At 53.0% G+C, this 57,671-nt stretch carries 54 protein-coding genes and 5 tRNA genes (1 of these 59 running past the window's edge); 15 read left to right on the top strand and 44 right to left on the bottom strand.

Annotated features, from left to right (window positions below; genetic code table 11):
* Window positions 1-507, bottom strand: partial view of an ATP-dependent DNA helicase RecQ gene (gene recQ / locus OGX83_RS00960; RefSeq protein ID WP_008787089.1) — the 5' end (the start) only. Its footprint begins 1,323 nt before the window's first position; the window shows 507 of its 1,830 coding nt (coding positions 1-507); it begins with the start codon at window positions 505-507; its stop codon lies off the left edge, out of view.
* Window positions 508-595: 88 nt separating this feature from the next.
* The gene (pldA, locus tag OGX83_RS00955) at window positions 596-1,465 is read right to left on the bottom strand and encodes a phospholipase A (protein ID WP_286587233.1); all 870 of its coding nucleotides are present in this window, start codon (window positions 1,463-1,465) and stop codon (window positions 596-598) included.
* A 165-nt stretch (window positions 1,466-1,630) separates the two neighbouring features.
* Between pldA and yigI the strand changes: the two genes are divergently transcribed.
* Window positions 1,631-2,098, top strand: coding sequence for an acyl-CoA thioesterase YigI (yigI, locus tag OGX83_RS00950; RefSeq protein WP_003017917.1), 468 nt, complete (start codon window positions 1,631-1,633; stop codon window positions 2,096-2,098).
* Window positions 2,099-2,149: 51 nt separating this feature from the next.
* Entirely contained in the window at window positions 2,150-3,043 is an 894-nt protein-coding gene (rarD, locus tag OGX83_RS00945; protein ID WP_003828953.1) for an EamA family transporter RarD, read from the top strand.
* A gap of 73 nt (window positions 3,044-3,116) precedes the next feature.
* On the opposite strand, the gene corA is transcribed toward rarD, so the two are convergent.
* The 8 genes from corA to lptM form a co-directional block, all read right to left on the bottom strand.
* On the bottom strand, window positions 3,117-4,067 hold the full coding sequence (gene corA / locus OGX83_RS00940; protein ID WP_003017920.1) for a magnesium/cobalt transporter CorA: 951 nt from the start codon (window positions 4,065-4,067) through the stop codon (window positions 3,117-3,119).
* 154 nt (window positions 4,068-4,221) lie between these two features.
* Entirely contained in the window at window positions 4,222-4,278 is a 57-nt protein-coding gene (gene ysgD / locus OGX83_RS00935; RefSeq protein ID WP_212723238.1) for a YsgD/CorL family protein, read from the bottom strand.
* Window positions 4,279-4,525: 247 nt separating this feature from the next.
* On the bottom strand, window positions 4,526-6,688 hold the full coding sequence (uvrD, locus tag OGX83_RS00930; RefSeq protein ID WP_003828957.1) for a DNA helicase II: 2,163 nt from the start codon (window positions 6,686-6,688) through the stop codon (window positions 4,526-4,528).
* A gap of 88 nt (window positions 6,689-6,776) precedes the next feature.
* Window positions 6,777-7,493 carry a 5-amino-6-(5-phospho-D-ribitylamino)uracil phosphatase YigB gene (gene yigB / locus OGX83_RS00925; RefSeq protein ID WP_286587232.1) on the bottom strand — a complete coding sequence of 239 codons (717 nt, stop codon included), beginning with the start codon at window positions 7,491-7,493 and terminating at the stop codon, window positions 6,777-6,779.
* Window positions 7,493-8,395, bottom strand: coding sequence for a tyrosine recombinase XerC (gene xerC / locus OGX83_RS00920; RefSeq protein ID WP_032945700.1), 903 nt, complete (start codon window positions 8,393-8,395; stop codon window positions 7,493-7,495). The genes yigB and xerC overlap by 1 nt, the downstream gene beginning before the upstream one ends.
* Entirely contained in the window at window positions 8,392-9,099 is a 708-nt protein-coding gene (locus tag OGX83_RS00915) for a DUF484 domain-containing protein (protein ID WP_008787084.1), read from the bottom strand. Before OGX83_RS00915 ends, xerC begins: the two co-directional genes overlap by 4 nt.
* Window positions 9,096-9,920 (bottom strand): diaminopimelate epimerase, encoded by an 825-nt coding sequence (dapF, locus tag OGX83_RS00910; RefSeq protein WP_003017933.1) that lies wholly within the window; start codon window positions 9,918-9,920, stop codon window positions 9,096-9,098. The genes OGX83_RS00915 and dapF overlap by 4 nt, the downstream gene beginning before the upstream one ends.
* Window positions 9,921-9,969: 49 nt before the next feature.
* Window positions 9,970-10,173, bottom strand: a complete 204-nt coding sequence (lptM, locus tag OGX83_RS00905) for an LPS translocon maturation chaperone LptM (protein WP_003017937.1) — start codon at window positions 10,171-10,173, stop codon at window positions 9,970-9,972.
* A 138-nt stretch (window positions 10,174-10,311) separates the two neighbouring features.
* Between lptM and cyaY the strand changes: the two genes are divergently transcribed.
* Window positions 10,312-10,632 (top strand): iron donor protein CyaY, encoded by a 321-nt coding sequence (gene cyaY / locus OGX83_RS00900; protein ID WP_003828967.1) that lies wholly within the window; start codon window positions 10,312-10,314, stop codon window positions 10,630-10,632.
* 75 nt (window positions 10,633-10,707) lie between these two features.
* Here the strand turns inward: cyaY and cyaA are convergent, their stop codons facing one another.
* Window positions 10,708-13,254: a class I adenylate cyclase gene (gene cyaA, locus OGX83_RS00895; RefSeq protein WP_032934207.1), complete on the bottom strand. Its 2,547-nt coding sequence runs from the start codon at window positions 13,252-13,254 to the stop codon at window positions 10,708-10,710.
* 394 nt (window positions 13,255-13,648) lie between these two features.
* Between cyaA and hemC the strand changes: the two genes are divergently transcribed.
* Genes hemC through hemY form a run of 4 tightly spaced genes read left to right on the top strand, consistent with a single transcriptional unit; the run spans window position 13,649 to window position 17,732 of the window.
* Entirely contained in the window at window positions 13,649-14,590 is a 942-nt protein-coding gene (hemC, locus tag OGX83_RS00890) for a hydroxymethylbilane synthase (RefSeq protein WP_286587231.1), read from the top strand.
* The gene (hemD, locus tag OGX83_RS00885) at window positions 14,587-15,327 is read left to right on the top strand and encodes a uroporphyrinogen-III synthase (RefSeq protein WP_003828974.1); all 741 of its coding nucleotides are present in this window, start codon (window positions 14,587-14,589) and stop codon (window positions 15,325-15,327) included. The genes hemC and hemD overlap by 4 nt, the downstream gene beginning before the upstream one ends.
* Before the next feature lie 21 nt (window positions 15,328-15,348).
* On the top strand, window positions 15,349-16,530 hold the full coding sequence (gene hemX / locus OGX83_RS00880; protein WP_111466301.1) for a uroporphyrinogen-III C-methyltransferase: 1,182 nt from the start codon (window positions 15,349-15,351) through the stop codon (window positions 16,528-16,530).
* 2 nt (window positions 16,531-16,532) lie between these two features.
* Complete coding sequence (hemY, locus tag OGX83_RS00875; RefSeq protein ID WP_153754011.1) at window positions 16,533-17,732, top strand: protoheme IX biogenesis protein HemY; 1,200 nt, start codon at window positions 16,533-16,535, stop codon at window positions 17,730-17,732.
* A 454-nt stretch (window positions 17,733-18,186) separates the two neighbouring features.
* Here hemY and OGX83_RS00870 read toward each other — a convergent pair.
* The 20 genes from OGX83_RS00870 to trxA form a co-directional block, all read right to left on the bottom strand.
* Window positions 18,187-18,263: transfer RNA gene (locus OGX83_RS00870), tRNA-Pro, on the bottom strand.
* A 41-nt stretch (window positions 18,264-18,304) separates the two neighbouring features.
* Window positions 18,305-18,390: transfer RNA gene (locus OGX83_RS00865), tRNA-Leu, on the bottom strand.
* A 20-nt stretch (window positions 18,391-18,410) separates the two neighbouring features.
* Window positions 18,411-18,486 (bottom strand) — tRNA-His (locus OGX83_RS00860).
* Between the two features lie 56 nt (window positions 18,487-18,542).
* A tRNA-Arg gene (locus OGX83_RS00855) sits at window positions 18,543-18,619 on the bottom strand.
* Window positions 18,620-18,721: 102 nt separating this feature from the next.
* Window positions 18,722-20,107 (bottom strand): bifunctional threonine/serine APC transporter ThrP, encoded by a 1,386-nt coding sequence (gene thrP, locus OGX83_RS00850; RefSeq protein WP_003828980.1) that lies wholly within the window; start codon window positions 20,105-20,107, stop codon window positions 18,722-18,724.
* Between the two features lie 278 nt (window positions 20,108-20,385).
* On the bottom strand, window positions 20,386-21,126 hold the full coding sequence (wecG, locus tag OGX83_RS00845) for a lipopolysaccharide N-acetylmannosaminouronosyltransferase (RefSeq protein WP_003017964.1): 741 nt from the start codon (window positions 21,124-21,126) through the stop codon (window positions 20,386-20,388).
* Window positions 21,126-22,481 (bottom strand): ECA oligosaccharide polymerase, encoded by a 1,356-nt coding sequence (wzyE, locus tag OGX83_RS00840; protein ID WP_128612346.1) that lies wholly within the window; start codon window positions 22,479-22,481, stop codon window positions 21,126-21,128. The genes wecG and wzyE overlap by 1 nt, the downstream gene beginning before the upstream one ends.
* Window positions 22,478-23,557, bottom strand: coding sequence for a TDP-N-acetylfucosamine:lipid II N-acetylfucosaminyltransferase (locus OGX83_RS00835; RefSeq protein WP_128612345.1), 1,080 nt, complete (start codon window positions 23,555-23,557; stop codon window positions 22,478-22,480). Before OGX83_RS00835 ends, wzyE begins: the two co-directional genes overlap by 4 nt.
* On the bottom strand, window positions 23,554-24,804 hold the full coding sequence (gene wzxE, locus OGX83_RS00830; RefSeq protein WP_003017971.1) for a lipid III flippase WzxE: 1,251 nt from the start codon (window positions 24,802-24,804) through the stop codon (window positions 23,554-23,556). Before wzxE ends, OGX83_RS00835 begins: the two co-directional genes overlap by 4 nt.
* A 1-nt stretch (window position 24,805) precedes the next feature.
* Entirely contained in the window at window positions 24,806-25,936 is a 1,131-nt protein-coding gene (gene rffA, locus OGX83_RS00825) for a dTDP-4-amino-4,6-dideoxygalactose transaminase (RefSeq protein ID WP_032945690.1), read from the bottom strand.
* A 4-nt stretch (window positions 25,937-25,940) separates the two neighbouring features.
* On the bottom strand, window positions 25,941-26,618 hold the full coding sequence (rffC, locus tag OGX83_RS00820) for a dTDP-4-amino-4,6-dideoxy-D-galactose acyltransferase (RefSeq protein WP_286587230.1): 678 nt from the start codon (window positions 26,616-26,618) through the stop codon (window positions 25,941-25,943).
* The gene (gene rfbA, locus OGX83_RS00815; protein WP_032945685.1) at window positions 26,596-27,477 is read right to left on the bottom strand and encodes a glucose-1-phosphate thymidylyltransferase RfbA; all 882 of its coding nucleotides are present in this window, start codon (window positions 27,475-27,477) and stop codon (window positions 26,596-26,598) included. The genes rffC and rfbA overlap by 23 nt, the downstream gene beginning before the upstream one ends.
* A gap of 33 nt (window positions 27,478-27,510) precedes the next feature.
* The gene (gene rffG, locus OGX83_RS00810) at window positions 27,511-28,578 is read right to left on the bottom strand and encodes a dTDP-glucose 4,6-dehydratase (RefSeq protein ID WP_103284532.1); all 1,068 of its coding nucleotides are present in this window, start codon (window positions 28,576-28,578) and stop codon (window positions 27,511-27,513) included.
* Entirely contained in the window at window positions 28,578-29,840 is a 1,263-nt protein-coding gene (gene wecC, locus OGX83_RS00805; protein ID WP_286587229.1) for a UDP-N-acetyl-D-mannosamine dehydrogenase, read from the bottom strand. The genes rffG and wecC overlap by 1 nt, the downstream gene beginning before the upstream one ends.
* A complete protein-coding gene (gene wecB / locus OGX83_RS00800) occupies window positions 29,837-30,967 on the bottom strand; it encodes a non-hydrolyzing UDP-N-acetylglucosamine 2-epimerase (protein ID WP_071446066.1) in 1,131 nt (376 codons plus the stop codon). The genes wecC and wecB overlap by 4 nt, the downstream gene beginning before the upstream one ends.
* A gap of 55 nt (window positions 30,968-31,022) precedes the next feature.
* Window positions 31,023-32,069 carry an ECA polysaccharide chain length modulation protein gene (gene wzzE / locus OGX83_RS00795; protein ID WP_071446068.1) on the bottom strand — a complete coding sequence of 349 codons (1,047 nt, stop codon included), beginning with the start codon at window positions 32,067-32,069 and terminating at the stop codon, window positions 31,023-31,025.
* Between the two features lie 12 nt (window positions 32,070-32,081).
* Window positions 32,082-33,212, bottom strand: a complete 1,131-nt coding sequence (gene wecA, locus OGX83_RS00790; protein WP_267966254.1) for a UDP-N-acetylglucosamine--undecaprenyl-phosphate N-acetylglucosaminephosphotransferase — start codon at window positions 33,210-33,212, stop codon at window positions 32,082-32,084.
* A 202-nt stretch (window positions 33,213-33,414) separates the two neighbouring features.
* Entirely contained in the window at window positions 33,415-34,674 is a 1,260-nt protein-coding gene (rho, locus tag OGX83_RS00785; protein ID WP_002437993.1) for a transcription termination factor Rho, read from the bottom strand.
* An 87-nt stretch (window positions 34,675-34,761) separates the two neighbouring features.
* Complete coding sequence (locus tag OGX83_RS00780) at window positions 34,762-34,881, bottom strand: rho operon leader peptide (protein WP_049259789.1); 120 nt, start codon at window positions 34,879-34,881, stop codon at window positions 34,762-34,764.
* Window positions 34,882-35,011: 130 nt separating this feature from the next.
* Window positions 35,012-35,341: a thioredoxin TrxA gene (trxA, locus tag OGX83_RS00775; RefSeq protein ID WP_001280776.1), complete on the bottom strand. Its 330-nt coding sequence runs from the start codon at window positions 35,339-35,341 to the stop codon at window positions 35,012-35,014.
* A 143-nt stretch (window positions 35,342-35,484) separates the two neighbouring features.
* On the opposite strand from trxA, the gene rhlB reads away from it, so the two are divergent.
* Both rhlB and gppA read left to right on the top strand, forming a co-directional pair.
* The gene (rhlB, locus tag OGX83_RS00770; RefSeq protein WP_003829013.1) at window positions 35,485-36,753 is read left to right on the top strand and encodes an ATP-dependent RNA helicase RhlB; all 1,269 of its coding nucleotides are present in this window, start codon (window positions 35,485-35,487) and stop codon (window positions 36,751-36,753) included.
* A 136-nt stretch (window positions 36,754-36,889) separates the two neighbouring features.
* Window positions 36,890-38,371 (top strand): guanosine-5'-triphosphate,3'-diphosphate diphosphatase, encoded by a 1,482-nt coding sequence (gene gppA / locus OGX83_RS00765; protein ID WP_003829016.1) that lies wholly within the window; start codon window positions 36,890-36,892, stop codon window positions 38,369-38,371.
* A 47-nt stretch (window positions 38,372-38,418) separates the two neighbouring features.
* Here gppA and rep read toward each other — a convergent pair whose 3' ends face one another.
* From rep to OGX83_RS00745, 4 genes are all read right to left on the bottom strand, one after another.
* Entirely contained in the window at window positions 38,419-40,440 is a 2,022-nt protein-coding gene (gene rep / locus OGX83_RS00760; RefSeq protein WP_286587228.1) for a DNA helicase Rep, read from the bottom strand.
* Between the two features lie 104 nt (window positions 40,441-40,544).
* Window positions 40,545-41,273: a nicotinamide riboside transporter PnuC gene (gene pnuC, locus OGX83_RS00755; protein ID WP_060683009.1), complete on the bottom strand. Its 729-nt coding sequence runs from the start codon at window positions 41,271-41,273 to the stop codon at window positions 40,545-40,547.
* Entirely contained in the window at window positions 41,273-42,022 is a 750-nt protein-coding gene (locus OGX83_RS00750; protein ID WP_286587227.1) for a nucleoside phosphorylase, read from the bottom strand. Before OGX83_RS00750 ends, pnuC begins: the two co-directional genes overlap by 1 nt.
* 25 nt (window positions 42,023-42,047) lie before the next feature.
* Window positions 42,048-42,752 (bottom strand): Crp/Fnr family transcriptional regulator, encoded by a 705-nt coding sequence (locus OGX83_RS00745; protein ID WP_071446079.1) that lies wholly within the window; start codon window positions 42,750-42,752, stop codon window positions 42,048-42,050.
* A gap of 193 nt (window positions 42,753-42,945) precedes the next feature.
* On the opposite strand from OGX83_RS00745, the gene ppiC (OGX83_RS00740) reads away from it, so the two are divergent.
* Window positions 42,946-43,227, top strand: a complete 282-nt coding sequence (gene ppiC, locus OGX83_RS00740; protein ID WP_038634595.1) for a peptidylprolyl isomerase PpiC — start codon at window positions 42,946-42,948, stop codon at window positions 43,225-43,227.
* Between the two features lie 49 nt (window positions 43,228-43,276).
* Window positions 43,277-43,558 carry a peptidylprolyl isomerase PpiC gene (gene ppiC, locus OGX83_RS00735; RefSeq protein WP_003017999.1) on the top strand — a complete coding sequence of 94 codons (282 nt, stop codon included), beginning with the start codon at window positions 43,277-43,279 and terminating at the stop codon, window positions 43,556-43,558.
* 100 nt (window positions 43,559-43,658) lie between these two features.
* Here ppiC (OGX83_RS00735) and ilvC read toward each other — a convergent pair whose 3' ends face one another.
* Window positions 43,659-45,134, bottom strand: coding sequence for a ketol-acid reductoisomerase (gene ilvC, locus OGX83_RS00730; RefSeq protein WP_003829020.1), 1,476 nt, complete (start codon window positions 45,132-45,134; stop codon window positions 43,659-43,661).
* Between the two features lie 164 nt (window positions 45,135-45,298).
* Here ilvC and ilvY point away from each other — a divergent pair, with 164 nt between their 5' ends.
* Window positions 45,299-46,201, top strand: a complete 903-nt coding sequence (gene ilvY / locus OGX83_RS00725; protein ID WP_003829023.1) for an HTH-type transcriptional activator IlvY — start codon at window positions 45,299-45,301, stop codon at window positions 46,199-46,201.
* Window positions 46,202-46,373: 172 nt separating this feature from the next.
* The gene (gene fabV, locus OGX83_RS00720) at window positions 46,374-47,567 is read left to right on the top strand and encodes an enoyl-ACP reductase FabV (RefSeq protein WP_008787067.1); all 1,194 of its coding nucleotides are present in this window, start codon (window positions 46,374-46,376) and stop codon (window positions 47,565-47,567) included.
* A gap of 63 nt (window positions 47,568-47,630) precedes the next feature.
* Here the strand turns inward: fabV and ilvA are convergent, their stop codons facing one another.
* The 6 genes from ilvA to ilvL all read right to left on the bottom strand — a co-directional run bounded on the left by ilvA (window position 47,631) and on the right by ilvL (window position 54,183).
* On the bottom strand, window positions 47,631-49,175 hold the full coding sequence (ilvA, locus tag OGX83_RS00715) for a threonine ammonia-lyase, biosynthetic (protein WP_286587226.1): 1,545 nt from the start codon (window positions 49,173-49,175) through the stop codon (window positions 47,631-47,633).
* Window positions 49,176-49,180: 5 nt separating this feature from the next.
* The gene (ilvD, locus tag OGX83_RS00710; RefSeq protein ID WP_003829028.1) at window positions 49,181-51,031 is read right to left on the bottom strand and encodes a dihydroxy-acid dehydratase; all 1,851 of its coding nucleotides are present in this window, start codon (window positions 51,029-51,031) and stop codon (window positions 49,181-49,183) included.
* A gap of 60 nt (window positions 51,032-51,091) precedes the next feature.
* Window positions 51,092-52,021, bottom strand: a complete 930-nt coding sequence (locus OGX83_RS00705) for a branched-chain amino acid transaminase (RefSeq protein ID WP_003018014.1) — start codon at window positions 52,019-52,021, stop codon at window positions 51,092-51,094.
* Window positions 52,022-52,038: 17 nt separating this feature from the next.
* Window positions 52,039-52,302, bottom strand: a complete 264-nt coding sequence (ilvM, locus tag OGX83_RS00700; protein WP_003018017.1) for an acetolactate synthase 2 small subunit — start codon at window positions 52,300-52,302, stop codon at window positions 52,039-52,041.
* On the bottom strand, window positions 52,299-53,945 hold the full coding sequence (gene ilvG / locus OGX83_RS00695) for an acetolactate synthase 2 catalytic subunit (protein WP_286587225.1): 1,647 nt from the start codon (window positions 53,943-53,945) through the stop codon (window positions 52,299-52,301). The genes ilvM and ilvG overlap by 4 nt, the downstream gene beginning before the upstream one ends.
* Window positions 53,946-54,084: 139 nt before the next feature.
* Window positions 54,085-54,183 (bottom strand): ilv operon leader peptide, encoded by a 99-nt coding sequence (gene ilvL, locus OGX83_RS00690; RefSeq protein WP_001311244.1) that lies wholly within the window; start codon window positions 54,181-54,183, stop codon window positions 54,085-54,087.
* Between the two features lie 352 nt (window positions 54,184-54,535).
* On the opposite strand from ilvL, the gene OGX83_RS00685 reads away from it, so the two are divergent.
* Complete coding sequence (locus OGX83_RS00685; protein ID WP_286587224.1) at window positions 54,536-56,056, top strand: YifB family Mg chelatase-like AAA ATPase; 1,521 nt, start codon at window positions 54,536-54,538, stop codon at window positions 56,054-56,056.
* Window positions 56,057-56,080: 24 nt separating this feature from the next.
* On the opposite strand, the gene maoP is transcribed toward OGX83_RS00685, so the two are convergent.
* On the bottom strand, window positions 56,081-56,419 hold the full coding sequence (gene maoP, locus OGX83_RS00680) for a macrodomain Ori organization protein MaoP (protein WP_003018025.1): 339 nt from the start codon (window positions 56,417-56,419) through the stop codon (window positions 56,081-56,083).
* 106 nt (window positions 56,420-56,525) lie between these two features.
* On the opposite strand from maoP, the gene hdfR reads away from it, so the two are divergent.
* Complete coding sequence (gene hdfR / locus OGX83_RS00675) at window positions 56,526-57,371, top strand: HTH-type transcriptional regulator HdfR (protein WP_286587223.1); 846 nt, start codon at window positions 56,526-56,528, stop codon at window positions 57,369-57,371.
* A gap of 99 nt (window positions 57,372-57,470) precedes the next feature.
* Here hdfR and OGX83_RS00670 read toward each other — a convergent pair.
* A tRNA-Trp gene (locus OGX83_RS00670) sits at window positions 57,471-57,546 on the bottom strand.
* Window positions 57,547-57,671: the final 125 nt, after the last annotated feature.

Raw genomic sequence — 57,671 nt, 5'->3', positions numbered from 1 at the left:
GCGCAGCTGGCCCAGCGCAGCGTACTCGGGGCGGAAATCATGCCCCCACTGCGAAATACAGTGCGCTTCATCAACCGCCAGCAGCACCGGATTCCAGTGCGCCAGATGCTCAAGGAAGTTATCCAGCATCAGGCGTTCGGGCGCAATATACAGTAAGCGAATCTGCCCGCTGCGACAGCCCGCCATCACCTCAAGCTGCTGTTCACGACTTTGAGTAGAATTCAGGCACGCCGCCGCCACGCCGTTGGCTAGCAGTTGATCGACCTGATCTTTCATCAGGGAAATCAGCGGAGAAACAACAACGGTGAGTCCGTTTAGCAATAATGCGGGAATTTGATAGCACAGGGATTTACCGCCGCCGGTCGGCATAACGACCAGGCAGTCGCGACCAGAGAGCACGGTATCAATGATTTCTTCCTGACCGGGGCGAAACTGTTGGTAGCCAAAGGTTTCCTGCAAAACCTGTTTAGCGCCCATTTCCAGATTCAACACTTCCGCCTGCGCCACATTAACCCCATTCGCCCGAAATAAAAACAGGCGCTATTTTCAGCGCCTGAGAGAGAAACTGCAATGATTAAAATACTCTCAATACTTATCAGAAGATATCGTTGAGCATCACGCCCACACCGACACGCGTCTGATTGAAGTTGTAGTCAATCAGCGATTCGCCGTAACCACTGTAGACCTGAGTGTATAGACGCACATGCTTCGTAATGGGGTAACTGGCCCCCAGCTCTGCGCCGCCGTAGCCGGTATTCCAGTTGTACTGGCCTTTCACGCTGATAACCGCGTCACCCAGGTGATACCCCATTTTCAGCTGATAGTAGCCCATGAATTTAGTGATATCAGGGTTATCGTCGGTGCTACCAATTACGTACCACGGCTTAACTTCCACCAGCCAGTTACCATTTTCAGCCATCAGACGGGTATAAAGACGGTTCCAGCTACGTGACGTGGGATCGGAACGGCCGTTGGAGTCATGGTTATAACCCATTTCGACATCACGAAGCGTCCAACCGGCAAAGCGATAGTCGGTGGCGAAACCGAGGAACAATTGCGGTTCGTAGTTGGTTTCGCGAAACGGTGAAGACTCTTCACTGTTCGAAAGCTGCCACCAGGACTTCTGGGTATAGGAACCACCAAGTACCGAGTTTGGGCCTAATATCCCGCGCCAGAGCGGAAACGCCAGGCTTAACTGAAACTTAACCTCATCTTTGCGCGCATTTTCGGACCAGCTATAACTGCTGATCGCCTCTTTGTTCATGTCGCTGGTATTGGTGTAAATAAGATAGTTGGTGTCATAAGGATAAAGCGTGAAAGGGTTGTCATGTTCCTGCAGCATATTGGCGATAATACTGCCACGAACCGCCGGTGCATCATGAATCTCTTTCACTGTCGCTTCCTGCGCATACGCGGTCAACGGCAGCATAATTGCTGGTAGTAACCATCCCAGAATCGCCCGCATCGGTAATGTTCTCCTGAACCAAAATATTGATGAATTGTATAATTATCTGGCAAGTATTCTACATACTTAGCTAGTTACTCGTTAGTTATCCCGTCCTAAAGTAGAAAACAACAAATAATAAGCATAATATCAACATTTCATTAACCATAGAGATGTAGGGATCGTATGTCTGCCGTACTTACTGCTGAGGAAGCGCTGAAGTTAGTGGGTGAAATGTTTGTCTATCATATGCCGTTTAACCGGGCGCTGGGACTGGAGCTCGAACGCTATGAGAAAGAATTTGCTCAATTAGCCTTTAATAACCAACCGATGATGGTCGGAAACTGGGCGCAAAGCATTCTGCATGGCGGCGTGATCGCCTCGGCGCTGGACGTCGCCGCCGGGCTGGTATGCGTTGGGAGTACGCTGACCCGCCATGAAACAATCAGCGAGGACGAACTGCGTCAGCGGATGTCACGCATGGGTACAATCGATTTGCGTGTTGATTATCTGCGCCCCGGAAGAGGGAATCGCTTTACCGCCACCAGCAGCCTGCTGCGGGCGGGTAATAAAGTCGCTGTTGCGCGCGTGGAATTGCATAACGAAGAACAGCTTTATATTGCCAGCGCAACCGCCACTTATATGGTGGGGTAAGTGCCTAAAAAAAGGTAAACTGCTGTTACATTTCTGCAATGAGTTTTCCCGATGGATGCTAAACAAACGCGGCAGGGCGTGCTACTCGCTCTTGCTGCTTATTTTATTTGGGGTATCGCTCCCGCCTACTTCAAGCTGATTTACTATGTCCCGGCGGATGAGATCCTGACGCACCGCGTCATCTGGTCATTTTTCTTTATGGTGGTACTGATGAGCATCAGCCGCCAGTGGTCAGGCGTCAAAACGCTGCTACAAACGCCAAAGAAGATCTTCCTGCTGGCGCTCTCTGCAGTGCTCATCGGCGGAAACTGGCTGCTGTTCATTTGGGCGGTCAATAATCACCATATGCTGGAAGCCAGCCTCGGCTATTTTATTAACCCACTGGTGAATATTGTGCTGGGAATGCTATTCCTCGGTGAGCGCTTTCGTCGCATGCAGTGGCTGGCGGTACTGTTAGCCGCCTGCGGCGTGCTGGTACAGCTGTGGACCTTCGGATCGCTGCCAATAATCGCGCTGGGACTGGCGTTCAGCTTTGCGTTCTATGGGCTGGTGCGCAAGAAGATTGCCGTCGAAGCACAAACCGGCATGCTGATCGAAACCCTGTGGCTTTTACCTGTCGCCGCCATCTATCTGTTTGGCATTGCGGACAGCTCAACCAGCCATATGGGGCAAAACCCCATGTCGCTCAACCTGCTGCTGATTGCCGCGGGTGTCGTGACCACCATTCCGCTGCTGTGCTTTACCGGCGCGGCAACCCGCCTGCGTCTGTCCACGCTGGGATTCTTCCAGTATATCGGGCCTACGCTGATGTTCCTGTTGGCCGTCACCTTCTACGGTGAAGTCCCGGGAACGGATAAAATGGTCACGTTTGCGTTTATCTGGGTGGCGCTGGCGATTTTCGTGATGGATGCGATTTATACGCAACGACGGGTTCGTCGGAGCTAGGGGAGTGCCGGATGGCGCTTCGCTTATCCGGCCTACAAAAGCACATCGCCGTAGGCCGGATAAAGTACAGTTATTACAGCCAGTTCTTGCGCTTAAAGTACAGATACGGCGCCAAACCCGCGAGCATCATAAAGACAATCGCGCCCGGGTAACCGAAGCTCCAGTGCAATTCCGGCATAAACTCAAAGTTCATCCCGTAGCTGGAAGCCACCAGCGTCGGCGGCAGGAATACCACAGAAACCACCGAGAAGATCTTGATGATGCGGTTCTGCTCGATGTTGATAAAACCCATCGCCGCCTGCATCAGGAAGTTAACCTTCTGGAACAGCGATTCGTTATGCGGCAGCAGTGACTCGATATCGCGCAGGATCTCACGCGCCTGCTCCAGCTGACTGCCCGGCAAACGCGCTTTACGCACCAGGAAATTCAGCGCGCGCTGGGTATCCATCAGACACAGACGTACCTTCCAGCCGATATCTTCCAGTTCCGCCAACGTCGACAGCGCTTCGTCATACTCATCGCCCTGACGCCCTTCCATGATCACACGGCTGAGTTTTTCCAGGTCGCTGTAGATGTTTTCGATTTCATCTGCCAGCTGTTCAATTTTGGTTTCGAACAGGTCGAGCAACAGCTCGTAGGCGTTGCCATCCACCATCGCCTGGTTACGCGCACGCATGCGGTACAGGCGGAAAGCCGGCAGTTCGCGCTCGCGCAGAGTAAACAGGCGGCCTTCGCGAATGGTAAATGCGACGGTTGAGTTACCCGCGTGATCGTCGGCGTCTTCGTAAAAGAAGAAGGAGTGGATGTGCAGACCGTCTTCGTCTTCAAAAAAACGTGCGGATGCTTCGATGTCTTCCAGTTCAGGGCGCGTAGCCAGATTCTGGCCCAAGTCCTTTTGCACACGGTTTCGTTCTTCGTCATCCGGCTCGACTAAATCGACCCAAACCGAACTGGCCAGGTGCTCGATCTCGTCTGCCTCAAGGCGAGTTAAACGATTGTTTTCCAGTTGAAATGCGCTCAGCATGACCGGGACTCCCAATGCAAAAAATTATCGGACAGTTCGGAGGGCACACAGAAACAAATTGGGTTTCAGACCATTAAACAGCCTGACTCAGCGCGACAGGAAAAAACAGAAGGTCGCTGACAACCGCGAAGGCTATCAGCAAAAAGGGATAGCCTTAGGAGTTGATCCTGGATGACAGGATAATGAGCCAGTATCTACTGGGTGTGTCCAAGGCGAATGTCCTCTTAGCGTAATCGTGCGCGCATGTTACGCCAGCAAAATTTTGACGTCAACACGCAACGGATGGCGAAAAAGTAATAATTTCCCCTTATACAGAAAGGTTAGCAGAGGGGAATTATTTATCTATGATTTCAGAATATTAACCGACAGATAGCCGGATGGCGGCTTCGCCTTATCCGGCCTACAAATCAAAATATTACGTTCCGCGTAGGCCTGATAAGCGCAGCGACATCAGGCGATCATACCGTTTCCAGTCTGGCGTAGGCGGCAACCAGCCATTTGATTCCCTGCCCCTGGAACGCGACCTGCAAACGACTGTGTTCGCCGCTTCCTTCCAGGTTGACGATAGTGCCCTCGCCAAATTTAGCGTGGCGCACTCGCTGGCCGAGCTTATAGCCGGTATCATTTTCCGCCATTGGCGTACCCATCCGCTGATGGCTCACCGGTCGGCTGACAGTGGCGCGCAGGCGAACCTCTTCAACACACGCTTCCGGCAGTTCGCCGATAAAGCGCGACGGACGATGGTAAACCTCTTTGCCGTACAGACGACGCGTTTCGGCGTAGGTCAGCGTCAGCTTTTGCATTGCACGGGTCACGCCTACGTAAGCCAGGCGGCGCTCTTCTTCGAGGCGACCACCTTCGTCCAGCGACATCTGGCTGGGGAACATACCTTCTTCCATCCCGACGATAAACACCTGCGGGAACTCCAGACCTTTCGCCGAGTGCAGCGTCATCAACTGTACCGCGTCCTGCCAGGTATCCGCCTGCCCTTCGCCCGCTTCCAGCGCAGCGTGAGACAGGAACGCCTGCAGCGGCATTAAGTCTTCGTCTTCTTCGTTGTAGCTGAACTGGCGCGTTGCCGTCACCAGTTCGTCTAAGTTTTCGATACGCGTCTGGCCTTTCTCACCTTTTTCCTGCTCGTACATCATGCGCAGGCCGGAGTCTTTAATCACCCGGTCAGTCTGCACGTGCAGCGGCATATCGGCGGTCTCCTGCGCCAGTGCGTCAATCAGCTCCATAAAGCGCTGTAAGGCGCTGGCGGCGCGACCAGCGAGGGCTTTTTCCTGCAACAGCTCACGACAGGCCTGCCACAACGTTAGCTGGCGGTCACGGGAGGTCTGACGCACCACATCTAAAGTACGATCGCCAATCCCGCGGGTGGGCGTATTCACCACACGTTCAAATGCGGCGTCGTCATTGCGGTTGGCGATCAGGCGCAGGTAAGAGAGCGCATCTTTGATTTCCTGGCGTTCGAAGAAACGCATCCCGCCATAAATCCGATACGGCATGCTGGCCTGTAACAACGCCTCTTCCAGTACGCGCGACTGGGCGTTGCTGCGATAAAGAATAGCGCATTGCTCCAGCGCACCACCGTTGTCCTGCCAGGTCTTGATACGATTGACCACAAAGCGCGCTTCATCGAGTTCGTTGAACGCGCAGTACAGCGAGATCGGTTCGCCGTCGACGCCATCGGTCCACAGCTTTTTACCCAGACGCCCGTTGTTGTTTTCAATCAGGGCGTTGGCCGCGCTGAGGATATTGTTAGTCGAGCGGTAGTTCTGCTCCAGGCGAATAGTTTCTGCGCCGGGGAAATCCGTGAGAAAGCGCTGGATGTTCTCCACCTGCGCTCCGCGCCAGCCGTAGATTGACTGATCGTCATCACCGACGATCATTACCTTGCCGGTATCGCCCGCCAGCAGGCGGATCCACGCGTACTGAATGTTGTTGGTATCCTGAAATTCGTCCACCAGGATATTGGTAAAACGTTCGCGGTAGTGCTGCAGGATATGCGGTTTGTTGAGCCACAGCTCGTGGGCGCGCAGCAGCAGCTCGGCGAAATCCACCAGCCCCGCGCGGTCACACGCTTCCTGGTAAGCCTGATACACTTTCTGCCAGGTTTGCTCAACCGGGTTGCCGTAGCTTTGCAGATGATGCGGACGCAGCCCTTCGTCTTTCTGGCTGTTGATGAACCACATCGCCTGACGCGGTGGCCACTGCTTCTCATCAAGGTTCATCGCCTTGATCAGACGCTTGAGCAAACGCAGTTGGTCTTCACTGTCGAGGATCTGAAAATCCTGCGGCAGGTTCGCATCCATATGGTGCGCGCGCAGCAGACGGTGGGCCAGACCGTGGAATGTACCTACCCACATACCGCCCTGGCTGGTTCCCATGATCTGGCCGATACGGTGGCGCATTTCCGCCGCCGCTTTGTTGGTAAAGGTCACCGCCATAATGGAGTACGGCGAGTTGTTCTCAACCGTCAGTAACCAGGCGATACGGTGCACCAGCACGCGCGTTTTACCACTCCCCGCGCCTGCCAGAACCAGCATGTTGCTGCGTGGCGCGGCCACCGCTTCACGCTGTTTATCATTAAGGCTGTCGAGCAGGTAAGAAACGTCCATTGGCACCGCCGCGTAAAAGTAGGTAAGGCGGATAAGCGTAGCGCCATCCGCCAAAAAGCTGGGTATATATACAGAGTTCTGCTGGTGATTATATCAGCGAGGTCAGAGATGCCAACTGTGAAATTTCGATATGCGGAAGCAAACGACTGTCTGCGGTTTGCATCAGGTCGGCATTTTCCGGTTTGATCCAGCAGGCCTGCATACCACAACGGATGGCGCCCGCGACGTCCGTCGTCAGGTCATCACCCACGTGCAGAATCTCACCCCCAGGCATTTTCAGTTTTTCCGCCGCCAACGTGTACATGTCGCTAAACGGTTTTGATCGTCCGTCGGGACCGGCACGCAGCACAAACTCAAAGTAATCACCCAGGCCAAACAGTTCCGGCTGCGCGTTACCGTTGGTGATCGCCACCAGCGGCCATTTGCGGGCCAGCGCCTTCAGCGTGTCATGCGTCGTCTGCGGGACTTCAATGCGGCTACGCCATTTGGCAAAATTCATCATCGCCGCATTCGCCCCCATTCTGGCTTCTGCCGCTGACAACCCCGCCTCCAGCATAGCGCGCTCTACGGCACGGTGACGCCATTGGGTAACATCGTGGTAGATTTCCGGCTCGGCGTCACGAACGGCCTGACGTAAGTGCTGTAGGTCGCTATTTTGCAGCGAATTCAACGCCGGATGGTAATTCTGTACAAACGCGAGCGCTTCCTGCTCGGTGCGTGTGATAACGGGACGGTTATCGTAAAGGGTGTCATCAAGGTCAAAGGTGAGCGCAGAAATGCGCCCCAAAGGCCGGTAAAAACGCATTATTTCCCCCGTTTGGCGCGCGGATGCGCCGCATCGTACACTGAAGCCAGGTGTTGAAAATCAAGATGGGTATAGATTTGAGTCGTGGAGAGATTGGCATGACCCAATAACTCCTGCACTCCGCGCAGATCGCCGCTCGACTCCAGCATATGCGTCGCAAAGGAGTGACGCAATTTGTGGGGATGTACGTGGCTGTTCAGCCCCTGCTTGATACCCCATTCAGCAAAGCGTTTCTGCACATTACGCGCCGAGATGCGTTTGCCCAGTTTGGACAGAAATAGCGCATCGTCATCGCTGCCAAATAGCCCGCGTAGATCCAGCCAGTGCTCAATCCACGCCACCGCGTTGCGACCAATCGGCAGGCGACGCTCTTTACTGCCCTTACCCATCACCCACACTTCGCCGGTGTCGAGGTCGAGATGTTTAATATCCAGCCCAACCAACTCAGATAAACGCAGACCCGCGCCGTACATCACTTCCAGCATTGCTCTATCGCGCACGGCAAGGGGATCGTTGAGATCGATATCCAGCAGACGATTAACATCGTCGACATCGATGTTTTTAGGGAGATGACGCGGTGCTTTCGGCGCGGAAACGCTTTTTGCCGGATTGGCTTTCAGCTCGCCCTGATTAACCAGCCAGTCGAAGAAACTGCGTAACGCGGAGAGACGCAGCGCCAGACTCGCCGGCCCCAGTCCTTTACGACGGCTGCGAACAGCAAAGCTACGTACCATCGCAGCATCACATTGTTGCCAGCTTTGCAGACCGGTCTCTCCGGCTAACGCAATGATGGCATCAAGCTGACGCTGATAATTAAGCAATGTGATCGGGCTAAGCTGACGCTCAACGCCCAGATAGCGCAAAAAGCGCGCCACATCCTGAGAAAGGGGTGAATCGGTCATACGCGTTCAATCCAGCGCTCCAGCAGTTCCGGCAACATCAGCGAGATTTCCTGCAGCAATTGCGTGCCTTGTCCCTGCTGGTAATGATTAACGTCACGGCTGCTAAACAGCATCACGCCCAGAGAGCCATCTTGCCCGAGCATCGACATCGCCACCGAGCCTATGGCTTTCGCCTCCGGCATCATGACCAGCAATTCCGGACCATTGAGCGGCCCAAGATAGTGCTGTGACTGACCCAGACGCTGGATACGCAGCGGTTCAAAAGCCTGACGGCTTAATGCCAGATGGGTGAATTTTGATGGCGCGCCAAGTCGCCAGCGATCCGGGAACAGACGAACCGTCGCTCCGGCCAGCCCTAACTCACGCGCCCAGCGATGAAATCGCATCAGCATGTCGTCAAGACTGCTGGCCGACACCAGCCGCCCTTGCAGATTTAACAGACGATAGAACAGGCTTTCATTGGCGTTGGCTTGTTCCATCAACAACGCCATGTTCTCTTCCAGCACGTTAATATGATTACGTGCCCGCGCCATATGCCATTCCACTAAAGAGACCGTGCCCCGCACTGGGTGCGGAACTCGCATCGCTTCAACGGCCTGGGCATTACGGATAAAAAACTCAGGATTACGTTGCAGGTAATCGACGACCGCCCGGTCGTCCAGCTCCATGAGCGTTTCCTGTAGTTCTTCCCCTGGTTGCTTCATAAGTGAATAAATCCGTCGTAGACATGTGCCGCCGGGCCAGTCATATACAGCGGATGACCCGGACCTTTCCAGGCGATATCAAGTCGACCGCCCGGTAATTCCACCCTCACTTCTTCTGCCAGCAGACCCTGCTGGATACCGACCGCAACGGCAGCGCACGCACCGCTGCCGCAGGCCTGCGTTTCACCCGCACCGCGCTCATAGACGCGCAGTCGGATATGCTCGCGTTTTACCACCTGCATAAATCCGATATTGGCGCGTTCAGGGAAGCGTTCGTGGCTTTCCAGAACCGGTCCCAGTGTTTCTACCGTGGCCGTATCAACATCATCAACCTGAATCACGCAGTGCGGGTTCCCCATTGAAACCACGCCGCACAATACTGTCTGTTCGGCCGCGCGCATAATATAGGTCTTCTCTGCTTTGTTAGCGCGAAAAGGAACCTGCGAGGGTTCAAAATTGGGTTCGCCCATATTCACCCGCACCAGCTCGTCGTCGGTTACTGTTAATACCATACGACCATTCGCGGTACTGACGCGAATATCACGTTTATTAGTCAGCCCTTTCAGGCGAACAAAACGGGCAAAACAGCGGGCGCCATTGCCACACTGTGACACTTCACTGCCGTCGGCATTAAAAATACGGTAGTGGAAATCCAGCTCCGGATCATACGGAGGCTCAACCACCAGCAGTTGATCAAATCCAACGCCGAGATGTCTGTCGGCCAGGCGGCGGATCAGCTCTGGTGAGAAAAAGACATTCTGCGTTACCGCGTCGACGACCATAAAATCGTTGCCAAGGCCATGCATTTTAGAGAATTGCATCATTCACTCCGTTCACGCGGGTACAGAAATGTAAAATCTATTCCTGCCGTTAGTAATTCACCTGAGAAGGCCCATCACTAATCCCACGATCGTTTTTCTCAGGCGTGGTGGATTGCGATTGCGGCTGAACGCTCTTGGTCGGAGGCGGCGCGGTTTTATCAGCTGGCGGGAAATAGAGCGGGCCTTTTAACCCACAGCCCGTCAGGCTGAACAGAGTAAAAATGACAGCGAGTGGCTTTAACACGTTTTTCATTATGGATTGCCTGTAAAGTTCATGCTTTCTGTTTTCTATCATCGCAGGAGAAGGCGTAAAAGCAAGAGTTTGGCTAAAAACTGCATCGCGATTTATTCCACGTTATACTGCGGGCATCACGAAAAATAGGATAAGAAAATGAACGACAGTGAATTTCATCGCCTTGCTGACACCCTTTGGATGACCATTGAAGAACGTCTGGATGACTGGGATGGCGACAGCGATATCGATTGTGAGATCAACGGCGGCGTGCTGACCATCAGCTTCGAAAACGGCAGCAAAATTATCATTAACCGTCAGGAGCCGCTCCACCAGGTGTGGCTGGCGACCAAACAGGGCGGCTACCACTTTGACCTGAAAGGCGACGAATGGATCTGCGACCGAAGCGGCGAAACGTTCTGGGATCTGTTGGAACAAGCGGCAACGCAGCAGGCGGGTGAAGAGGTGAGCTTCCGCTAAGCTTTAGTGCCGGATGCGCTTTGCTTATCCGGCCTACTTTAGCCCGGTAAGCGTCGCGCCACCGGGCAAGTTAACTCACGAGAAATACTGCTGTAACAGCGGCGTGTCGTTGTCCTGACTGGCTGGCGGAACGGCGCTAATCGGCTGGGTGCGGAACGGAATCACCTGCGCGCGCCCGTCGGTTTTCACAATCTGATAGAACTGCGGCAGGTTAAAGTTGATGAAGCTGGAGCCGTAGGTAAAACGATCGTGCGACGATGAGTAGAAACGGCTGACGTCGCGTACCAACTCCTCTTTGCTACCTTCGCAGTGGTGATACACCTCAGCCCGATTGCTTTCGTCCAGAATGTAGATATTAAAGCCCTGCTCATCACCCGTTTCTTCGAAAAAGAACTGAATAATCCCTTCGCTGGCAAAACCGTCGACCACCGACGGCAGTTTCACATGGTTGGTCTCAACCTGGACGGAAAGCCCGTGCAGTTTGTTATGTGAAATCGCGCCATAGAATTCAATTGCGTTTTCCAGCTTCTGTACCGAAACGTTCAGGCGCTCGAAGAACAATCCCCACGTCTGGCCGGAAACACGCAGCGCTTTGAAACGTCCGGTTTCCTGACGGGTGCTGGAGAGGCGTAATTCGATGCACTCAGACACCAGTTGCTGGACGCGGGTGCGAATTAAACCGCGCAGATGCTGGCTATAGCAGAAGACCTCGACGCTATCTGGCGGCGCGGCATCCTGGTGCATTTTGCCCAGAATCGTTTTTAACGCTTCAATCATCGCCTGCTCGCCGTTGAAGTGCAGCGTACGCACTTCATTCCACGAGTTGCGGTACAGCAGGTCGACGCTTCCTACCAGGCAATTTTGCTCTTCGCCAAAGCTGAAGACGTCCAGCTTACGGAAATCAAAATGCACCACCTGATTGCGAAATGCTGCCGTTGGGTCATATTCGAGGTTAACGATAATCGCCAGATGGCGAATTTCGCATGGGCTATAGAGCGCTTTCGGCGTTGGTGCAGGCAGCCGCAGCGGGAAGTGGTGCGACACGTCGGCGACCATTTCCTGCAGCTTCGGCAAATCAACAATGCCGTTGCCCTTAATAAACAAATGCGTACGCGAGGTCAGCAGGCCGTTGAACCAGGCCCACGCCACCAGCTTGTTGAGATAGCGGTTATATTCCAGCGGCTGATGGCTGATGATCGAGTCCATGTTCGGCGCGCGGTTGTAGAGATACCAACCTGAACGGTTGGCACGACCCGGCGGTACATGGATAAAGGTCAGATTCGGTTCCGAGAGATCCGGAGATATCTGTGGGTTCACCAGCGTGACTTTACCCGGCAACGCTTCAAACGCGGCATACAGCTTACGGGTCAGCACGCCGATATCCTGCGGGCTGGCGCTGACGCTGAGGTTATTGCGCCGCGCAAAGCGGATCAGATTACGATAGCTCTGCATCATCGCATCGAGCAGTTCGTTATGCGCTTCGCGTACCTGGTCAATCTTCCAGTTAGCGCGGTTATCCAGCATGGTCAGACGGGCGTCATCCCAGCCCCACTCTTTCACTAACTGACTTAATACTTCACGACGCCAGCCCACGCAGGCGCGCTCACGGCTCAGTTTCTCACACACTTTTAAGTAGAAACATCGACGCACTAAATCCAGGCGCGTCGGATCTTCGATCGCCGTGAGGTACTCGGTAACGCGCTCCAGCATCATGCAGTAAGGGTCGAGACCAAAAGAGACGATCTCGCCATCGTGCAGGCGCTGTTTAATGTCTTTCGCCAACAGGCGTGGATTCGGGTATTCCCAGGAATAAGCTTCCAGCAGCAGCGTTTTCAGCACCGCTTTGTACGGGGAGTCGATACTCTTGTACAACTGCCAGAGGCTGGCGCCAAAGTACTCTTCGGCGGAAAGCGAACTGAGCCCGCCGAGATCCAGCCATTCGTTTGGCGTTAGCACCCCCTGTGCGTAGAGCGTCATGACGTAATCGTCGTAATGCTCTTCTTCGTCGCCCGGCACCATATTCCACAGAATACGTTTACCCGCGAGGCGCACAGCGGTGCGATAGAATTCATCAAGCAACAGGATATGCTGCGTCGAGCCACAGTCTTCACCACCAAGACTGCCGCTTTCATTGTGACGGAAACGGTTTTCATCAATCAGGAAGAAACTGACTTCTACGCCTAGCGAGGCGGCCCAGCTTTCCAGCAGGCTACATTTTCGCTGCAGCAGCTGGCGCTCTTCGCTATCCAGCCAGGATTGATGGCAGACCCAGATATCAAGGTCAGAGGAACAGCTTTGCCCTACCGAAGAGGTGCTGCCCATTGAGTAAACGCCGGTGATCGGCAGTTCGCCCTTGGGAGGATCCTGCGGCGACATACCGCGGTACAGTTCCAGTTCGTTCAGGTAGTGGCGTTGGGTTTCATCAGGCGTGTAAAAGCATATGCCTTTGGGAACGTTACCATCGAGGTAACCCGGCATCAGCGGATGGTGGTAGTGCAATAATGTCGGCAGCAGACTGTATACCTGCTGGAAGGCAGGTCCCATGGCAGCAAGCGCGCGATCCACACGCAGTTGATTTATGGCATCCAGTCTCTGTTTCAGAGTCTCAATATAGAGGTACAAGACGTATCGCCTGATGTTGCTATCCGTCATGTTGTCGATTGCCGCGGCGCAAGCGCTCACAATAATCGCCATCAATTCGGATAAACCGTATGTCAAAAATAACCGTTACCTGTTTTTCGCCCATATTTTTTTATGCTGTTCAGCCGAAAAAATGGTCTAAAACGTGATCAATTTAACACCTTGCTCATTGACCGTAAAGAAAGATGCGCTACATACAAGTGTAGCACCGTTCGTTACGTGTAAATTCCTTCATACGGTCGGGAGGTTTCTCGTCATTATTCACTGCCAGTGATGATGCAGCGCCTTTTCCTCTCACTTACGTTTGAGCGTAACGCTGACATCCCTTTGATAAGGATGTTAGGATGGTCAATGATTGATAATGACGGTAACAAGCATGTTAGACAATGTTTTGAGAATTGCCACACGCCAAAGCCCCCTTGCGCTCTGGCAGGCACATTATGTCAAAGACGCCTTAATGGCAAACCACCCCGGTCTGATCGTGGAACTGGTTCCTATGGTAACCCGTGGCGATGTGATCCTTGATACCCCGCTGGCGAAGGTCGGGGGGAAAGGGTTGTTTGTTAAAGAGCTGGAAGTCGCGCTGCTGGAAAAACGCGCCGATATCGCTGTGCATTCCATGAAGGATGTGCCGGTTGAATTCCCTGACGGTCTTGGGCTGGTCACCATTTGTGAGCGAGAGGATCCGCGTGATGCTTTCGTCTCAAATAAGTACAACTCGCTGGATGAACTCCCCGCAGGCAGCATCGTCGGGACATCCAGTTTGCGCCGCCAGTGCCAGTTGGCGAAGCGTCGCCCGGATCTCGTCATCCGTTCGCTGCGCGGCAACGTAGGCACGCGCCTCAGCAAACTGGATAACGGCGATTATGACGCCATTATTCTGGCGGTCGCCGGATTAAAACGTTTAGGTCTTGAGTCGCGAGTCCGCACCGCTCTGCCGCCGGAAGTCTCCCTGCCCGCCGTCGGGCAAGGCGCAGTAGGCATAGAATGTCGACTCGACGATCTGCGCACTCAGGCGCTGTTAGCACCGCTCAACCATGAAGAGACAGCGCTACGCGTCAAAGCAGAACGCGCCATGAACACCCGCCTGGAAGGGGGATGTCAGGTACCTATTGGTAGCTATGCCGAAATCATCGACGGTGAGATTTGGCTACGTGCGCTGGTCGGCTCGCCTGACGGTTCACAGATGGTATGCGGAGAACGTCGCGGCGCCACACAGGATGCCGAACAGATGGGTATCTCTCTGGCAGAAGAACTGCTGGAGAACGGTGCGCGCGCCATTCTGGCGGAAGTTTATAACGGAGAAGCCCCCGCATGAGTATTCTGGTCACCCGCCCGTCTCCCGCAGGGGAAGAGTTAGTGAGCCGACTGCGCACACTGGGGCAGGTGGCCTGGAGTTTTCCGCTCATCGAGTTTTCACCTGGTCGGGAGCTGGCAACGGTTGCTTCCCGACTGTCGGCGCTGACGGAGAACGATCTGGTCTTCGCCCTCTCGCAGCACGCCGTTACCTTTGCAGATGCCGAACTCCGCCAGCAAGAGAAAAGCTGGCCATCCCTTCCACGTTATTTTGCCATTGGCCGTACAACGGCGCTGGCGCTGCATACTGTTAGCGGCTTCAATATTCACTACCCTCTGGATCGGGAAATTAGCGAAGTCTTGCTACAATTACCTGAATTACAAAATATTGCGGGAAAACGCGCGCTTATATTACGCGGCAACGGTGGCCGGGAGCTGATAGGTGAAACCCTGACGGCACGCGGAGCCGATGTCGATTTTTGTGAATGTTATCAACGCAGTGCAAAACATTACGATGGTGCGGAAGAAGCGATGCGCTGGCAATCCCGTGGCGTAACCACGGTGGTTGTCACCAGCGGAGAGATGCTACAACAGCTCTGGTCGCTCATTCCGCAGTGGTATCGTGAGCACTGGTTACTACGCTGTCGGCTGTTGGTCGTCAGTGAGCGTCTGGCGCACCTCGCCCGGGAACTGGGCTGGCAAGATATTAAGGTCGCTGATAACGCCGACAACGATGCGCTACTACGCGCATTACAATAACTCTCATAATGGGATGCCATAATGACGGAACAAGAAAAATCCTCCGCCGTGGTTGAAGAGACCAGGGAGGCCGTGGAAACCACGTCACAGCCAGTCAATACTGAAAAAAAGAGTAAGAACAGCACGGCGCTGATTCTGAGCGCTGTGGCGATTGCTATTGCGCTGGCTGCAGGCGTTGGGCTGTACGGCTGGGGGAAACAACAGGCAACAACACAAACGGCAACCAGCGATGCGCTGGCGAACCAGCTGACGGCGCTGCAAAAAGCGCAGGAAAGCCAAAAAGCTGAGCTGGAAGGCATTATTAAACAGCAGGCAACACAGCTGGATGAAGCCACTCGCCAGCAGGCCGCGCTGGTCAAACAGCTTGATGAAGTCCAGCAAAAAGTCGCCACCATCTCCGGCAGCGATGCGGGTACATGGCTGCTGGCGCAGGCTGATTTCCTGGTGAAACTGGCCGGTCGTAAATTATGGAGCGATCAGGATGTCACCACCGCCGCTGCGCTGTTGAAAAGCGCCGACGCCAGTCTGGCAGATATGAACGACCCGAGCTTAATTACCGCGCGACGTGCGATTACTGACGACATCGCGAGCCTGTCCGCGGTGACTCAGGTCGACTATGACGGCATTATCCTGAAAGTGAATCAGCTCTCTAATCAGATTGATAACCTGCGTCTGGCCGACAACGACACCGACGATTCTCCAATGGACTCTGACAGCAGCGAGCTTTCCAGTTCGATTAGTGAATGGCGCGTCAATCTGCAAAAAAGCTGGCAGAACTTTATGGACAGCTTCATCACTATTCGCCGTCGTGATGAAACCGCCGTCCCGCTGCTGGCGCCGAACCAGGACGTGTACTTACGTGAGAACATCCGTTCTCGTCTGTTAGTAGCCGCCCAGGCCGTGCCGCGTCATCAGGAAGAAACATATCGCCAGGCGCTGGAAAATGTCTCCACATGGGTGCGTGCTTACTACGACACCGACGATGCAGCGACCAAAGCGTTCCTTGAAGAAGTAGACCAGCTGAGCCAGCAAAGCATCAGTATGGATATTCCGGAAACGCTGCAGAGCCAGGCTATTCTCGACAAGTTAATGCAGACCCGCGTACGTAATTTACTGGCGCAGCCTGCCACAGCACCGGTAGCAGTAGCACCTGCGCCAGCGCCTTCGACAGATGCTCCGGCAACCGCGCCGCAAGGAGAATAATGATGCTAAAAGTATTGTTGCTCTTTGTGCTGTTGATCGCCGGGATCGTCGTCGGTCCGATGATAGCCGGTCATCAGGGTTACGTGCTGATCCAGACGGATAACTACAATATCGAAACCAGCGTGACGGGCCTGGTGATCATCCTGATCGTCGCCATGGTCGTCCTGTTTGCGATTGAATGGCTGTTGCGCCGAATTTTCCGCACCGGCGCACATACCCGTGGGTGGTTTGTGGGTCGTAAGCGTCGTCGCGCCCGTAAACAGACCGAACAGGCCCTACTCAAACTGGCGGAAGGTGACTATCAGCAGGTTGAGAAGCTGATGTCGAAAAATGCCGATCATGCAGAACAGCCGGTAGTGAATTACCTGCTGGCGGCAGAAGCGGCTCAGCAGCGCGGTGACGAAGCGCGCGCCAACCAACACCTTGAGCGTGCTACCGAACTGGCCGGAAATGATACGATCCCGGTAGAAATCGCTCGCGTTCGCCTGCAACTGGCGCGTAATGAAAATCACGCTGCACGCCACAGCGTAGACAAACTGCTGGAAGTGACGCCACGTCATCCGGAAGTGCTGCGTCTGGCTGAGCAGGCCTACATTCGCACCGGCGCATGGAGTTCCTTGCTGGATATCATCCCATCCATGGCAAAAGCGCATGTGGGTGATGACGAGCACCGCGCCATGCTGGAACAACAGGCATGGGTTGGCTTGATGGATCAAGTCCGCGCCGATCAGGGCAGCGAGGGGCTGCGTGCATGGTGGAAAAACCAGAGCCGTAAAACCCGTCATCAGGTTGCCCTGCAGGTGGCGATGGCTGAACATCTGATTGAGTGTGACGATCACGATACGGCGCAGCAGGTCATCATTGATGGTTTGAAACGTCAGTACGATGACCGCCTGGTGCTGCCGATCCCGCGTCTGAAAACCAATAATCCGGAACAGATAGAAAAAGTGCTGCGCCAGCAGATTAAAGCCGTGGGCGATCGCCCGTTGCTGTGGAGTACGCTGGGTCAGTCGTTAATGAAGCATGGGGAATGGCAGGAAGCTACGCTCGCCTTCCGTGCTGCTCTCAAACAGCGCCCGGATGCCTATGACTACGCCTGGCTTGCTGACGCGCTGGACAGACTGCACCAGCCGGAAGAAGCCGCCACCATGCGCCGTGATGGCCTGATGTTGACGCTGCAGAACAACAATCCCCCGCAGTAATTCCCTCTTGCCCGGTGGCGCCTCGCTTACCGGGCCTACATATTTTTCAATCGCATAAACAAAATCCTTCGAGAAGTCACTTGAAGGATTTTGTTTATGCATAAAAAAACGCCCGCTCGGTAAGGAGCAGGCGTTAAACAGGTCTGTATGACAACATAAATGGGTGCTTCACTCAACGTTATGTCCATGGTGTTTGATGAGGCCTGAGCGACATCTGTCTGTGGACGATAAGCACCGTAAACGGCTCTGCATCATTCCTGAGTTTATGAGGCCAGATGGCGAACATAAGAGATGGAATGAGCATCTACCCGCATATTATTGCACAACGCATGCCACGATTGCACTGCAAAAACCAGGTATTCGGACTTTTTAAGACTTCAGGAAATTCGCAGATGCGCAGGCTAAGAAGGGAAAATCTGAAAACAAAAAACCCCGCCGAAGCGGGGTTCAAAATTGGTCGGCGAGAGAGGATTCGAACCTCCGACCCACTGGTCCCAAACCAGTTGCGCTACCAAGCTGCGCTACTCGCCGTTTTACTGCTTTTTGAATTTTTAGTTCAATTCTTTAAGTCGTGGTGCGAGGGGGGGGACTCGAACCCCCACATCCTAAGGACACTAACACCTGAAGCTAGCGCGTCTACCAATTCCGCCACCTTCGCATTTCACAACTTTAAATTAATGGGGTGGCTAATGGGATTCGAACCCACGACAACTGGAATCACAATCCAGGGCTCTACCAACTGAGCTATAGCCACCACTGCAAATCTTTTACGCGGTATTAAAACCACCGCAGCTCTGGCACCCTACTAAATGGTGCGCCCGACAGGATTCGAACCTGAGACCTCTGCCTCCGGAGGGCAGCGCTCTATCCAGCTGAGCTACGGGCGCTTAGCGCCGTTGCGGGGCTGGATATTACGGAGGTCTCGGTCTTCTGTCTAGTGCTTTTTTAAAATAAATTATCGTTTGGTCATGGTTTGTGCGTTTTGTCGCTTATTCCCGCAATTTATGGGCTGTGCCATGACGATTCAGACCAAAAACCTTATAAATGAGCGTCACGGCCAGTAAGAAACCCATGCCAACAAAAAGCGACATTCGGGTATCTTCATTAAAGTACATGCCAATTAATACGCAAATCAGGAACGCCATCGTCAAATAATTCGCCCACGGGAACAGAATGGAGCGGAATGGATGACTGGCAATCGCCGCTTTATGCGCCTGACGGAAACGCAACTGGCTTATCAGGATCACAAACCACGGCACCATCCCCGGCAACACGCTGGCGCTATAGACATAAACAAACACGCGCTGCGGGTTAGGAATGATGTAGTTCAGGCATGAGCCAATCAGCAGGATCGCGATAGAAATAGCCACTCCGGCAACCGGCACGCCATGGCGTGATACTTTTCCAACAACGGCAGGAAGCTGGCGATTCTTTGCCAGCGCGTAGAGCATACGCCCACAACTGTACATGCCGCTGTTACAGCCTGACAGCGCCGCCGTCAGCACCACAAAGTTAATAATCCCTGCCGCAGCAGTAATACCAATCTTGGCAAAGGTGAGCACAAACGGGCTGCCGTTGCTGCCAATCTCATTCCACGGGAAAATAGTGACGATGACAAAAATCGCACCAACGTAGAAAATCAGAATGCGCCACAACACTTTACCCACCGCGCTACGCAGCGTGACCTGTGGATTCTTCGCTTCCCCTGCAGTGATGCCGATCAGCTCCACGCCCTGGTAAGACGCCACAACAATACACAATGCCGTCAGGAAGCCCTTCCAGCCCCCAGCAAAGAAGCCACCGTGCTCGGTCAGGTTGCCAAAACCAATCGCCTGGCCACCATTGCCAAAGCCGAAGAAAATCACCCCAACCCCAATGACAATCATCACAATGATGGTGGTCACTTTGATCATGGCAAACCAGAACTCAATTTCACCATACAGGCGAACCGCAGCGAGGTTTGCCAACGCAACCAGTCCGACCGCGATCAGTGCGGGTATCCATTGCGCCATTTCCGGAAACCAGAACTGCACATACACCCCGATGGCGGTAATCTCTGAGATCCCCACAGCCATCCACATAAACCAGTATGACCAGGCGGTGAGATAGCCAAAGAAGGGGCTCATATAACGGTGAGCGTAAACAGCGAATGAACCTGCAACCGGCTCGAGGAATAACATCTCCCCCATAGAACGCATAATGAAAAACACGAACAGCCCGGCGACGATATACGCCAGCAGAACCGAAGGTCCCGCCCATTTAAGGGTACTGGCGGCCCCCATAAATAGACCAACGCCAATAGTGCCCCCAAGGGCAATTAATTCGATGTGACGAGCCTCCAGCCCACGCTGTAGCTCAGGTTTGTTCTCAGCCATAAATCCTCTTGATGTGTTTGCATGCTGTCCGGTATTACCGGTTCTCGTTATGGGTACATCTTGTTATGCCATAACAGGCCATGCGGCACCGACCGCTTTACGGTTGGCGCCAAAAACACCACGGCACTGCAATGATTGTTGCGAATGGTTTCCTAAAATCGCTTAAATGGCAATTAAAGCATTCAAAAAATGAATAGATTGTGCGAGAAAGCAGCGATTATGTTGTGAATAAGTAGCGTAATTAGCAGATCACGCTACTTATCAGAGGAGAGAGGGCGTCAGAGGTTGCCGGTATAGTGCCAGCGGAGATAGCGTAATAAGCGAAGTTGTCGAGTAATACGGCTCGGCTGCGACAATAAGCGATACAGCCACTCCAGCCCCAGATTTTGCCAGATTTTAGGCGCACGCTTAACGTGACCGGTAAAGACGTCGTAGGTGCCCCCTACGCCCATATACAGCGCGTCAGGGTGAGTCTTGCGGCAATCACGCATAAAGATCTCTTGTTTTGGCGAGCCCATCGCCACCGTCACAATTTGCGCACCGCTGGCGTGAATACGCTCAAACAACGCCTGACGCTGCTCTGGGGTAAAATAACCGTCCTGACTACCCACAATGTTCACGCGCCACTGCGCACGTAGTTTTGCTTCTGTTTGTGCCAGAACTTCAGGCTTGCCGCCAACCAGGAAAACTGGCGTTCCGTTTTGCCCAGCTCGCGCCATCAGCGCTTCCCAAAGGTCAGCTCCGGCCACGCGTGAAACCTGCGCCTGTGGGAATTTTTTGCGCACCGAACGCACCACGCTAATCCCATCCGCATACTTGAACTCCGCGGCGTTGATCAGCTCCCTCACTTCAGGGTTATCTTCTGCTGTCAGCATCTTCTCAGCGTTGATAGCCACCAGCGTTCCTGACCTGAGGTGTCCTTCGGCAAACAGGTAATTCAGCGCATGTTGCATATCGCGCCAGCCAATCAGTTGTAATCCGCGCAGCGAATACAGCGGCGCAGTTGTGTTATCTGTCATTACGATCCTTCAATCTGTGCCTGGGGCAGCGATTTGATTCGTTTATGAATGAGTCCCGCGCTATCAAACAGCCAGAACAACAATTTTGCCACCAGTAGGCAAACGCCGAAAATCACGAGGAAAAAGACCACTCGTGAGACAAACGAATCCAGCCCTTCACGTGCCAAAACGATCATATTGAAAATGGCGCCAAAACAGAAACTGTGCAAAATCGCCGCCTTATAGCGATTGGTTTCGCGATTGCCAAGCTCATACAGCCAGTCGAACCACTTGATGATGAGCCCAACAACAATCGCGCCTAATGGTATAAACAGCGCCCCGCCCATCACCACCAGTGAACCAATTAACGTCGGCGAAATCGCCAGTCCTGAGTGGTTGTTCAACACTTCCCAGGTAAAGTAGTTCGCTGAGTTGAGTACAATACTCGGCCGCCCAGGCCACAGCCAGGAGGGAATAAAGACGTAGAAGTCACGGACGATCGGCGCCAGCCCCTGGAACTCAATATTGTGGTAATTCTGCAGCAATAGCGCCAGGTTCTCCCACGGTGAGAAGGTGTCGCGCGTAAGGTACAGGAACGTATAGAACGCCTCATCGCCGCTAACGCTCATTCCGTAGCGCTTCAACGCCAGCCAGAACATCCCGACAATGCCCAACACGCCTGCAGCGGCCAACATCCACAGCGAAATCCAGCCGCGAATAATGCCGATAAACAAGAAGATGGCAAACGCGATAATGATATTGGCACGCGTCCCACCCACAATCATATAGGTCAGCAAACCAAACGCGACGGTACTCACCAGGAAGAACACCCACGCTTTGCTGTCCTGACGCAGGAAATAAACCACCAGCATTGCCGGAATGAAGAAGTAGAAGAAACGCTTCAGAGCGACGCCAGAGACTTCACTGGAAAAAATCTGGCTATAGGATTGCAGTCTGAACAGCAGGAATCCGTTGTGCATAAAGAAGATGCCCACGCTCACCAGCGCAATCGCCATCAGAATAACCCAGGTCAAATGGGCTTCAACACGATTGATGGTAAACAGCGGCCTGCGCGGCTTATCATCTACTCGTTTGCGCAAGCGCGTTTTATACGTCACGTAGTAGACGGCATAGAAACAGGCGGCTGACAGCAAGGCCTGCAGCAGAATCTCCGGCGGAGCCACTGCCACATCAAAGCGGAACACCAGGATGCTGGTTAACGGGAATCCGAAGAAGAACGTCAGCAAGAACAACAATGAGAAGAAAACATTGAAGTTAAAACGCACGCGGCGGAACTCAAACCAGGTCAGCGTGGCGATAAACAAGGTGGAGAGCAGCCAGACCACCAGAAGACCGCTGAATTGCATCAGGCTCATACGGTTTCTCCTGAAGCAATGCGCAGCGCATTGTGCCACGGCTGCAGATAATTCGGGCTAAAGAAGGTAATAGTATTTTTATCTACCGATGCCAACTGGCGCTGCGCTTCACGTACGACGCCTTCATTGAGATCATCAGTGGTGAATAACACCGGAAGATTTTGTTCCACCATATCCTGCCAGAAGGGATTTTCACGGTTGAGCACGCATGGGATACCCGCCTGGATCAGCAAACACAGGGTACCGATTCCCTGTTGACGGGCAAAAATAAAGTAACCCAAATCGCATTGACGCAATAACGCGAGATAAGCGTCAAATTCCAGCTTTTCACTCAAAATTTGCAGATTATCAGCGCTAAATAACGCCAGGCCAGCCTGGCGAACCTCGTCGATATAGGCCGCATTATTGGCGGGATAACCCATCGGCACAATCACATTCACCGTGTCACCAAACTGCTGATGGACGGCACGAAGCGCGGCAACATGCTCATTGCTGCGATCGCCAGAGTTGCCAACCAGCACCGTCATCTTGCCGCCGCGCTGGCAATCATTGCTCATGTTATTGAGTGAAGGATCCATTCGCGTTGGGAAATAGAGCAACTCACCCCGCACACGGGGATGTTGCTCGGCGAAATAACGTAAATCGCCCCGTGTGGCAAACACGCAGCCCACACGATTCTGCGCCATGCGGCGAATCGGGTAAAACAGGCGGAATTTCAGTCCACTGGAGACTTCGTATAAATCAGCGCCCCAGATATGCCAGTAAAACTGCGCCGGTTTAATCCCGCCACTCAGCAGCGCCAGCCACAGGCTGGTGTTGAACTGACCGTGGAAGAAGAAACGCTGTTGGCGATCCGCTTTTGCTTTCGCGATCACAGCGTCAGCAAGCGCCTTTTTCCCGCTGTAGAAGCTTAGCGATAACGCCGGGCAGCTCTCACTGAGTCCCCCATCCTGACCGGCAACCATAAACGTGCGCGCATGCTCGCTCGTCGCGGCCAGCGAGTCGTTGAAAAACCGCAACACGGTTTGGTTATGGTGAGGGATATCCGATCCCAGAACGTGAATCAGTACAGTCATGCCCGCCTACGCCAGAGTAAAAACACGCCACAACAAAGAGAAAAATAGACGATGTACGTTGCCATATAAGCCTGTGCCGCACCCAGCGCACCGTGTGCAGGGATCAGCCAGTGAGCAAACACCGTCAATAACATGAACTGGCTAATTTCAGCCAAAATATAAAACCGCAGCGATGCTTTCGCGATCACCAGATACCCAAAGACATACGCCCCAACTTTCAGTACATCGCCGACCAGTTGCCAGGCAAACAGATCGCGCATGGCGGTGAATTTTGCGGAGAAAAGCAGCCAGATCGCAAAATCACGCAGCAACCAAACAGTAAAGCTCGCAGCGGCAACCGCCGGTAACACGAACTTTAGCGACTTAACCACCTCGCGCGTAATGTCGCGCTTTTCGGTCAGTCGCGACAACGTCGGAAGCAAGTAAACGCTGAATGAGGCGGTAATGAATTGCAGATAAGCATCAGAGATACTGCTTACTCCCTGCCAAATCCCCACATCATCCCAACTGTACTGCGCCGCCAGCAGGTTTCGCATCATCACGTATGCCACAGGCAGCGTTACGGAGGTAATCAGCGCCATCAGGGTAAACTTGCTTAGCTGTCCAGCCAGACCGTTATCCCACGAGGGTTTCAGGTAATGCAGGGGAATTGCCCCACGCTTAATCAGCATAATAGCGGCGGGGATAACGACCAACGCGGGCACTAGCGCCAGACCCAGCAAAGCGCCTTCATACCCTCCCAGGCGATAACAGCCATAATAAGCCACTACGCCCACCAGGCTACCCACAATCAGCGACAGCGCGTTACCCGCCGCATCGCGAAAGCCCTTCATCAACGCCAGCAGCAGGTTCGCCCAGGCAATACCCATTTGCACCAGCGCAACCAGTCTTACCAGCCCCTGATAATGAGTATGGCCAAACAATCCCTGACTGATTGGCGCGGCCGCCAGCAGAAAAATCACCGCCATCAGCGTAGAGAATCCCAGCACCATCGCGGAAGATGTACCGACTACCTTACGGAGCCGGGTCGGATCGTCATGATGCTGCGCAACATATTTCGTGACGCCGTTGAAAATGCCGGCCCCCGCCAGAACACCAAGCACGGTGACCATCTGGCGGAAGTTACCCGCCTGCCCCACGCCTGCCGGGCCAAACGACACCGCCAGCAGCTTCACGACCAGCAAACCTGCACCAATTTTTACCAGCGTACTGGCTGCCGTCCATAAGGACGCTTTAGCAAGCGACATATCAGGCGAAGTAGTTGAGTAAGGTCGAAATGACCGTTCGCTGGTTTACTGGCGACAGGTTGTAAAACAGCGGCAAGCGCAGCAGACGCTCGCTCTCTTTAGTGGTGAAACGATCAACACCGGCAAATACGCCGAATTTATCGCCAGCCGGACAATCATGTAGCGGGATATAGTGGAACACCGCCATAATTTCAGCTTCTTTCAAGAAGTTAATCAACGCCGTGCGATCGTCGATATCGCGCAGCTTGATATAAAACATATGGGCATTCTGCACGCAGTTTTCCGGGACAGAAGGCAGATCAATGCGTCCGGCACGCGCCAGCGGTTCGAGAGCATCATAATAGTTCTGCCACAGCGCCAGACGCTGCTGGTTAATACGGTCAGCCGCTTCCAGTTGTGCCCACAGATAGGCAGCCTGCAGATCGGACATCAGATAGCTGGAGCCAATATCACGCCAGGTATACTTATCCACCTGACCGCGGAAAAACTGGCTGCGGTTAGTTCCTTTTTCACGGATGATCTCTGCACGTTCGACTAATTTTTTATCATTAATCAGCGTCGCACCACCTTCACCGCCTGCGGTATAGTTTTTGGTCTCATGGAAGCTAAAGCAACCGATGTGACCAATCGTCCCCAGCGCCCGACCTTTGTAAGTCGACATGACGCCCTGGGCCGCATCTTCCACGACAAACAGGTTATGTTTGGTCGCCAGCGCCATGATGGTATCCATTTCACAGGCTACGCCCGCGTAATGCACCGGCACGATAGCGCGGGTCTTGTCGGTGATCGCCGCTTCAATCAGCGTTTCGTCAATGTTCATGGTATCCGGGCGGATATCAACAAAGACAATTTTCGCACCGCGCAGCACGAAAGCATTGGCCGTGGAGACAAACGTATAGCTCGGCATAATGACTTCATCGCCAGGCTGGATATCCAGCAGCAATGCCGCCATCTCAAGCGATGCGGTGCAGGAAGGCGTCAGCAATACTTTCTCGCTGCCAAAATGCTGTTCCAGCCACTGTTGGCAGCGACGGGTAAAACCACCGTCGCCACACAGTTTGCCGCTGTTCATCGCAGACTGCATGTAATCGAGTTCAGTGCCCACCACCGGCGGTGCGTTAAATGGAATCATCGTGTCACCTGTATAACCAATACGCGGTGCTTTCCACATTCGCACCACTGTGTATATAACGTTTAAGCGCGGCGGTATTGCCCATTTGGGTCGCCACGCGCAATGTTGTTTTACCGCGAGCCTGAGCCCAGCAAAGGGCAGCCTGCATCAGTTCTGCTCCCGCCCCACGCCCGGCCAGCAGGCCAATTCGCGCATCGGTCGCATTCAGTTCACGCAGCGAGACATAGCCACGAATATCACCTGCCGGTGTACGAAAAACGAGGCATTGATGATCGAACGTCCCCAGCACCGCGTTTTCAATCCACTGCGCATAAAAACGCGTGCTGGCATCTGCGGCATACCATGGGGCGCGAAAACGACTTTGCGCGAACGCCTGTCCTGCCAGTTGGCGTAATGCAGGGATATCCGTAGTTTGTGCGACCTGCGCACCGTGGTCGCCATGCGCACACATCACCGGCAGCACAAAATCCACTTCACCTTCAACCAGTGAGAAGCCCAACTGTTGCAGGGCATCTAATTCATGGGTATTGGCCGCAGGAATTTTTGCCTGTACCCGCGACCAGGGCTGCAACACATCCGCAGTCAGAACCGGCGCGTGTTGGTCAAAACGCACAATGGCGCTATTCACGCCAAAGAACGTATTTTCCCAGCTAAGCGGCTCAATACTGGCGCGGACGAGCACGGAGCAGCTCCAGCAGGTATTGACCATAACCCGTTTTGGCCAGTGAACTGGCAGCACGCTTCACGCCTTCGTCATCCAGCCAACCGTTACGCCAGGCGATTTCTTCCAGACAGGCTATTTTGAAGCCCTGGCGTTTTTCCACCGTCTGCACAAAAGTACTCGCTTCGATAAGACTGTCGTGCGTACCGGTATCCAGCCAGGCAAAGCCACGCCCGAGCAATTCTACCGTCAGATGTCCGTCATCAAGATACATCTGGTTGATAGACGTAATCTCCAGCTCCCCACGCTCAGAAGGTTTTACGCGTTTTGCGTATTCCACCACCTTGCTGTCATAGAAATAGAGACCGGTCACCGCCCAGTTTGATTTTGGTGCTTTCGGCTTCTCTTCCAGCGAGATAGCTCGAAAATTGTCGTCAAACTCCACGACACCAAAACGTTCAGGATCCATCACCTGGTAACCAAACACCGTCGCGCCTTGCGTTCTGGCGGCTACGTGACGCAGTTTTGGACTGAATCCCTGACCAAAGAAGATATTGTCGCCTAACACCAGACATGATGGTTCACCGTTAAGGAACGTTTCACCAATGATAAACGCCTGTGCTAATCCATCCGGACTGGGTTGCTCAGCATAGTGCAATTCAATGCCGAACTCAGATCCATCGCCCAGTAAGCGCTGGAAATAGCCTTTATCTTCCGGTGTAGTGATAATCAGGATTTCGCGAATTCCCGCCAGCATCAATACTGATAACGGGTAGTAAATCATCGGCTTATCGTAAATAGGCAATAGCTGCTTCGATACGCCACGCGTAATGGGATACAGGCGAGTACCTGAGCCACCCGCCAGAATGATACCTTTCATGCGTTGTCTCCTCCGGGAGCCAAAACCAGGCTGTTAGCCCTTCAGACCTAAACGTTCGCCCTGGTAACTGCCGTCCTGCACGGGTTTCCACCATGCCTGATTAGCCAGATACCACTGCACGGTTTTGCGCATTCCGCTTTCAAACGTTTCTTGCGGCATCCAGCCTAGTTCACGCGCAATTTTCGACGCGTCAATGGCGTAACGCAAATCATGACCCGGGCGATCGTCCACAAAAGCGATCAAGTCGCGGTACTGCGCGATACCCTGCGGCTTTTGCGGTGCCAACTCTTCCAACAGGCTGCAAACCGTTTCGACAACTTCCAGGTTTTTACGCTCGTTATGACCACCGATATTATAGTTTTCTCCCACCGCGCCCGTTGTCGCCACACAATAGAGCGCCCTGGCGTGATCTTCTACATACAACCAGTCACGGATCTGTTGCCCATTGCCGTAAACCGGCAACGGCTTCCCCGCCAATGCGTTGAGGATCATCAGCGGAATCAGTTTTTCCGGAAAATGGTACGGACCATAGTTGTTAGAACAGTTGGTTATCAGCGTTGGCAGACCGTAGGTACGCAGCCAGGCGCGAACCAGATGATCGCTGCTGGCTTTCGACGCGGAATAAGGGCTGCTCGGTGCATACGGTGTGGTTTCAGTGAAGAAATCATCCGTAGAATGCAGGTCGCCATACACCTCGTCAGTCGAGATATGGTGGAAACGAAACGCTGATTTTTTCTCGCTGGTTAAATCACCCCAGTAAGCGCGCGCCGCTTCCAACAGCGTGTAGGTTCCCACGATGTTAGTTTCGATGAAGGCGGCCGGACCATCAATTGAGCGATCGACGTGGCTTTCTGCCGCCAGATGCATCACGCAGTCCGGCTGATAGTGTTGAAACACCCTGTCGAGCGAAGCTCGATCGCAGATATCGACTTTCTCAAAGGTAAAACGAGGATTCTGTGCAACCGGCTCCAGCGACATCAGATTTCCGGCATAGGTCAGTTTATCGACCACAACTACCGCATCCTGAGTCTCATGAATGATATGCCGAACAACCGCAGAGCCGATGAATCCCGCTCCACCGGTAACCAGAATTCGTTTCATTAGCGCCAAACCCCTTTGGTATCAACGATATATTGCTGATGAACCGCATCGCCTTTAATGGCTTTAAATTCATTATGGTCGACCAGCAAGACCAGCACATCGGCGCTTGCCAGGGCATCGTCCAGCGTTGCCAGTTGGCACAGACCGTCCAGTTTTTTCGGCAGTTGATGGATGTTCGGTTCCACCACCAATGTTTCGCCTTTGTGCCAATGCGCGATGCTTTGCGCAATCCCCATCGCCGGGCTTTCACGTAAATCATCAATATTCGGTTTAAATGCCAGACCAAAGCAGGCAATTTTCACTTCGCTGGCCCGTTTATTGGTATCCGCCAGACAGTCGGCCACGGCAGCTTTTACCCGCTCGACCACCCAATGAGGCTTACCGTCGTTTACCTCACGCGCGGTGCGAATCAATTTCGCCTGCTGCGGGTTCTGCGCCACGATAAACCACGGATCAACTGCGATACAGTGCCCGCCAACACCCGGACCCGGTTGCAAAATATTCACGCGCGGATGGCGATTTGCCAGGCGAATCAGTTCCCAGACGTTGATCCCCTGATCGGCGCAAATCAGCGACAGCTCATTGGCAAAGGCGATATTGACGTCGCGGAAGCTATTTTCAGTCAGCTTGCACATTTCCGCAGTGCGGGCGTTAGTCACGACACATTCACCCTCAAGGAAGATGTTGTACAGTTCGCTAGCACGCGCGGAACAGACAGAGGTCATTCCCCCAATCACGCGGTCGTTTTTAATCAGTTCAACCATCACCTGGCCCGGCAGCACTCGCTCTGGGCAATAAGCAATGTTAACGTCAGCCTGTTCACCGACCTGTTGCGGGAAAGTCAGATCAGGACGCATTTCAGCCAGCCATGTGGCCATCTGTTCGGTAGCCCCGACAGGCGACGTCGATTCAAGGATCACCAACGCGCCTTTTTTCAGCACCGGCGCAAGAGACTTCGCCGCAGCTTCCACATAAACCATATCGGGTTCGTGCTCCCCCTTAAACGGAGTAGGCACAGCAATCAGATAGGCATCCGCATCTACAGGGGTTGTGGTCGCACACAGAAATCCATTTGCGACCGCCGTTTTCACCACGGCGCCCAAATCTGGCTCAACGATATGAATTTCACCGCGATTAATGGTATCCACCGCGTGTTGATTTACATCTACGCCAATCACATGCTTTTGACGGGAAGCAAAGGCAGCCGCCGTCGGCAGTCCGATATAACCCAGCCCAATGACAGAAATGGTCGTAAAACTCATAGCGATATCCGATTATTTTTTAACGCGTGTAAAATGCGGCCACATGCCTGCCCGTCACCATACGGATTATGGGCGCGGCTCATGGTCTGATATTCATTGTCGTCATGCAGCAAACGCGTGACTTCTTCGACAATACGCTGCGGGTCTGTCCCTACCAGACGTACTGTGCCCGCAGTAATCGCTTCCGGACGTTCCGTCGTTTCGCGCATCACCAGTACCGGTTTCCCCAGAGATGGGGCTTCTTCCTGAATCCCACCAGAGTCGGTAAGGATCAGCCAGGCGTGATTCATCAGCCAGACAAACGGCATGTAATCCTGCGGTTCAATCAGGATGACGTTTTCAACGTGACCCAGAATACGATTAACCGGTTCGCTGACGTTAGGATTCAGGTGCACTGGATAGACAATCTGTACGTTCTGATTGGCCGCGGCAATTTCCGCCAGCGCGTGGCAAATGCGTTCAAAACCGCGACCAAAGCTTTCCCGACGATGACCGGTCACCAGAATCATTTTTTTATCAGCGGCCAGGAAAGGATAACGTTCTGCCAGATCGGTACGCAGCACCTCGTTTCCCAGTACACGGTCACGAACCCAGATCAACGCATCAATAACCGTATTACCTGTTACGAAGATACGGCTATCAGAAATGTTTTCCCGTAGCAGGTTTTGGCGCGAGTTTTCTGTTGGCGCAAAATGATACATCGCCAGATGCCCGGTCAGCGTACGGTTCGCCTCTTCCGGCCAGGGAGAGTAGAGATCGCCTGTACGTAAACCCGCCTCCACATGCCCTACCGGAATGCGTTGATAGAACGCGGCCAGGCTAGTGGCAATGGTGGTCGTGGTATCGCCGTGAACCAACACAACGTCGGGTTTAAAATCAGCCAGAATAGGCTTTAATCCTTCAAGGATTCGGCAGGTAATTTCTGTTAGTCCCTGACCTGGCTGCATAATATTGAGATCGTAGTCAGGTACAATGGAAAAAAGGTTCAACACCTGATCGAGCATCTCCCGATGCTGTGCCGTGACGCAAACTTTTGCCTCAAAATCAGGATCTTTTGCCAGCGCATGAACCAGAGGTGCCATTTTTATGGCCTCTGGTCGCGTGCCAAATACAGTCAGTACTTTCACATCGATTCTCTTCGGATTGGCAGTGAGAGCCCAGCCCCTCACTGCAACGATATTGCTAAATCGTGCGGCGACGGGTTAACGCGACACCAGCACCGATCAGAGCCCCAACGATGCCCCACATAATCATCAGGAAGGCACGACGAGGGCTGTCACGTTTTACCGGTTCCTCCGGTGTACGCAAATAACGATAGGTCTGAAAACGCGGATCCAGAGTTGGCCCAACGTTCAGTGTGTTAAGCATGGCTCGGTTTTGGAAGTAGTCCAGATCGAAATCGGGACCAACAGATTGCAGGTTTTCGAGTCGCGCCTGCAGCATAGGACGTCCGAGCAAAAACAGTTCTGAATCGGGCAACTCTTCAGCCGGAACGTCAGTGGAAGTACGCGAAATATTATGCTGTTCAGCAATTTTGAGTGCCTGCTCAATATTATGAACACGGCGAGAGAAAATCGATTTCGCCACTTCTTCCTGGCGTTTAACCTGTGCTTTCATCTGCACGGTGCGCGCAGCCCAGGCTCCCTTTAACTCGTCGTTCAGATGACGCGCTGCACGCTGACTGGCAAACGCGACGTACTGTCGCAGCAGATTGTTGGCATCAGGTGCCGTCTCGGCAATCAGTTTCACGCTGTCATTGGTATTACGAACCGCATCGCCGGGCATAAACTGAATGTTATTGATCAGTTCATCCAGCATCGCCGCATCGGCTTTACTGTTACCCACCATACGTTGCTTGTAGTAATCAGTCTGCAGCCAGAATTCACGGCGCGTATCCCATGAGGCAAGCTGCATAATAAATTCTTTATAGGCTTCATCCATCACTGACGGTTGATCCGCAGATGCAAGACTGGCCTTGATGTCCAGGTTACGCAAGAACTGCTGCTGAGAATAATAGCCGCCCAACATATTGACCGTTGGCCTGTCTGAAATCGCCGTTGCACTCCACTCCTGACGAGCAAAAAACGTATACGCGAGAGCGACTATCGCGAAGGCGAGAGCCATGCCGACAATCCACACTTTCCCTGCCCATAAGGCACGAAACAACCCACGGATATCCAGTTCATTTTCTGCGCTCACGGCGTGTTCCCCCGGTAATGGTTGTGTCATCGCATCCTCAATTCACTTGGTTAAGTTTGGTTTGCCTTCGCGGTGCCTTCGTAGCCTGCGCTTAACACGCTTAATAAATCTCGCGACCTTCCATGCCCGCTTAATACAGTAACCGTAAAGACCGAATGCCAGTAAAAAGAGCACCAACATGGCCCATTCAGGAACTAAACGAAAATATTCAGCCAGTGCACCGATAGAGGCCAGAATCGCTGCAGCCAACGTGATCAGAACAAATGCCTGTCGGGAAGTAAACCCGGCGCGCATCACTAAATGATGAATATGCTGGCGATCGGCAGAGAAAGGACTCATGCCTTTACGTAAACGACGATACATGATCGCCACCATATCCATTAACGGAATGGCGATAATCCACAGTGCAGTGACCGGGCTAATAGGATGCGTTTTACCTTGAGTGGTCTCCAGCAGGATCCAGATTACCGTAAAGCCAATCAGCGTACTCCCCGCATCGCCCATAAAGACCTTATAGCGGCGTCCAAGAATACCCAGGTTCAGCATGATGTAAGGCAGGATGGCGGCAATCATGGCAAAACACCAGATAGCCAGGCTTGTCTGACCATCGAACCACAGGATAAACCCCATCGCTGCGAATGAGACGCTGGATAGCCCGCCTAACAAGCCATCAATGCCATCAACCATATTAAAGGCGTTAATCGCCGCCCAGACGGCAAAAAGGGTGAGAAAATAACCAAAGGGACCCAACAACAACTCCCACGGGCCAAAAATATATCCCAGGCTACTTAGATAAAGCTCACCTTTTACCATCATCAAAATAGCAATCACCGCCTGAACAACTGCTCGTACTTTTACGCTGATGTCAAAACGATCGTCAAGCGCACCAACAAACACCAGCACACCTGCACAGAAGAGGTATAACGAGGCATGGGGAATGTAATAATCCGAAAGGCCAAACATGAAATTGATTCCTGCAAACACAGAAATCCCGCCCACTAACGGAATAATCCCTTGGTGACGTTTGCGGAAGTTTGGCTTATCCACTAAACCTATTTTTATGGCTACTTTTCGTGCCAAAAAAATAAAAATGGTTGTGAATAAAAAAATACTAACTAGCTCAGAGAAAGCAGCGAGTAGATTCACAGTGTATGTGTTCTCAGCATATATCATTTCCTTAAAGTATAATGCGTTAAGACGCCCCCTTGAAGAGAGCAGCTAAAACATTACACTTCCTACCTCTTGTCGGTCATGCCACTCATTGTGACAATCCATGACGCCGATAATAATGACAATTTTATCTGACCAAACATTAGGATGAATCGTAAAAGCAAAACGCCACGTAAAAACGTGGCGTTTTCAGATGATGCCCGAATCAGGAACGCTTCATCATATCGAAGAAGTCGTCGTTGGTCTTGGTCATCGCCAGTTTGTTAATGAGGAATTCCATTGCATCGATTTCACCCATCGGATGGATGATTTTGCGCAGGATCCACATTTTCTGCAGCTCTTCCTGGGTGGTGAGCAGCTCTTCTTTACGGGTACCGGAACGGTTGTAGTCGATAGCCGGGAAGACGCGTTTTTCAGCAATCTTACGAGAGAGATGCAGTTCCATGTTGCCGGTACCTTTAAACTCTTCGTAGATAACTTCATCCATTTTAGAGCCGGTATCAATCAGCGCAGTCGCGATGATGGTCAGGCTACCGCCCTCTTCCACGTTACGTGCAGCACCAAAGAAACGCTTAGGACGATGCAGGGCGTTGGCGTCCACACCACCGGTCAGTACTTTACCGGAAGCCGGAACCACGGTGTTATATGCACGCGCCAGACGGGTGATGGAGTCAAGCAGAATGATAACGTCTTTCTTGTGTTCAACCAGACGTTTCGCCTTCTCGATAACCATTTCCGCAACCTGAACGTGGCGGGAGGCAGGTTCGTCAAAGGTAGAGGCAACCACTTCACCTTTCACCAGACGCTGCATCTCGGTAACTTCTTCCGGACGTTCGTCAATCAGCAGCACCATCAGCACGCAGTCAGGATGATTGTATGCAATGCTCTGCGCGATGTTCTGCAGCAGCATGGTTTTACCCGCTTTCGGCGGAGCAACAATCAGACCACGTTGGCCACGACCGATCGGCGATGCCAGGTCCAGTACACGCGCCGTTAAGTCTTCAGTAGAACCGTTACCACGTTCCATACGCAGACGAGAGTTTGCGTGCAGCGGCGTTAAGTTCTCAAAGAGGATTTTGTTACGGGCGTTTTCTGGTTTGTCGTAGTTAACTTCGTTAACTTTCAACAGCGCAAAGTAGCGTTCACCTTCTTTCGGCGGGCGAATCTTACCAGAAATGGTATCACCAGTGCGGAGGTTGAAACGGCGGATTTGGCTGGGAGAAACGTAGATGTCATCAGGACCGGCGAGGTAGGAGCTGTCTGCAGAGCGGAGGAAACCAAATCCATCCTGCAATATCTCCAGCACACCGTCACCAAAGATATCTTCGCCACTCTTTGCGTGCTGCTTCAGGATGGCAAAAATAATGTCCTGCTTGCGCATACGAGCCAGGTTTTCCAGGCCCATATTTTCGCCGAGAGTGATCAGCTCAGAAACCGGCGTATTCTTTAATTCGGTAAGATTCATAATGGTGTGAGTTCTTAAACTTGGGGTAAATCTCGAACTTAATGTTGTGAATGGTATGGCAGGGTCATCCATGCCTGTTTACGGCCATCAACTCATGTCTGTTCGCTGTCTGGTCACAGGAAAGTACGCAGAACTGAAACGACAAGACGGATTGAGTGACAAGCCAGGAATCTGTCCACTCCTCGCGCGAGAAACAACGGGAAGTATTGGATATAACTAGATTCAAACTTAATAAGGTATGTTTAATACGAAGTCAACACTAACTTAGCACGACTCAAGTCGGGCGTCCAGTCATCCGAATCATTTCGAAGTAGGGTCGCCCGATCATGAGACTTCCTTACGCTAAATTAGCGTCGAGGAATTCTTTCAACTGACCTTTGGACAGCGCGCCGACTTTCGTCGCCGCAACTTCGCCGTTTTTAAACAGCAGCAGGGTCGGGATGCCACGGATACCATACTTCGGCGCGGTGCCTGGGTTTTGGTCAATGTTCAGTTTAGCAACCGTCAGTTTGCCCTGATATTCGTCAGCGATTTCATCCAGAATCGGAGCGATCATTTTGCACGGACCGCACCACTCTGCCCAGAAATCAACGAGGATTGCTCCGTCCGCTTTGAGTACATCCGTGTCAAAACTGTCGTCAGTCAGGTGAATAATTTTATCGCTCATAATAACTCCACAGGAATAAGCCTGGTGCATTGGTGTAGCATTAATCAACGACGTGTTGATGTAGCATTAACCAACTAAAGGTTGACTTTATTTCACCGGATACGCTTTCGTAAAGCAATAGTAAGCTGATATTCTACCACACTATGAGCAAAACACATTTAACAGAACAGAAGTTTTCCGACTTCGCCCTGCACCCAAAGGTGATAGAAGCCCTTGAAAATAAAGGCTTTCATAACTGTACGCCCATTCAGGCCCTCGCGCTGCCACTAACGCTGGCTGGTCGTGATGTTGCCGGGCAGGCGCAAACCGGTACCGGAAAAACGATGGCGTTCCTGACGTCAACGTTTCATTATCTTCTCTCTCATCCCGCGATTGCCGATCGCAAGGTGAACCAACCGCGTGCGTTAATTATGGCGCCAACGCGTGAGTTAGCCGTGCAGATCCACGCCGATGCCGAGCCGCTGGCACAGACCACTGGTCTGAAATTAGGCCTGGCGTATGGCGGCGACGGTTACGATAAACAGCTGAAAGTGCTAGAAAGCGGCGTCGATATTCTTATCGGCACGACCGGTCGTCTCATCGACTATGCAAAACAGAACCACATTAATCTGGGCGCGATTCAGGTCGTGGTGCTGGATGAAGCCGATCGTATGTACGATCTGGGCTTTATTAAAGATATCCGTTGGCTGTTCCGTCGTATGCCGCCAACCACCCAACGTCTGAACATGCTGTTTTCTGCAACCCTCTCTTACCGCGTTCGCGAACTGGCGTTCGAACAGATGAATAACGCTGAGTACGTTGAAGTCGAACCGGAACAGAAAACTGGCCACCGCATTAAAGAAGAGCTCTTCTACCCTTCCAACGAAGAGAAAATGCGTTTGCTGCAAACGCTGATTGAAGAAGAGTGGCCAGATCGCGCCATTGTTTTTGCTAACACCAAGCATCGTTGTGAAGATATCTGGGGCAGTCTTGCTGCGGACGGTCATCGCGTCGGTCTGCTGACCGGTGACGTAGCACAGAAAAAACGTCTGCGTATTCTTGATGAGTTCACCCGTGGCGATCTCGACATTCTCGTTGCGACGGATGTCGCTGCGCGTGGCCTGCATATCCCAGCAGTAACGCACGTATTTAACTATGACCTGCCGGATGACTGTGAAGATTACGTTCACCGAATCGGTCGTACCGGGCGTGCTGGCGCAAGCGGTCACTCTATCAGCCTGGCCTGTGAAGAGTACGCGCTGAATTTACCTGCAATCGAGACCTATATCGGCCACTCGATTCCGGTCAGCAAATATAACCCGGATGCGCTGATGACCGATCTGCCGAAGCCGTTGCGCTTAACGCGCCCGCGTACAGGCAATGGCCCACGCCGTACCGGTGGTGCTCCGCGTAATCGTCGTCGTTCAGGTTAAGAAAAGTTATGCCATACACAAAATCATTCAGCCTGTATCAAGGCGGCAAGAAAACGAATCCCGATGAGCTTACTTTAGTAAGTGATTCTGGTGAGAGAACGCAGCCAACACAGATACAGGTTGAAGGATGAAGTGTATGAATTCTACTTCGCTGTATGCGGCAATCGATCTCGGCTCGAATAGTTTTCATATGCTGGTTGTACGCGAGGTGGCAGGAAGCATCCAGACGCTCACGCGTATCAAACGCAAAGTGCGTCTGGCCGCTGGACTCAACGGTGACAACGAGCTCTCTGTTGAAGCGATGGAGCGCGGCTGGCAATGTTTGCGCCTGTTTGCAGAACGTCTGCAGGATATTCCGCATCCACAAATCCGGGTGGTCGCCACGGCAACATTACGCATCGCCGTAAATGCCGATGTGTTTATTGCCAAAGCGCAAGAGATCCTTGGCTGCCCTGTCCAGGTGATTAGCGGTGAAGAAGAAGCGCGACTGATTTATCAAGGTGTAGCCCATACAACCGGCGGTGCCGATCAGCGTCTGGTTGTGGATATTGGTGGCGCCAGCACTGAATTAGTCACCGGTTCCGGCGCACAAACCACCTCTCTGTTCAGCCTGTCGATGGGCTGCGTCACCTGGCTCGAACGCTATTTTACCGATCGTAATCTGGCACAGGAAAACTTTGACGAGGCAGAGAAGGCCGCACGTGAAGTTCTGCGCCCGGTCGCCGACAAACTGCGTTTTCATGGCTGGAAAGTTTGCGTTGGTGCCTCTGGTACCGTCCAGGCGTTGCAGGAAATCATGATGGCGCAGGGTATGGATGAGCGCATTACGTTGGCCAAACTGCAGCAGCTTAAGCAGCGCGCCATTCACTGCGGTCGTCTGGAAGAGCTGGAAATCGAAGGGTTAACGCTGGAACGTGCGCTGGTATTCCCCAGCGGGCTGGCCATTCTGATTGCTATTTTCACCGAACTGAACATTCAATGCATGACCCTGGCCGGCGGCGCATTACGTGAAGGTCTGGTCTACGGCATGCTGCACCTGGCGGTGGATCAGGATATTCGTAGCCGCACATTACGCAATATCCAGCGTCGCTTTATGGTCGATACAGAGCAAGCACATCGCGTTGCTAATTTAGCGACTAAATTTCTCGATCAGGTAGAAAAAAAGTGGCATCTTGAACCGATTAGCCGCGAACTACTGATTAGTGCCTGTCAGCTGCATGAAATTGGCCTGAGCGTTGATTTTAAACAGGCACCACAGCATGCCGCTTATCTGGTGCGCAATCTCGATCTCCCGGGTTTTACCCCTGCGCAAAAGAAACTGCTAGCAACGCTGTTACTCAATCAGACTAATCCCGTCGATCTCTCTTCGCTCCACCAGCAAAACGCAGTGCCACCGCGCATCGCGGAGCATCTTTGCCGTTTGCTACGTTTGGCGATCATCTTCGCCAGCCGTCGCCGTGACGATCTTGTGCCGGAAATTCAAATGGATGCAAGAAACGAGCACCTGACGGTCACGCTACCAGAAGGCTGGCTGGAACATCATCCGCTGGGTAAAGAGTTAATCGATCAGGAAAGTCAGTGGCAAAGCTATGTCCACTGGCCACTGGACGTTCATTAGATGTTGGTTGCCGGATAGCGTTTACACGTATCCGGCCAACAAAATACCTACTTCGCTTTGGCTTTCGCCATCATTGCCCGAATATTAGCGATGCTTGCCTGCCCTTTTTGCATCCGCTCCTCAGCGCTCACCACTTTACGCTCTTGTTCCCAGATAACGTCATCCTGTGGCAGCTCCAGCAGGAAACGACTCGGTTCCGGACGCACCAGCTCACCGTACTGACGACGCTCTTTACACAGCGTGAAGATGAGTTCTTTCTGTGCACGCGTAATCCCTACGTAAGCCAGACGACGTTCTTCGTCGATATTGTCTTCATCGATACTGCTCTGGTGCGGCAAAAATCCTTCTTCCATTCCCACCATAAACACGTACGGGAACTCCAGCCCTTTTGAGGCATGCAGCGTCATCAACTGCACCTGATCCAGCTCTTCTTCACTCTCTCCACGCTCCATCATGTCGCGCAGAGTAAAGCGGGTAACGACCTGGGTCAGGGTCATCGGCTCTTCCAGCTCACTGCCTTCCAGCATCTCCGTCATCCAGCTGAACAACGTATTGACGTTTTTCATACGCATTTCAGCCGCTTTCGGGCTCGGCGAGGTTTCATACAGCCAGGATTCGTAATCAATACCGTGGATCAGATCGCGCACAGCGGCAACCGGTTCGCGCTCCGCCAGGCGCTGAATTTCACCCAGCCAGTGCGTAAAGCGGGTCAGAGAGTCATACCCGCGCCCGGTCAGTCTCTGGCTAAGCCCCATATCAAAGCTGGCGGTAAACAGGCTTTTATTACGCGTCATCGCCCATTCACCCAACTTTTGCAGCGTGGCCGGACCGATTTCACGCTTTGGCGTGTTTACGATGCGCAAAAATGCGCTGTCGTCATCCGGGTTGCTCAGCACGCGCAGGTAGGCCAGCAGATCTTTAATCTCCGGACGCGAGAAGAACGATGTTCCGCCGGAAATTTTGTACGGGATACGGTTCTGCATCAGAAACTTTTCGAACACGCGCGACTGATGATTACCGCGATAAAGGATGGCGTAGTCTTTATATTGCGTCTTGTTCACAAAGTGATGGGCAATTAATTCCCCGGTCACACGTTCGGCTTCGTGCTCTTCATTATTGGCACTTAGTACCTTCAGCTCAGCACCGTAACCCAACTCGGAAAAGAGCCGCTTTTCAAAGACGTGTGGATTGTTCGCAATGAGGATGTTCGCCGCTTTCAGGATGCGACCTGATGAACGGTAGTTTTGCTCCAGCTTCACCACCTGTAAAGCCGGAAAATCTTTGCTTAACAGTACCAGGTTCTGCGGACGGGCGCCGCGCCAGGAGTAGATCGACTGATCGTCATCGCCCACGACGGTAAAGCGCGCACGTTTCCCTACCAGCAACTTCACCAGCTCGTACTGGCTGGTGTTGGTATCCTGATATTCATCCACCAGCAGGTAGCGGATTCTGTTTTGCCAGCGCTCACGCACTTCTTCATTGCGCTGTAGCAGCAGAGTGGGCAGCAGGATAAGATCGTCAAAATCGAGGACGTTACACGCCTTCATATGCGCGTCATACAGACCATAGCAGTGGGCAAAAATACGATCGCGCTCGCCCTTTGCGCTGGCTGCCGCCTGCGCCGGAGTCATCAGATCGTTTTTCCAGTTGGAGATCGTCGAGATCAGCTGCTGGAGAATAAGCTTATCGTCTTCGATTAGCCCTTCGGTCAGTTCCTTAAGCAAGGCCACCTGGTCAGTATCGTCAAACAACGAGAAGTTAGATTTCATCCCCAGCGCCGCGTATTCACGCTTAATGATATCCAGTCCCAGGGTGTGGAAGGTGGAGATCATCAACCCACGCGCCTCTTTACGACCCAGCGTTTGCGCCACGCGCTCTTTCATCTCGCGCGCAGCCTTATTGGTAAAGGTCACTGCCGCAATATGTCGTGCCTGATAGCCACATTCACGGATCAGATGGGCTATTTTGTTGGTGATAACACGCGTCTTGCCGGAACCCGCTCCCGCCAGCACCAGGCAAGGTCCGGTGACGAATTCGACGGCTTGTTGTTGTCCGGGGTTCAAACGCATAAGGGATTGCTCAATCTGTAAACACGGGGGAGGTGGATTGTAGCAGAAAGAGGGAGAAAAAGAGTAACTGGCTACCCCTGTGAGTAGCCAGAAAATCGGGTCAATCAGGAAGCTGTCGCGGCTAGTGGTGTATAGCCGTTGCGCTGCGCGCTCTTGATCCAGCTGTAGGATCCCATCACCGCGATTGCCGTCAGCAGGACATACTCAAGCGACATGGCGTAAACGCCCTGCACCGCGTAAATAACCACGCTAATCACGTCGATGAGCACCCACAGCAGCCAGTTTTCGACATATTTACGCGTCATCAGAATCATGGCCGCAATCGACAACACCAGCATGGTGGAATCCCAGAACGGGAAGGCATCGGGCTGAAGGTCAGGCATCGCGACCGGTATACCTATCATTTGTAGCAGTGCAATCATAATGCGGGTAAGCGCTGCAAACACCGGATCGATAAACAGCGTCATCAAAACTATCGCCACCGCGCAAACGCCGCCCAGTACCAGGGTTTGCTGACGGGAAAGCCAACGTACCTTGAGCGCAGCTTCCTGCGCCTCGTTTTGTCGGCTCCACGCATACCAACCGTAAATGTTAGCGGCGAAGAAAAACACCTGTAGCAACAAGCTGGCATAGAGCTGAATCTGGAAAAAGATTGCTGCAAACAGCGTGACGTTAATCAGGCCAAACAGGTAATTGATGATTTTTTCCCGGCTGGCACACCAGATACATAACAGACCAAATACGGTACCAATGGCTTCAATCCAAGATAGTGCATAGCCGCCTTCGCCGAGAGGAATGTTGACCATTACATTGTTAATGCTAAAAAAGTCCATCACTGACCTCCTTGCTGACTATCGGAATGAATGGCGCGTAGCGCCAGGGTAATTTGCCGTTCTTCGCCCTGTTGGCACAACGTTTCCTGCTGGACATAATCATTGATACTGCTATCCAGACAACCGTTGTGGGCAACCACCACATTGAGTAATGACGCCGTATGTAACCCGCGCAGCGCACCGATGGTCATCAAAGCGGCACTTTCCATATCCGCACCCAGAACGCCGAGTGCCGACCACTGCGCATCCAGTTCCGCTTCCCGGTCGGTATAAAAACTATCGTGGCTGCGCACCAGGCCGCATGTGGCGGGAATATTCATCTGCCGCGCCTGCGCCATCAGTTCCCTGGTTAACTGCGGGTCGGCGCAGGCCGGATAGCCCGCAGGCGCATAGGTACGGCTGGTCCCGTCATCCGTTACCGCGGCATGGGCGATAATCACGTCACCAAGCGCAAGATTATCCTGCAATGCCCCGCAGCTACCGATACGAATCAGGGTCTTTACACCGATTTGACGCAGTTCTTCAATGGCAATAGCCGTAGACGGTCCACCGATTCCGGTAGAGAGCACTAAAATCTCGATCCCCTGATACCAACCTCGCGCGGCGCGAAACTCACGGTTTTGACCAAGCGATTCTGGGTTATCAAGAAAATTGGCGATGCGATCGACTCGCAACGGGTCTCCCGGCAGCAGCGCATAGCGTGCGCCTGTCATCTCCTTGCTTAACTGGATATGGGGTTGCAGCGACATTCTCGCGCCTCCTTCACTCTTACGGTTATCCGATATCAGCCTCCTGCTTTAACTTTTCAGGGACTAACAACACAATGCTTTCACCATCGGTATCAATAATCTGTAACGCTTTCAGGTCATGTAAAATACGGTTAATACTGCGTGTCGTCGCCGCCAGTTCCTGACTGAGGTTTAGCTTATCCAGCAAAATTTCATTCGTTCCATCTTGTTGATAACGCAGCCATAACGCCTGGCACACTCGCTGATACAGCGAGTAAAGATTGTCGCTGCTGGCCTTTTTCGACAGCTGGTAATATTGCTGACTAAAGAAGCGCAGCATCCGCTGGTTAAAATGGTTATCTAACGCCAGCCAGCGGCTGAAGTATTCCTGCGATAAGCTCAGAAGCTGCACATGTCCTACCGCCACTACCGAACAGATGTAATGGCGCGACTCAAAAATCTCGAGTTCGCCCAGCATATCGCCTTTCCGGTAGCGGGCTTGACGATAACGACGTCCATCTTCAGCCTCATAGAAAACATCGACTTCACCGGCAATAATCAGCGAAAAACGCTGACATATTTCCCCCTGCCGACAGATAAAGGCACCGCGTTGGATCTCTTCAAAACGCCAGCGCTGCATGATGTCCAGAGGGCAATATTTCAATAATTCATAGAGCTGTGGATCGCGAACAATATCACCCAGCCCGGTAAGCCATCCGACTGAAAATTCAGTTTTTTTCATTGTATCCATGATATCTCGCTCCATGGCTGTAGGGACAGGACGGAGGTCCCCGGCAAAAGGGAATGCGGCAGAGAAAATGTCGCTCATCTCCCGTTTCCATGCATCAGGCGAGACATCTGTCCCGCGATGGCGAAGAGTATATGTCCACGACTAAGACGGGTGATAAAGTAATGGGACATCTTTGAGACATGAGAACAAAATAATGGCTAAGAGCGCGGCAGCCCTACATATCCTGGTGAAAGAAGAGAAATTAGCTCTGGAGATCCTGAGCAAGCTGGATCGCGGTATTAGCTTCGATCATTTGGCAAAACGCTATTCTCGCTGCCCCTCTGGGCGCAACGGAGGCGATCTGGGCGAGTTCAAACAGGGGATGATGGTGGGGCCATTTGATGCCGCTGTGTTTAGCTGCCCACTGCTTAAACCTTACGGGCCTGTAAAAACCAAATTTGGCTACCACATCATCAAAGTGCTGTATCGACGGTAAGCCATGCTAAAATCGCGAGCCTTACAGACCCCTTTTTGAAGGCACGATCATGGCAAAAACAGCAGCAGCAGTGCATATCCTTGTTAAAGAAGAGAAACTGGCACTGGATCTTCTGGAACAGATTAAAAACGGCGCCGACTTCGGCAAACTGGCGAAGAAACACTCCATCTGCCCATCAGGCAAACGCGGCGGTGATTTAGGCGAATTCCGTCAGGGCCAGATGGTTCCGGCGTTCGACAAAGTGGTCTTTTCCTGCCCTGTGCTGGAGCCAACCGGTCCGCTGCACACTCAGTTCGGTTACCACATCATTAAAGTGCTGTACCGTAACTAATAGAAAGCCCGGTGTTTAAACACCGGGCTTTTTTTGCCGGATAGCGCTTCGCTTATCCGGCCTACGAAGCGCTGTTGATATGCCATTCCTCTATGAGGAATTATCCTGCGACCGCAATGCGCTTCATATCGGTCATGTAGCCACGCAGTTTCTGGCCCACTTTCTCGATAGCATGGCCGCGAATCGCATCGTTCACGTCACGCAGTTGCGCGTTGTCTACCGCGCCTTCAGCAATCGCTTTGCCCAGGTCGCCGGTCTGCAGGGTGGTCATGAACTCTTTCAGCAGCGGTACGCAAGCGTAAGAGAACAGGTAGTTGCCGTATTCTGCGGTATCAGAGATAACCACGTTCATTTCGTACAGACGCTTACGGGCAATGGTGTTGGCGATCAGCGGCAGTTCGTGCAGTGATTCGTAGTAAGCAGATTCTTCGATGATGCCGGAATCCACCATGGTTTCGAACGCCAGCTCAACGCCCGCTTTCACCATCGCAATCATCAGAACGCCTTTATCAAAGTATTCCTGCTCGCCGATTTTACCGTCGAACTGGGCAGCGGTTTCGAACGCGGTTTTGCCGGTCTCTTCACGCCAGGTCAGCAGTTTCTTATCGTCGTTGGCCCAGTCAGCCATCATGCCGGAAGAGAATTCACCGGAGATGATGTCGTCCATGTGTTTCTGGAACAGCGGTGCCATGATCTCTTTCAGCTGTTCAGACAGCGCGTAAGCACGCAGTTTCGCCGGGTTAGAAAGACGGTCCATCATCAGAGTGATGCCGCCCTGCTTCAGCGCTTCGGTGATGGTTTCCCAGCCGAACTGAATCAGTTTTTCAGCATATGCCGGGTCAGTACCCTCTTCCACCAGCTTATCGAAGCACAGCAGAGAACCGGCCTGCAGCATACCGCACAGGATAGTCTGCTCACCCATCAGGTCAGATTTCACTTCCGCAACGAAGGAGGACTCCAGTACGCCAGCACGGTGACCGCCGGTGGCCGCAGCCCAAGCTTTAGCAATCGCCATGCCTTCGCCTTTCGGATCATTTTCCGGGTGAACGGCGATCAGCGTAGGTACGCCGAAACCACGTTTGTACTCTTCACGAACTTCAGTACCCGGGCATTTCGGTGCCACCATCACAACGGTGATGTCTTTACGGATCTGCTCGCCCACTTCCACGATGTTGAAGCCGTGGGAGTAACCCAGCGCTGCGCCGTCTTTCATCAGCGGCTGTACAGAACGCACAACGTCGGAGTGCTGCTTGTCCGGAGTCAGGTTAACCACCAGATCAGCCTGCGGGATCAGCTCTTCGTAGGTACCCACTTTGAAGCCGTTTTCGGTCGCTTTACGCCAGGAAGCACGCTTCTCAGCAATGGCTTCTTTACGCAGTGCGTAGGAGATATCCAGACCGGAGTCACGCATGTTCAGGCCCTGGTTCAGACCCTGGGCGCCACAGCCGACGATGACCACTTTTTTACCCTGAAGGTAGCTCGCACCATCGGCGAATTCGTCGCGCCCCATAAAGCGACATTTACCCAGCTGTGCCAGCTGCTGGCGCAGGTTCAGTGTATTAAAGTAGTTAGCCATGATGGTGTACTCCGTGATGTTGTGTTGTGGTGCTTATTATTCGGTTCGCAGATTTGTATTTGCGAGATTGAATCCACATTACAACAGGAAATTTATTGCGGAAATTGATATATTCACAACGTCACATTGCAATTTATGCAACGTAGAAAATCGGAGGCTCGTCTGTGGATTTACGCGATCTGAAAATGTTCCTGCATTTGGCTGAAAGTCGTCACTTTGGCCGCAGCGCGCGGGCAATGCACGTAAGCCCATCCACGCTTTCCCGGCAGATTCAGCGCCTCGAAGAAGACCTCGGCCAGCCGCTGTTTGTGCGCGATAACCGTACGGTTACGCTGACCGAAGCAGGTGAAGAGCTGCGCGTGTTTGCCCAACAGACGCTGTTGCAGTACCAGCAGTTACGCCACACCTTAGATCAACAAGGGCCGTCGCTGTCGGGCGAACTGCATATCTTCTGTTCGGTAACTGCCGCCTACAGCCATCTGCCGCCAATCCTTGACCGTTTCCGCGCCGAGCATCCGTCAGTGGAAATTAAGCTCACCACCGGCGACGCCGCCGATGCGATGGATAAAGTTGTCACTGGTGAAGCCGATCTGGCAATTGCCGGTAAGCCCGAAACGCTGCCTGGCGCGGTGGCGTTCTCGATGCTGGAGAATCTGACGGTTGTGTTGATCGCTCCGGCGCTGCCCTGCCCGGTGCGAAATCAGGTATCGGTCGATAAGCCGGACTGGTCGACGGTGCCGTTTATCATGGCCGATCAGGGTCCGGTACGCCGCCGTATCGAGCTGTGGTTCCGCCGTCACAAAATCAGCAACCCATCAATTTACGCCACGGTGGGTGGCCACGAAGCGATGGTCTCAATGGTGGCGCTGGGCTGCGGCGTAGCTCTGCTGCCGGAAGTGGTGCTAGAAAACAGCCCGGAGCCGGTGCGTAATCGCGTGATGATTTTAGAGCGCAGTGACGAAAAAACACCGTTCGAGCTTGGCGTCTGCGCGCCGAAAAAGCGACTGCATGAACCGCTGATCGACGCGTTTTGGAAGATTGTTCTGGAACGTAAATCCGCAGAGTAGCACCAGCGTCAGGTCTAAAATCAGTGGTAGATTCAGTATTGGCGCTCCTTTTCTGTATAATGTCGTGATCCATTGTAGTGGGGGGCTTGTTAACCATCGCGTTAAGCAGGCCAGAACAGACGGTGTCATTGCGCACTTGACAGCGAAAATACAAACTTAATTAGCCATCATTATGATAATCAAACCAAAAATTCGTGGATTCATCTGTACAACGACCCATCCGACTGGCTGCAAAGTCAACGTGGAAAAGCAGATCGAGTATGTTAAGCAGAACGGGAAAATCGAGAACGGCCCGTCTCGCGTGCTGGTGATCGGTGCTTCCACCGGTTACGGTCTGGCTTCCAGAATTTCCGCCGCCTTTGGCAGCGGTGCCGCCACTATCGGCGTATTTTTCGAAAAACCGGGCACGGATACCAAACCAGGTTCCGCAGGCTGGTATAACTCTGCAGCTTTCGACGAAGCGGCCAAGCGTGAAGGTCTGTACTCCAAAAGCATCAACGGCGATGCGTTCTCTGACGAATGCCGTGATGAAGTGATCAAACTGATCAAAGAAGACCTGGGTCAGATTGACCTGGTGGTTTACTCACTGGCTTCCCCAGTGCGTAAAATGCCGAAAACCGGTGAAATCGTCCGTTCAGCGCTGAAGCCAATCGGTGAGGTTTACACCTCTAAAGCGATCGATACCAACAAAGATCAGATCATCACCGCCAGCATTGAGCCGGCAACCGAAGAAGAAGTTCAGAACACCGTCACCGTCATGGGCGGCGAAGACTGGGAACTGTGGATGGGCGCGCTGAGCGAAGCGGGCGTGCTGGCTGATGGCGTGAAAACCGTAGCCTACTCCTACATCGGTACCGACCTGACCTGGCCAATCTACTGGCACGGCGCGCTGGGCAAAGCGAAAGAAGACCTCGATCGCGCGGCGGGAGAACTGCGTAACCAGCTGGCACCGCTGAACGGTTCCGCTAACGTTGCCGTACTGAAGTCCGTCATCACCCAGGCATCTTCTGCGATTCCGGTAATGCCACTGTACATCTCCATGGTCTTCAAGCTGATGAAAGCGCAAGGGATTCACGAAGGTTGTATTGAGCAGATCAACCGTCTGATGACCACCAGCCTGTACGGCGATAAAGTGGCGCTTGATGACAACCAGCGTATCCGTATGGATGACTGGGAACTGCGTGACGACATTCAGCAGGCATGTCGCGATCTGTGGCCGCTGATCACTACCGAAAACCTGGCGCAAGAAACTGACTATGCAGGATACAAGCAGGAATTCCTGAACCTGTTCGGTTTTGCCCTCGACGGTGTGGATTACGATGCTGACGTGAATACCGAAGTCGAATTCGACGTTATCACTCTGTAATCTGCTGATACAGTAGCAAAAAGGGTTCATGTTTTTACATGAACCCTTTTTTAATGGCTGTCGTTAACCCGCCAGGAAGAACCTGAACGCCGGGTTATGTGTTTCATCATGACAGTCATAACCCAGTTCATTCAGCCGCGTTTCGAAATCAGGCTCGTGTTCACCCAACTCAAACGCCGCCAGCACACGACCATAGTCAGTGCCGTGACTGCGATAGTGGAACAATGAAATATTCCAGTGCGTCCCCAGGGTATGCAGGAATTTGAGCAACGCCCCCGGCGACTCCGGAAATTCGAAGCTATAAAGACGTTCCTGTAAGGGTTTCGACGGACGTCCACCGACCATATAGCGCACGTGTAGCTTCGCCATCTCGTCATCAGACAGATCCACCACGCTATAGCCGCCCTCATTGAGCAGTTGCAGGATTTCCTTACGCTCTTCCAGCCCACGACTCAGACGTACGCCGACAAAAATGCAGGCGTCTTTCGCATCAGCAAAGCGGTAGTTAAACTCGGTCACCGAGCGCCCGCCCAGCAGTTGGCAAAACTTCAGGAAGCTGCCCTTTTCTTCCGGGATGGTCACGGCCAGCAAGGCTTCGCGCTGTTCCCCCAGCTCGCAACGTTCGGAAACGTAGCGCAGGCCGTGGAAGTTAACGTTAGCGCCGGAAAGAACATGCGCCAGGCGCTCGCCGCGAATATTATGCTGGGCGATGTATTTTTTCATCCCCGCCAGCGCCAGTCCCCCGGAAGGCTCCGCCACCGCACGTACATCCTCGAACAGGTCTTTCATTGCCGCGCAAATAGCATCACTATCGACAGTGATAATATCGTCGAGATATTCCTGGCACAGACGGAAGGTTTCATCACCAATACGTTTCACCGCCACGCCTTCGGCAAAGAGACCCACTCGCGGCAGATCCACCGGATGACCGGCATCCAGCGCCGCTTTCAGACAGGCCGAATCTTCCGCTTCCACGGCAATCACTTTGATTTGCGGCATCAGCTGTTTAATTAGCACCGCAACACCTGCCGCTAATCCGCCACCACCAACTGGCACAAATACGCGATCGAGATGCGCGTCCTGCTGGAGCAGCTCCAGCGCCAGCGTGCCCTGCCCGGCAATCACCATCGGATGATCGAACGGCGGCACCCAGGTAAACCCCTGCTGCTGCGACAATTCAATCGCTTTGGCTTTGGCTTCATCAAAGTTCGCGCCGTGCAGCAGCACTTCTCCGCCGAAGCCGCGAACGGCGTCGACTTTGATATCGGCGGTAGCCGTTGGCATGACAATCAGCGCCTTCACGCCTAATCGCGCAGAAGAGAACGCGACACCCTGAGCATGATTACCAGCCGATGCGGTAATGACGCCATGCGCTTTTTGCTCTTCGGTCAAGCCCGCCATCATGGCATAGGCACCGCGTAGCTTGAAGCTGTGAACAGGTTGACGGTCTTCGCGCTTCACCAGAATGACATTGTCGAGGCGCGAAGAGAGTTTTTCCATTTTCTGTAGCGGCGTTACCTGTGCCGCTTCGTATACCGGCGCACGCAGTACCGCTCTGAGATACTCGGCGCCCTCAGGAGCGCCGGATAGAGGTTGTGAATCCGCCATGGTCATTATCCCCCGAGCTTCGACTTATCGCGCACCGCACCTTTGTCGGCACTGGTTGCCAGGCTGGCGTAGGCGCGCAGTGCAAAGGAGACCTGACGCTGACGATCTTTTGGCGTCCAGGCTTTGTCACCGCGAGCTTCCTGCGCTTCACGGCGCGCAGCGATTTCCGCATCACTCAGTTGCAATTGAATGCCACGATTCGGGATATCGATGGCAATCATGTCACCATCTTCGATAATCGCGATATTACCGCCGCTGGCCGCTTCCGGAGAAACGTGACCAATGGAAAGCCCCGAAGTACCGCCGGAGAAACGACCGTCGGTAATCAGCGCGCAAGCCTTACCGAGGCCCATCGATTTCAGGAAGGTGGTGGGGTAGAGCATTTCCTGCATGCCAGGCCCGCCTTTCGGCCCTTCGTAGCGAATGACAACCACGTCGCCAGCCACCACTTTACCGCCGAGGATGGCTTCAACCGCATCGTCCTGGCTTTCATACACTTTTGCCGGGCCGGTGAATTTCAGGATGCTGTCATCCACGCCTGCGGTTTTTACAATACAGCCGTTTTCCGCGAAGTTACCGTACAGGACTGCCAGACCGCCGTCTTTGCTGTAAGCATGTTCCAGCGAGCGGATGCAGCCTTCAGCGCGGTCGTCATCCAGCGTATCCCAACGGCAGTCCTGTGAGAACGCCTGGGTAGTACGAATGCCGGCCGGGCCTGCACGGAACATTTTTTTCACCGCGTCGTCTTTGGTCAACATCACGTCATACCGATCGAGCGTTTGCGGCAGAGTCAGCCCCAGCACGTTTTTCACGTCGCGGTTCAGCAGTCCAGCACGATCCAGTTCGCCTAAAATACCCAGTACGCCGCCTGCGCGGTGCACGTCTTCCATATGGTATTTCTGCGTGCTCGGTGCCACTTTACACAGCTGCGGGACTTTGCGGGACAGCTTGTCGATATCACTCATGGTGAAGTCGATTTCCGCTTCCTGCGCGGCCGCCAGCAGGTGCAGAACGGTATTGGTGGAGCCGCCCATGGCGATATCCAGCGTCATGGCGTTCTCAAACGCTGCCTTGCTGGCAATGTTGCGCGGCAGGGCGGAGGCATCATCCTGCTCGTAATAGCGTTTGGTCAGCTCGACGATGCGTTTACCTGCGTTGAGGAACAGTTCTTTACGGTCGGCGTGAGTCGCCAACAGCGAACCGTTACCCGGCTGCGACAAGCCCAGCGCTTCAGTCAGGCAGTTCATCGAGTTAGCGGTGAACATACCGGAACAGGAGCCGCAGGTCGGACAGGCGGAACGTTCAACCTGCTCGCTTTGTGAGTCGGAAACTTTCGGGTCAGCGCCCTGAATCATCGCATCAACCAGGTCGAGCTTGATGATTTGGTCAGAGAGCTTGGTTTTCCCGGCTTCCATCGGACCGCCGGAAACAAAGATCACCGGAATATTCAGGCGCAAAGAGGCCATTAACATCCCGGGGGTGATTTTGTCGCAGTTGGAGATGCAGACCATCGCATCGGCGCAGTGGGCGTTAACCATGTACTCAACGGAGTCAGCGATCAGCTCACGCGACGGCAGTGAATACAGCATGCCGCCATGGCCCATGGCGATACCATCATCCACAGCAATGGTGTTGAACTCTTTCGCCACGCCGCCTGAGGCTTCGATTTGTTCGGCAACCAGCTTACCGAGATCGCGCAGGTGGACGTGACCCGGCACAAACTGGGTAAAGGAGTTCACCACAGCGATAATCGGTTTACCGAAGTCATCATCGGTCATCCCGGTGGCGCGCCACAATGCGCGGGCACCCGCCATATTGCGGCCGTGGGTGGTGGTAGCAGAACGATACTTAGGCATGCTTGATTAACTCCCGTCTGTCTAATAATTGGGACGGTGCGTGCCGTCCCAAATTTATGTTTATTGATTAACCTGATCCAACCAGCCGTATTTATCTTCCGTTTCACCGGTGAAGAGGCCAAAGAAGGCCTGCTGGATGCGTTTGGTGACCGGACCGCAGCGGCCTTCGCCCACCTGGATACCATCGACACTGCGTACTGGGGTGATTTCGGCCGCGGTACCGGACATGAACACTTCATCGGCCAGGTACAGTGATTCACGGGACAGCACCTGCTCACGCACTTCGATATCGAGATCTTTCGCCAGCTTAATGATCGCATCACGAGTGATACCCGGCAGCGCGGAAGAGGTAAACGGCGGGGTAAACAGAATGCCGTCTTTTACTTCAAACAGGTTTTCGCCCGCACCTTCGGAGATGTAGCCATTCACGTCCAGCGCAATGCCTTCCTGATAGCCATGACGACGCGCTTCGCTACCCACCAGCAGCGAAGACAGATAGTTACCGCCCGCTTTAGCAGCAGTAGGGATGGTGTTCGGCGCAACGCGGTTCCAGGAAGAAACCATCGCGTCGATCCCCTGCTCCAGTGCTTCAGCACCGAGGTAAGCGCCCCACGGGAACGCGGCGATGATCACGTCAGTGGTGTATCCCGCTGGCGGGTTAACGCCCATCCCCACGTCGCCAACAAACACCAGCGGACGGATATAGGCGCTGGTCAGATTGTTTTTACGAATCACCTCGCGGCAAGCTTCCATCAGCTCATCAACGCTCTGAGAAACCGGAAAACGATAGATCTTGGCTGAATCACGCAGACGCTGCATATGTTCGCGATGACGGAACACCACCGGCCCTTTGTGAGAATCGTAGCAACGGATGCCTTCAAATACAGAAGTACCGTAGTGCAGCGCGTGGGACATCACGTGAACCTTCGCGTCTTCCCAACGAATCATCTCGCCATTAGACCAAATGTAATCAGCTTTTTTCGTCGTCATTTTTCTTCCTTTTGCGCTCAGGCGCGGATTTGTTGTGATGTGGTTGTGCTCTGGCAGATAGCAACATGTGCAACGTCTACCAGTTTACTTAACTGACTAAACAGTAAGTCGACCGACCGGGGGCTGGCAACGGTCAATTCGATATTTATATTTTGCGCATCGCTGGCGGCTTCCATATTCATGGAGCACACCTGAAAACCACGATGGCGTACCACGCGTAAAACACGTTCTAACGTTTCCGGATTGAAACGAGCCTCAACGGCGACCTGATGTTGCATCATGATAATTTCTCCAGCATTTCTGAGTTACTGGCACCTGGTGGTACCAGAGGCCAGACATTCTCAAGTTCGTCGATTGAGACATGAAGCAGGTATGGCCCCTCGCTGTTCAGCATGGTGTCGAGTGCCGCTTCAACCTGGTCTTTACGGGTGATGTGTTGACCTGGTATGCCGAAGGCGCTGGCCAACATGAGGAAATCGGGGTTATCGGTAAGGGTGGTTTCGCTATAACGTTCCTGGAAAAACAGCTGCTGCCATTGTCGCACCATGCCTAACCGCTGGTTGTCGAGTAAGACTATTTTCAGCGGCAACTGCTTGCGTTTTACGGTGCCCAGTTCCTGTACATTCATCATGAAGGAACCGTCACCGGAGATACAGATTACCGTATCGTTCGGGCGAGCAACCTGCGCGCCAACCGCTGCTGGCAGGCCAAAGCCCATCGTACCCAAGCCGCTCGAGGTGATGAAATTTTCCGGGCGGGTGTAGGTCATATGCTGCGCCGACCACATCTGATGCTGACCAACATCCGTTGTCACTACGCTGTCCGTGGGTTTGCGATCGGACAACTGCTTCAACAACAGTGGCGCGTAGATAGCCTCACCGGGATGATCATAGCGCCAGGTATGCTCTGTGCGCAGTTCAGTGCTATGCTGACGCCATGCGTCAATCTTCAGAGATTGCTGCAATGCCGGCAGCAGAGAATTTAAATCACCCTGCAGGGCGACGTGCGCCTGGCGCAGCTTGTTCATTTCCGCCGGGTCAATATCCATGTGGATCACGCTGGCGTTCGGTGCGAAGGTATTCAGCTTGCCGGTCACCCGGTCATCAAAACGCGCACCCACTGCAATCAGTAAATCACATTCTTGCACCGCGAAATTTGCCGCTTTAGTGCCATGCATTCCCAACATACCCAAATAGTATGGGTAGTCAGCTTCTACTGCACCCAGCCCCTTCAACGTGCAGGCGACCGGCATTTGGGTTACCGCGATAAATTCACGCAGGGCCGGGACCGCCTGCGCCATACCAACGCCGCCACCGACGTACAGGATCGGTTTTTGCGCCTGCGCCAGCATTTTACGCGCCTGCTCAATGTCAGCGTGCGGGAAAACCTCTACGTTTTCGACAGTCGTAAAATACGGCTCCAGCGTACCGCTGGCCAGCTGGATGTCTTTCGGGATATCAACCAGAACCGGACCCGGACGACCGGAGTTCGCCACAGCGAAAGCCTCTGCCATGATGCGCGGCAGCTCTTCCAGTGACTGCACCAGGAAACTGTGTTTGGTGCAGGACAAAGACATACCCAGAACGTCCACTTCCTGGAACGCATCCGTTCCGATGAAAGGTGAGGCCACCTGACCGGTGATCGCCACCACAGGAACAGAATCTAACAGCGCATCGGCAAGTCCGGTGATCAGGTTGGTAGCGCCAGGACCTGAAGTGGCGATACACACGCCGGTTTTACCGGTCGCACGAGCATAGCCAATTGCCGCCATTGCCGCGCCCTGCTCGTGTCGGCACAACAGGTGTTCTACGCCGCCGTCATACAACGCATCGTAAACCGGCATAATTGCGCCACCAGGATAACCAAAGACGGTTTGAACCCCTTGTGCACGCAACGCATGTACCACCCACTGTGCCCCATTCATAGTTACATCCCCGCCGTAAATCTTGAGAAACAGAATTTTATGCTACCGTTCACTTTCTGCTCCTCGTGTATGTTTTTAAGGTCAAAAAAAACCCCCGGACCTTTCGGTGCGGGGGTCTTAGTTCGTTAAGGCTTGTTTTCTAAGCCTTTCCTCGTCCAAGTGCAGCCCCGCACGGTGGGATAATAATCACCACCACGCTAATCACGACCAGGCTAATCACTCGTAGAAGGGCTGTCATTTTTGTATTTTCTTGCATCTTGTTCGAAGGAATACCTAAAGAGTTACCATAGAATTTGCAAATGACACAAGATATTTTTTTATTCGTTTTTCTGACGCCGTTAACGGTTTAGATAAATATCGTTGTTTTTTATACAAAAAATCAAAAGTGAAAATATTTCACGTTTCAGGTGATTCTCGGCAACCCGTTCCCTACTAAAAACGTTATTCAAAAGCGTTTGCGAGCGCTATTCCAGGCTTTATGCAAGCAGTATTGAGCTACATAAAAACACGGGAATAAGCCTCTAAAAACCGTAATTATGTGAAATCTTGCCGCGATGTATTGCGACATAATGCTTTCATCAGGAGGGCTTATGTCACTATCGATTGTTCACACACGCGCTGCGCTGGGCGTGAATGCGCCAGCCATTACCATCGAGGTACATATCAGTAATGGTTTGCCTGGTTTAACCATGGTGGGATTACCCGAAACAACGGTAAAAGAGGCTCGCGATCGAGTTCGCAGTGCGATTATTAATAGCGGTTATGAATTCCCGGCGAAGAAGATAACCATAAACCTCGCTCCGGCCGATCTCCCGAAAGAAGGGGGACGATATGATTTACCTATCGCAGTTGCGCTTCTGGCAGCGTCTGAGCAGCTTACAACCCATAACCTCGATACATATGAGCTGGTAGGCGAATTAGCGCTTACAGGCGCGTTACGTGGCGTTCCCGGTGCGATATCAAGTGCAACTGAAGCTATTCGCGCAGGCAGGAGAATTATTGTCGCAAAAGAGAATGCAACTGAAGTGGGACTGATACACGGTGAAGGGTGCCTGATAGCCGATCATCTACAGGCCGTATGCGCATTTCTCGAAGGTAAGCATGATTTAGACAGACCATCATCGGCAGATTTTACCCCCTGCGCATTAGCAGATGATCTGAGCGATGTTATCGGCCAGGAACAGGGTAAACGCGGGCTGGAGCTTACCGCAGCTGGCGGTCATAACCTCTTACTCATCGGGCCGCCGGGAACGGGTAAGACCATGCTGGCCAGTCGCCTGAGAGGATTGCTTCCGCCACTGAGCAATGATGAAGCACTGGAAAGCACCGCGATTCTAAGTCTGGTCAATTCCGACACGCTACAAAAACAGTGGAAACAACGCCCTTTTCGTTCGCCGCATCACAGTGCTTCATTAACTGCCATGGTCGGTGGCGGCTCTATTCCTGCGCCAGGCGAGATATCTCTGGCGCATAACGGCATACTGTTTCTGGATGAACTTCCCGAGTTTGAGCGGCGCACGCTGGATGCACTGCGAGAGCCCATTGAGTCCGGGCAGATTCATTTATCCCGCACTCGGGCAAAAATAACTTACCCCGCGCGTTTTCAGCTTATTGCTGCCATGAATCCCAGCCCAACAGGACATTATCAGGGGAACCATAACCGCTGTACCCCAGAGCAGACGCTACGCTACCTCAATCGATTATCAGGTCCATTTCTTGACCGCTTCGATCTCTCCCTCGAAATCCCCTTACCGCCTCCCGGCATACTCAGCCAGAGCCAGGTAAAAGGGGAAGATAGCGCAACGGTGAAGCAACGCGTTATGGCAGCACGAGAGCGTCAGTATCAGCGGCAGAATAAGTTAAATGCGCACCTGGACAGTCAGGATATCCATAAATACTGTCCACTGCGTAGCGACGATGCGCAGTGGCTTGAAGAAACGCTCGCGCATCTCGGATTATCCATCCGCGCCTGGTTACGCCTGATAAAGGTCGCTCGAACGATCGCGGATATAGAACAATCTGACCATATCTCTCGCCAGCACTTACAGGAAGCTGTTGGGTATCGGGCGATAGACAGATTACTCATTCATTTGCAGAAACTACTGGCATAAAAAAAGGGCTTTCGCCCTTTTTTATTAATCATCAGATTCGGTGTAGTCTTCCGCACCTTCCACCTGAGGTTTCCCGCCAGACAGCGTGTGGAAGCGTTTTGGACGCTTAATGCGCGTCATGTATTTGGACCACACACGTTCAGCTTCGGTAACCGGTTCGCGCTCACCACGGCATACCGCAACAAACAGTTTTTCTTCTTCCGTTACCGGCTCACGCTTGCCCAGATCCAGCTCGTTGAAAGCATAACCGTGACGCTCAAGCAGTTGTGCTTCTTTAATGGTGAAATCACCATGACGGGAGAATCCGCGGGGATAATATTTATTATCGAAATATCGATTAGTCGTCGTAAAGCTTTCCGCCATCCTGCACGCTCCTAATTCTTTGGCCGAGCTATTTATGGCGCGGAGTATTAGTTACGCTTGACAGAGCGTCAAACAAAAGATTTAAATCATAACGACAAATAATTTTATGGAGCGAGTTGTGGATACGGAATTGTTAAAAACTTTCCTGGAAGTTAGCCGGACACGCCACTTTGGCAGGGCTGCTGAAGCGCTCTATCTGACCCAATCAGCGGTTAGTTTTCGGATCAGACAACTGGAAAATCAATTGGGTGTAAACCTGTTCACCCGACACAGAAACAATATCCGTTTAACCGCTGCAGGTGAAAAATTATTACCTTACGCTGAAACGCTGATGAATACGTGGCAAGCAGCACGTAAGGAGGTTGCGAATACCTCGCGGCATAACGAGTTTTCTATTGGTGCCAGCGCATCCCTCTGGGAATGCATGCTTAATGGCTGGCTGGGGCGTTTGTACCAATCCCAGGAGCCACAATCCAGCCTGCAATTTGAAGCGAGGATCGCGCAGCGACAGTCGTTAGTAAAACAGCTTCATGAACGACAGCTTGATCTATTGATTACTACAGAAACGCCCAAAATGGACGAATTTAGCAGCCAACTGTTGGGATATTTCACGCTGGCGCTCTATTGCAGTTCTCCTTCACAAACCAAAGATGAACTGAATTATCTGCGTCTGGAATGGGGACCTGACTTTCAGCAACACGAGACTGGATTGATTGCGGGAGATGAAGTGCCGGTACTTACCACCAGTTCGGCAGAATTAGCCAGGCAGCAACTTTCAGTCCTCAAAGGTTTTAGCTGGCTACCGGTCAGCTGGGCTAAAGGTAAAAGCGATCTCCATACGGTTACCGACAGTACAACGCTTTCACGCCCGTTATATGCAGTTTGGCTGCAAAATAGCGATAAACATGCGCTGATTTGCGATCTGCTGAGAACGAATATTCTGGAAGATTAAGGAAAACGCTGGCAAGGATGCCGGGAGTAAAATAGAAAGAAGGAAAAACTCAAATTACAGGTAAAAAAAATCCTTAGCAAGAATGCTAAGGATTGTTTCTGGCAGGGGCGGAGAGACTCGAACTCGCGACACCCGGTTTTGGAGACCGGTGCTCTACCAACTGAGCTACGCCCCTAAATCTTCTTATCATTAAGCCTGCTTAGTAGCAGGCTTAATTTTCTAATAAGTGGCGGAACGGACGGGACTCGAACCCGCGACCCCCTGCGTGACAGGCAGGTATTCTAACCAACTGAACTACCG

The sequence above is a fragment of the Citrobacter sp. Cpo074 genome, from assembly GCF_030332745.1.
GTDB lineage: Bacteria > Pseudomonadota > Gammaproteobacteria > Enterobacterales > Enterobacteriaceae > Citrobacter > Citrobacter portucalensis.
This window is presented reverse-complemented; position numbering and strand designations above follow the sequence as displayed.

Excerpts from the sequence above, each read along its gene's own strand:
- cyaY (WP_003828967.1), top strand. The coding sequence starts at position 10,312 with ATGAACGACAGTGAATTTCATCGCCTTGCTGACACCCTTTGGATGACC.
- lptM (WP_003017937.1), bottom strand. The coding sequence starts at position 10,173 with ATGAAAAACGTGTTAAAGCCACTCGCTGTCATTTTTACTCTGTTCAGC.
- uvrD (WP_003828957.1), bottom strand. The coding sequence starts at position 6,688 with ATGGACGTTTCTTACCTGCTCGACAGCCTTAATGATAAACAGCGTGAA.
- OGX83_RS00835 (WP_128612345.1), bottom strand. The coding sequence starts at position 23,557 with ATGACTGTACTGATTCACGTTCTGGGATCGGATATCCCTCACCATAAC.
- rep (WP_286587228.1), bottom strand. The coding sequence starts at position 40,440 with ATGCGTTTGAACCCCGGACAACAACAAGCCGTCGAATTCGTCACCGGA.
- rarD (WP_003828953.1), top strand. The coding sequence starts at position 2,150 with ATGGATGCTAAACAAACGCGGCAGGGCGTGCTACTCGCTCTTGCTGCT.
- pldA (WP_286587233.1), bottom strand. The coding sequence starts at position 1,465 with ATGCGGGCGATTCTGGGATGGTTACTACCAGCAATTATGCTGCCGTTG.
- maoP (WP_003018025.1), bottom strand. The coding sequence starts at position 56,419 with ATGGCGGAAAGCTTTACGACGACTAATCGATATTTCGATAATAAATAT.
- fabV (WP_008787067.1), top strand. The coding sequence starts at position 46,374 with ATGATAATCAAACCAAAAATTCGTGGATTCATCTGTACAACGACCCAT.
- hemD (WP_003828974.1), top strand. The coding sequence starts at position 14,587 with ATGAGTATTCTGGTCACCCGCCCGTCTCCCGCAGGGGAAGAGTTAGTG.
- ilvD (WP_003829028.1), bottom strand. The coding sequence starts at position 51,031 with ATGCCTAAGTATCGTTCTGCTACCACCACCCACGGCCGCAATATGGCG.
- ilvM (WP_003018017.1), bottom strand. The coding sequence starts at position 52,302 with ATGATGCAACATCAGGTCGCCGTTGAGGCTCGTTTCAATCCGGAAACG.
- wzxE (WP_003017971.1), bottom strand. The coding sequence starts at position 24,804 with ATGTCGCTTGCTAAAGCGTCCTTATGGACGGCAGCCAGTACGCTGGTA.
- xerC (WP_032945700.1), bottom strand. The coding sequence starts at position 8,395 with ATGACCGATTCACCCCTTTCTCAGGATGTGGCGCGCTTTTTGCGCTAT.
- hemX (WP_111466301.1), top strand. The coding sequence starts at position 15,349 with ATGACGGAACAAGAAAAATCCTCCGCCGTGGTTGAAGAGACCAGGGAG.
- rffA (WP_032945690.1), bottom strand. The coding sequence starts at position 25,936 with ATGATTCCATTTAACGCACCGCCGGTGGTGGGCACTGAACTCGATTAC.
- wzyE (WP_128612346.1), bottom strand. The coding sequence starts at position 22,481 with ATGAGCCTGATGCAATTCAGCGGTCTTCTGGTGGTCTGGCTGCTCTCC.
- hdfR (WP_286587223.1), top strand. The coding sequence starts at position 56,526 with ATGGAGCGAGTTGTGGATACGGAATTGTTAAAAACTTTCCTGGAAGTT.
- wecA (WP_267966254.1), bottom strand. The coding sequence starts at position 33,212 with ATGATATATGCTGAGAACACATACACTGTGAATCTACTCGCTGCTTTC.
- ilvA (WP_286587226.1), bottom strand. The coding sequence starts at position 49,175 with ATGGCGGATTCACAACCTCTATCCGGCGCTCCTGAGGGCGCCGAGTAT.
- OGX83_RS00685 (WP_286587224.1), top strand. The coding sequence starts at position 54,536 with ATGTCACTATCGATTGTTCACACACGCGCTGCGCTGGGCGTGAATGCG.
- ilvC (WP_003829020.1), bottom strand. The coding sequence starts at position 45,134 with ATGGCTAACTACTTTAATACACTGAACCTGCGCCAGCAGCTGGCACAG.
- ilvL (WP_001311244.1), bottom strand. The coding sequence starts at position 54,183 with ATGACAGCCCTTCTACGAGTGATTAGCCTGGTCGTGATTAGCGTGGTG.
- gppA (WP_003829016.1), top strand. The coding sequence starts at position 36,890 with ATGAATTCTACTTCGCTGTATGCGGCAATCGATCTCGGCTCGAATAGT.
- trxA (WP_001280776.1), bottom strand. The coding sequence starts at position 35,341 with ATGAGCGATAAAATTATTCACCTGACTGACGACAGTTTTGACACGGAT.
- rhlB (WP_003829013.1), top strand. The coding sequence starts at position 35,485 with ATGAGCAAAACACATTTAACAGAACAGAAGTTTTCCGACTTCGCCCTG.
- OGX83_RS00915 (WP_008787084.1), bottom strand. The coding sequence starts at position 9,099 with ATGAAGCAACCAGGGGAAGAACTACAGGAAACGCTCATGGAGCTGGAC.
- rfbA (WP_032945685.1), bottom strand. The coding sequence starts at position 27,477 with ATGAAAGGTATCATTCTGGCGGGTGGCTCAGGTACTCGCCTGTATCCC.
- rho (WP_002437993.1), bottom strand. The coding sequence starts at position 34,674 with ATGAATCTTACCGAATTAAAGAATACGCCGGTTTCTGAGCTGATCACT.
- pnuC (WP_060683009.1), bottom strand. The coding sequence starts at position 41,273 with ATGGACTTTTTTAGCATTAACAATGTAATGGTCAACATTCCTCTCGGC.
- thrP (WP_003828980.1), bottom strand. The coding sequence starts at position 20,107 with ATGGCTGAGAACAAACCTGAGCTACAGCGTGGGCTGGAGGCTCGTCAC.
- rffG (WP_103284532.1), bottom strand. The coding sequence starts at position 28,578 with ATGAAACGAATTCTGGTTACCGGTGGAGCGGGATTCATCGGCTCTGCG.
- corA (WP_003017920.1), bottom strand. The coding sequence starts at position 4,067 with ATGCTGAGCGCATTTCAACTGGAAAACAATCGTTTAACTCGCCTTGAG.
- wecG (WP_003017964.1), bottom strand. The coding sequence starts at position 21,126 with ATGACAGATAACACAACTGCGCCGCTGTATTCGCTGCGCGGATTACAA.
- wecC (WP_286587229.1), bottom strand. The coding sequence starts at position 29,840 with ATGAGTTTTACGACCATTTCTGTCATTGGGCTGGGTTATATCGGACTG.
- ilvG (WP_286587225.1), bottom strand. The coding sequence starts at position 53,945 with ATGAATGGGGCACAGTGGGTGGTACATGCGTTGCGTGCACAAGGGGTT.
- yigB (WP_286587232.1), bottom strand. The coding sequence starts at position 7,493 with ATGCGTTTTTACCGGCCTTTGGGGCGCATTTCTGCGCTCACCTTTGAC.
- OGX83_RS00745 (WP_071446079.1), bottom strand. The coding sequence starts at position 42,752 with ATGGATACAATGAAAAAAACTGAATTTTCAGTCGGATGGCTTACCGGG.
- yigI (WP_003017917.1), top strand. The coding sequence starts at position 1,631 with ATGTCTGCCGTACTTACTGCTGAGGAAGCGCTGAAGTTAGTGGGTGAA.
- OGX83_RS00705 (WP_003018014.1), bottom strand. The coding sequence starts at position 52,021 with ATGACGACGAAAAAAGCTGATTACATTTGGTCTAATGGCGAGATGATT.
- ppiC (WP_003017999.1), top strand. The coding sequence starts at position 43,277 with ATGGCAAAAACAGCAGCAGCAGTGCATATCCTTGTTAAAGAAGAGAAA.
- hemC (WP_286587231.1), top strand. The coding sequence starts at position 13,649 with ATGTTAGACAATGTTTTGAGAATTGCCACACGCCAAAGCCCCCTTGCG.
- dapF (WP_003017933.1), bottom strand. The coding sequence starts at position 9,920 with ATGCAATTCTCTAAAATGCATGGCCTTGGCAACGATTTTATGGTCGTC.
- hemY (WP_153754011.1), top strand. The coding sequence starts at position 16,533 with ATGCTAAAAGTATTGTTGCTCTTTGTGCTGTTGATCGCCGGGATCGTC.
- ppiC (WP_038634595.1), top strand. The coding sequence starts at position 42,946 with ATGGCTAAGAGCGCGGCAGCCCTACATATCCTGGTGAAAGAAGAGAAA.
- wzzE (WP_071446068.1), bottom strand. The coding sequence starts at position 32,069 with ATGACACAACCATTACCGGGGGAACACGCCGTGAGCGCAGAAAATGAA.
- OGX83_RS00750 (WP_286587227.1), bottom strand. The coding sequence starts at position 42,022 with ATGTCGCTGCAACCCCATATCCAGTTAAGCAAGGAGATGACAGGCGCA.